The following is a 56,958-nucleotide window of genomic DNA, read 5'->3' on the forward strand; positions in this document are numbered from 1 at the left end:
GACAGCATGCATTTTGAAATCAGCCGCCGCCAGCTGGATGAATGGATTGCCAACGGTCTTCTGTGATCCCCTTTCCTGCTGCCGGTCAGGCCGACCGGAGCAGCACTTTGCTGGAATCGATTGCCGCGGCGATCCGCTGGTAGCGCACCACGGATCGTGTGGGAGAGCTTTCGGCTGAGCGCAGCAGTTTGGTCTGGGTTTCCTCCAGCACCGCCAGGGCCTGGGCAACCGCGGTTGCCTGCCGCTCCGGTGCGACTGCCACAATCGGGCGGTGCGACCGCTCCGTGCTGTTGATGGAGCGGGCCTTGCCCCTTGGTTTGGATGGGTCGCGGTTTTCGCGCGCAATCTGGCGCAGATCCTGGGCTGTTTCCTTGAGAATTGCCCGCAGGGGATCATGCCCGGGCAAACCTGCCAGATCCTTCTCCAGAGCTTCGAAACGCTCGGCCAGGCAATCGATCAGATAAGGGCCGACAATGCCGCACAGATCCTGGAAGCCGGCAACACGGTCCACAACCTGATCTGCGGACCGGATGCGGTTGCCAAAGAAGCGGCCGCTCCCCGAGGAGCCTCCGAAGGTGCTGCCATCCCCTTCGCCGCCGTCGCCGCTGCCACCGCGCGCGCCGACACCGCCGCCATCACCGCCGCCATCACCGCCGCCATCACCGCCGCCATCACCGCCGTCGCCGCCGCCGTCACCGCCGTCGCCGCCGCCGTCACCGCCGCCGTCACCGCCGCCATCACCGCCATCACCGCCGCCATCACCGCCGTCGCCGCCGCCATCACCGCCGCCGCCATCACCGCCGCCGCCGTCGCCGCCGTCGCCGCCATCACCGCCGTCGCCGCCGCCATCACCGCCGCCGCCGTCGCCGCCGCCATCACCGCCGCCGCCGTCGCCGCCGTCGCCGCCGCCATCACCGCCGTCGCCGCCGCCGTCACCGCCGCCGCCATTACCGCCGTCGCCGCCGCCATCACCGCCGTCGCCGCCGCCATCACCGCCGCCGCCGCCATCACCGCCGTCGCCGCCGCCATCACCGCCGTCGCCGCCGCCATAGCCGCCGCCATAACTGCCGCCGGCCTGGCCATCCGAGGGGGTGTTCAGGAAGAAAGTGAGGAGAACGAGGAACAAAGCACGATGTAACATCGGCTTGAATTAGGGCGGTTAACCTTCCAGTCCATAGGCCTGACGGATTCCGCGTTGTGTGCCCGGCCCGAAGTCGCCGTCAATCGCGCCGGCATAGAAGTTGTTTTCCTTCAGCTTCTGCTGCAGGGCGCGCCGGGTTTCGGACGTGAACATATTGGGGCGTTCGCTCAGCAGGTTCAGAACATCGGAGCTGCCGCTGCGCAGGGCAGCATAGAGGTAATGTGCTGAATCGTCGGGGCCCTTGGAAGGGATCAGCCCGTCATCTATCAGCGCTGCGAAGTTGAACTGAGCCTGCGGGTGGCGCAAGTCGGCAGCGCGCTCGAAGAAGGTCAGCGCCTTTTGCGGGTTGGAGGGCAGGCCCAGCCCGCCCTGATAGTGCAGGAAGCCGAGATCATTGATCGCATCGGCAAAATCCTGCGCCGCAGCGGCCTGATACAGCTCCAGCGCCTTGGCCTGATCCACGTCCACGCCCGTGCCGCGCTCGTAGAGCTTGGCAAGCTCGAACTGCGCCTCGGGAGAGCCGGCATCCGCGGCGCGCTGCAGGAAGTCCACGGCCGCTTTGGGGTCGAAACGCCCTTCATTCGGGTTCAGCCGGATATAGGCCAGACCCAGCATCGACCGGGTATCACCCAGTTCGGCCAGCGCCAGCAGCTGCTCCTCCTGGTCGGGTTTCAGCGCCGCCCACGCGGCAGAGGCATCCGCGACGGACACCGGAGCGTCATTTTCCCCGGGCCCGGCCAGGTAAAACGGCACGCCGGTCAGAGAGCCGTATGTGTGCGGTTCCTGCAGGTTTGCGGTGCTTTGCAGCACCTGGTCGCGGACCTGGCGGAACATCAGGCTGATCTCCAGCCCGGGCTGCACCATTTTTTCCATCAGCGCGGTGGCATAGGGCGAATTGCTGCCGCTGCCGTCTAGCGCCACCTGGCCGTCCTTGGCAGCAAAGGCAACAAGGGTGCCGCGGTCCGGATCGGCCGGCGCCATGCCGCCGCCGCCGCGGGTTGCCGCGGTGGTTTCAGCGGTTTGCCCGCTGCCTTGCTCCAGGGCAATGGAGTCGCCCAGGGGGTTGTCGCGGCAGCTGTCCAGGATCACGATCCGCATCTTGCGGGCCCGGTCGACCGCATTCAGCAGCTGTTTCAGGGACAGCGACTGGCGCTGCACATCGCGGTTGCTGGCCACCTTGGCATCCGCGGGGATCAGGAAGTTTTCGCCCTGCACCTCGATCCCGTGGCCGGCAAAATAGACCAGAGCCAGATCGGCAACTTCGGAGCGGAAGGCGAAGTCGTCCAGCAGCTGCTCCATTTCGGAGGTGCCCGGGTCGAGCGCAAGGCTGACATCAAATCCGATGCCCTCCAGCGTGTCCGCCATCGCCACAGCATCGTGGCGGGTGTTCTCCAGAGGCGGCAGGTACTGGTAGTCCGCGACGCCGATAACCAGGGCAATGCGGTCTGTCGCAGCCTGCGCGCCGGCGGCAAGCAGCAGGCCAAGGGCGAAAATCAAGGGTTTCAGAAAAAAAGACATGCGGACCCCCGGAATAGCGACTTCTGCTTTGTCCCAATGTAGTCCTTAGCAGCAGCAAAGAAAAAGAAAATTCGCCGCAAGCAGTGGCCCCCGCCCGGTCCGGGGCGGGGGCGGAAGGCTTCAGGTGCTTGCCATGCTGCTGGCCGAACGCAGGCGGTCGCGCAGCTTTTCCAGTGTCACCCCCGCCGCTGCGGCCGGCAGGTCCGCCGGGCCCGCCTCGTCGACTTGGGCCTGCACGCGCCGGTAAAATCCGGAGAGGCCCGACAGAGTCTGGATCACCAGATCAAAGTCCTGCAGGGAGCGCAGTTCCTGGCTGGTCGGGGCGGTGCCCCGTTCCAGCACATCGAGAACAACGTCCTCCAGCGCTTGCATCTGGCCGCGCAGCTGCTCCATTTCCCACGCCGACGCGGCGCACAGTTCACCCAGGGCTTTGTCGGGACGCTCCATGATCAGAGACGCCCGACGACCTGTTCGATGGCCTGCTTCATGGTTGCCACCGTGAAGGGCTTGCGGATGATGTTGTTCAGGCCGATCTGCTTGCCGACCTGGATGATTTCCGGTGTCGGTTTGCCGGTCACGAGGATGAAGCCGACCCGCTGGGTTACCTGGTGGCTGCGCAGCGCCTTCAAGAGGCCCAGACCGTCCATGCCCGGCATGTTGTAGTCCGACAGCACCAGATGAACCGGCGTCTGGGTCAGCTTCTGGTACGCGCCCTGGCCGGAGTTTTCGACCATGTAGTTCTTGATGCCGATCTCATCCAGGCTTTGTGTGATGATCCCCCGGCTTGTCGACATATCATCGACAACCATGACGCGGAGAGAGTCTTTCAAGCTCATTTTTGTTTCCTTCTGCTCTGCTTGCAGCCGCGGCCGGGGTTACCTGCCGGCGGGTGAGTTGACATAGGTGGTGATCCCGGCCGTCTTCATGTGCTGCGCAGCCGGGCCTGACATGCGCTCGGAGTGACCGATGAAGAGGGTGCCGCCCGGGTTCAGGGCATTCTGGAAGGCGCTCCACACCTTCTGCTGAGTCGGATTGTCGAAATAGATTGCGACGTTCCGGCAAAAAATCGCATCGAACTTGCCCTTGAAGGGGAAGGGTTCGATCAGGTTCAGCACACCAAAGGTGATCAGCTTGCGCAGGCTTTCCGGCAGCCGCCCGTCGGGGTCGCGCTTGGGCACCAGCTTGCTGTATTTTGCATCGATCTGCGCCAGTTCGTCTTCCGGGTACCTGCCCGCCTGGGCATGGCGCACAACAACCGGGTCGATATCCGTGCCGAGGATCTTGATGTCCAGCTTGGCGGCTTCCGGGCATACATCCAGCAGCGTCATCGCAATCGAGTAGGGTTCCTGCCCGTTGGAGCAGCCCGCCGACCACAGCCGCACCCGGCCGCCGCGCCGCGCCTGTTCCACCAGCGGCGGCAGCACGTCATTGCGCAGGGTTTCGAAGTGGTGCGGCTCCCGGAAGAAATGGGTCACATTTGTGGTCAGCAGCGACAGCAGCCCGCTTCGCTCCTCGTCGGAATTGGGGCCGTCCAGGCTGGCAAGGTAGTCCTTGAAATTGGTGATGTTGCGCTGGCGCAGCTTGCGGGCCAGGCGCGACGACACCAGAGGCTTCTTGCTTTTCGCCATCGCCAGGCCGAAGTTCTTATGCGCGAATTGCGCAATGGCTTCGAATTCCTGGTCCGACAGCGAAAAGTTTTCAGCCGGGGGAGTGATGGTCGTTTCTGCGCTCACGGCATCACCTGCTCCGGGGCCGAGATCACCGCATCCAGATTGATGATGCGCACCATGGTATCATCATGCGAGATGATGCCCTGGATGTACTCCATCGTGTTGCGGCTATCCACCGGCGGGGTGTCCTGGATGTCGTCCGGGTTGATCGAGATGATCTCCGAAACCGACTCGGCCAGCAATCCGACCGGCTTGCCGTGCACGGAGACGACGATGACCACATTGCGCTCGCTGGCTTCGGTCTGCTGCAGGCCGAAGCGGGCGGACAGGTCATAGATCGGGATCACCGCGCCGCGCAGGTTCATAACCCCCAGCACATCCGCCGGCGCATGCGGCAGGATGGTCACCGGCGACCAGCGCCGGATCTCCCGGATCTGGGTGATCTTCAGGCAGAACGCCTGCGTGGCCACGGTGAAGCTGACAAACTCGCTGTGTTCAGCGTGTTTCACTTCCTGATCGGTTTGCTTCACTTCAGCTTGCATTGCTCATTCTCCGCTCGGTGTCAAAGGCGGCTGCCGTCGGCGAGGCCGCAATGATGCTTTCAGGGTCCAGGATCATGGCGATTTTGCCGTCGCCCAGGATGGTTGCCGCGGCGACGCCGGGGATCTCTCCGCAGACGCCGTCGAGGCTCTTGATCACCACCTGGCGCTGATCGTGGATGTCATCCACTGCCAGGGCGCAGCGCTGACCGGTTTCGGTTTCCACCAGCAGGTAGACGCCGGCCTGCTGATCGCTTCCGCGGTAGAGGCCCAGTGCGCCGGCGACATCGCAGATCGGCACGAAGTTGCCGCGGATCGACAGCAGGGTGCCGTCAGCCCCCAGGCTGTTGATCATGTCGTCGCTGCCGCGCATGGTTTCGACGATCGAAGTGATCGGCACCACCATGGTCTGATCGGCCACCGACACCACCATGCCGTCCATCACCGCCAGTGTCAGCGGCAGGATGATGGTGAAGGTGGAGCCCTTGCCCGGGGCGGAAGAGATGTTGATGCGCCCGCCGAGGCCGGTCACCGCATTCTTCACCACATCCATGCCGACGCCGCGGCCTGAGAGATTTGAGATCTCCTTGGCCGTCGAGAAACCGGGGGCGAACAGCAGGTTGTCGATCTCGCCATCGGTCAGCTCGGCGTTTTCCGGGATCAGACCCTTTTCGATCGCGATCTGCTTGACCCGCGGGCGGTTCACGCCCGCGCCATCGTCCCTGATCTCGATGCAGACGCTGCCGGAGCGGTGTGAGGCCGACAGCCGGATTTCCCCGGTCCTGACCTTGCCCGCGCTTTCGCGGTCCTCGGGCTTTTCGATGCCGTGATCGACCGCGTTGCGCAGGATATGCGTCAGCGGGTCGGACAGCCGTTCGATGACCGTCTTGTCGACCTCGGTGTTTTCGCCTTCGGTGACCAGTTTGCAGGTCTTGCCGGTGGCAGCCGAGGCTTCGCGCACGATCCGGGCCATGCGCTGGAACAGCGGCTTCACCGGCTGCGCGCGGATGGCCATGACGCCTTCCTGAATGTCGCGCGCCAGATTCTTGAAGCCTTCCAGCTCGGTCTCGACATCCCGGGTATCCGAGACATTGAGGTTGGCGATCTGCTGGGCCAGCATCGAATGGTTGATGATGAGCTCCCCGACAGCGTTGATCAGCCGGTCCACCCGCTCGAGCTCGACACGGAGCGTCGGCTTGGGACCGCCGCGCTGCTCCTGCTTGCCGCTCTCGGCTTTCGGGGCCGAGGCCTTTTCTTCGGCGGCTGCCGGCTTGGCTTCGGGTACAGGTGCGGGGACCGGTGCTTCAAAAGGGGCTGCGGGCGCCTCCCCCTCAGCGGCGGCTGCGGCTTCCAGAGAGGCTTCCGGAAGGGGCGGCGCGCTGAACATCGCGTCAAGGGCCGCAAGCGCATTGGCTTCCGCCTCCGCGTCGCCATCGCCTGCAATCGACAATTCGCACAATCCTTCGACAAATTCGAACACCGCTTCCACCACAGAGCGCGGCTCCTTGGTGATCAGGACCAGATCCCAGGCCAGATAGGCCTCGTCCATATCCATCGCGTCAAAGCCGGGCAGCTCGTTCTCATCCAGTTTGACGGTCAGGTCGCCCAGATCCTTGAGGGCCTGGAACAGGAAGAACGGTTCGTTGCCGGTGCCGTACATTTCCTTCAACGGCTGGAAGCGGATCCGGTAGGTCTCCTCCTGCGGCTTCGCCGGAACGCCGCCGAGACCGCCGAGGTCCATCATCGGCGCGGGGCCGCCAAGCCCCATGGGCTCGAAGGTGAGGTCTTCCTCTTCCTCGGGGATGTATTCGTCCAGCGCGGCAAGAAGGGTATCGTGGTGCGGCTCGTCGATCTGGCCGCCGTCGCGGGCAACTTCGACCAGCGCCGACAGATGATCGCTGGAACGCAGCAGCAGCTGAATAAGCTTCTCGTCCAGATCCAGCCGGTTGGAGCGCACTTCGTCAAACACGGTCTCGAAGCGGTGTGCAAAGGCCACCAGATCGTCCAGGCCAAAGGCCCCGGCGCCGCCCTTGATCGAGTGCACTGCGCGGAAAATCGCATTGACAACCTCAGGGTTGTGATCGCCTCCTTCGATGGCGGTCAAACCCTCGTCCGTTGCTTCAAGGAGTTCTTCGCACTCCTCAAAGAAGGTATCCTGAATAGACCCCGACATCTCAGGCCGCAGCTCCGGTCACGCGCTTGAGTGCAAAGATCAGCGAGGCATCGTCGAACGGCTTGGTGATCCAGCCGGTGGCGCCGGCGCCGCGGGCGCGGGCCTTCAGTTCCGGCGCGCTTTCGGTGGTCAGCACCAGGATCGGCACCTTGGAATTGATGCCGTGGCCGCGCAGTTCTTCAATGACGCCAAAGCCGTCGAGGTTGGGCATGTTGATGTCGGTGATCACCACATCCGGGTCCACGTCGGGGTACATGTCGACACCCTCGCGGCCGTCCACGGCGCAGTGGTATTCGAAGCCGGCCTCTTCCAGGGTTGCGGCCAGAAGATTCCGGATGGTGCGGGAATCGTCGATTGCCAGAACTTTGGTTTTCATGCTGTTTCCTCGTCTTCAAAACGGTTGGGCTCCAGCCCCAGAAGCGTCAGGGACTTGCGGCAGGATTCGGTGATGTTGGTGACTGCGAACCCCACCCCTTCGGACCGCCATTGCTGTTCTGCGCCAAGCAGAAGCTGCAGGCAGCGCGACGGCATCAGGGCTACGCCGCTGCAGTCGATTTCGACCGCCTTGGCGCGCGCGCTTTGCAGGAAGGCGATCAGCGGATCCAGCTCCGCGAAGGCGTTCGGCAGGTCCAGAATATGCTTTTGCGTTTCCGTGGTCATTTTCGGCGATTCGCACCCCCGTTGTCGGCGATCAGTTCGATTTCGATGAGGCAATTCTTAGGCGGCGGGCCTTAACATTTGATTGCTGCCGCACCTGCGCAGAGGGGGATTTATAAGGAGACCGGAAGCATTTCCGGACCAGAATCCCGATCAATTTTTATCTGTGTTCTGACGGTCCGGAGAATCACCTGAGGGCGCCCGTCCAGGCGTGTTTCCGGCATCCTGCACAGCCTGCGGATGCATCTTTACCGGGTCTTCAGAAAGTGACGCCGGAGCGCGGCAGAATTCGGCATGTTTCCCCATTGAAATGCGGCAAGCGCCCTGCGCCGTAAGCGGCAAATTAACATCTGAGACGCATTCTGGCTGGCATCACTATTGCGGTGGCCTAGACCGCATTGCTCGTAGGAGGACGGAATGAAAGCGTTCAAATCGCTCAAGCTGGCACATAAGTTGCCGCTGTTTGTTGTTGGGTTCGGTGTGCTTGTGACGGCGATTCTCGTCACCATCAGCACGATCAGCTTCCAGCGCAGCGCCGAAAAAAATGCCGAGGACCAGTTCCGGTCCATGGTGGCGGACCGGAAGTTTTCGGTGCAGACGCTGCTGGACGGAATTTATGCGGATGTGCAAACCTTGGCGGCGGTGCCGTCGACGGCCACCGCCATTGAATGGCTGACCATGACCTGGAACGATCTGGACGGCAATCCGGGCCAGATTCTGCGCCAGGCCTATATCGACGAAAACCCGAACCCGATCGGTCAGAAGCATCTGCTGGTGCGAGGCAAGGGGGAGTCGCCCTACCACATGCATCACGAAACCTTCCACCCGGCCTACAAGACCCTGATCGAAAGCAAGGGCTACTATGATGCCTTCCTGATCAATCTGGCCGGCGACATTGTCTATTCGGTGTTCAAGGAAAACGATTACGGCACCAACATGATGTCCGGCCCGTTCAAGGACTCCGGCCTGGCCGACGTGTACCGCTCAGCTCTGGAAGGCAGCCGCGGCGAGGTGTTCTTTGCCGATATGCAGCCCTACGCACCCTCCGGCGGCGCCGCCGCAGCCTTTGCCGCAGCTCCGGTTGTGAATGATGCCAACCTGACTGTCGGCGTGCTGGCGGTGCAGATTCCGGTGGAACTGCTGGGAGCCATTGTCAACAATGACCAGGGCATGGGGCAAACCACCCAGATCTATATTGCCGGCGCCGACATGAAGGCCCGGACAACGTCCCGTTTCGACGACGGCTACCAAGTGCTTTCGCAGCTGCCTTCGACCCCGCAGGTTGCGGCGGCTTTTGATGGCAAGTCGCATGTCCAGAAAGGTGTCCCCGGGCTGAACGGCCATGCCGTGCTTGCCTACTCCGAGCCGCTGCAGCTGGAATTTGCAAACTGGGCGATCATTGCCGAACAGGACTGGTCCGAGCTGATGGCTCCGGCAGTTCAGAAGCGGAACATGCTTCTGCTGGCCTCGCTGATCTGCGCGGGTGGGATGTCTTTTTTCGGCTGGCTTTTTGCGCGGTCGATCACCCGGCCGATCGACCGGATCTGCGCCGACATGGAAGCGGTGTCCTCCGGCGACCTGGAGACCGAGGTGTCGGCAGCCAGCCGCACCGACGAGATCGGCAAGATCGGCAAGACGCTGGTCTCCATGCAGGACGACCTGAAGCTGGCCCGCGCCGCCGAGGAGGAGCGCGCCGAGATGCAGCGCCAGCAGCAGCAGGTGGTCGAAAGCCTCAGCGCCGGGCTGGTGCAGCTCGCCGGCGGCGATTTCTCGCAGCCGATCACCGGCGCCTTCCCGGAGGAATACGAGCAGCTGCGGCAGAACTTCAACAGCACGGTCGGCAACCTCAGCGCCACCGTGCAGCAGGTGATCGAAGCCTCCGGCAGCATCCGCAACGGCGCCGCCGAGATCAGCCAGGCCTCCGACGACCTGTCGCACCGCACCGAAAGCCAGGCCGCGACGCTGGAAGAGACCGCCGCCGCGCTGGATGAGCTGACGGCAAGCGTCAAATCCGCCGCCGAGGGCGCCCGCAGCGTCGAGGCGACCATGGCCGAGGCCCGGACGCAGGCGGAAAACAACCGCGAGGTGGTGCAGAGCGCGGTTTCGGCGATGACCGAGATCGAGCAGAGCTCGAACCACATCAGCCAGATCATCTCGGTGATCGACGACATCGCCTTCCAGACCAACCTGCTGGCGCTCAATGCGGGCGTCGAGGCGGCGCGGGCGGGCGAGGCCGGCAAGGGCTTTGCTGTGGTCGCCAGCGAGGTGCGCGCCCTGGCGCAGCGCTCCTCGGACGCGGCGATGGAGATCAAGACGCTGATCTCCGACAGCTCCAAACAGGTGGAGCGCGGCGTCGACCTGGTCGGCAAGGCGGGCGAGGCGCTGCAGAGCATCGTCGAGCAGGTGACGCATATCTCGCAGCTGGTCTCCGGCATTGCCGAGGGCGCCGCGGAGCAGTCCACCGGCCTCAATGAGATCAACACCGGCGTCACCCAGCTGGATCAGGTGACCCAGCAGAACGCGGCGATGGTGGAGGAAGCCACCGCCGCCGGCCACATGCTGAACACCGACGCGGGCAAGCTGGCCGAGCTGGTGGCGCATTTCCGGGTGTCCGGCGGCACGGTTTCCGCCCGCCCGGCCGCAGCTGCCGCGCCTGCCGCGGCGGTCCGGCCTGCGCCCTCGGCCCATGGCGAGGCGGACTGGCAGGTGGAGGCCAGCCCGGCTCCGGCCGCGGCCGCCAGCGGCAATGCCGCCCGCGATCTCTGGCAGGATTTCTGACCATCCAACGGAGGCGCCGCGGAAATTCCCGCGGCGCCTTTGCCTTCAGGGGCCCACTGGCCGGCTGCCGGCCGTTGGTCCGGCCGGCCGCAGACAGGCCCTCCGCCTGCAAGCTTTGCTGCAGGCGCTGATCCGCGTTCCGCCTGCCGGCAAACGGGCTGGTTGCCCTTTACCCAGCCTCAGCATCAAACAGACCGGCCGGCCGCTCCGCGTCTTCGGAGGCACCGCCGGGGCCGGCCAACGCGCTCAGCCCCCCGTCTTGCACACTTGTGACGCCAGCGGAACGGCGGCCAAATAGCACCCGCCCCAACGCGTGAAATTTCCGAAAAATGGCAGGATCCTGCGTTCATGCATCGCAAAATCCGGCAATGGACTGGAACGGCTCAGTTTTCTTTAATTAAATCTCCGCAGATAATAAACCCAAGCGCGATAAAATTCACTGTAAGATACTTATGCGTGTGATGGGCCGGGCGCGTTCAAGCCCGGGTGCCGTGCCAGTTCAAAGGGGTAAAAGGATGAGTAACGACCACTTGCCAGAGATGAAAGCGCCGCCATTTATGCAGCCTGTGATCCTCAACATTCTTTCGGTTGACGATGATGAAATTGACAGGCTGCGTCTGAGAAAGCTGTGCCGCAAGGCCGGCATGGAGGCCGAGTTCTTTGAGGCCGCCAACCTGGATGAGATGCGCCAGCAACTGGACAAGGAACAGTATGACCTGGTGTTTCTGGACCACAACCTTGGCATGGACACAGGCTTGGATGCGCTGAAACTGCTGCTGACCCATGAGGAGCAGGTCCAGGCCGTGCCGATAATGCTGACAAGTGTCACCAGCTATCAGACCGCCGTGAAGGCGATGCGCCGGGGCTGTGCCGATTACATCGTCAAGGAAGAACTATCGGTGGACGCTTTGATCAAATCCATTGCCTCCGCCATCGAACGGCGGGCGCTGTATGGCCAACTGTCCAGTGCCCGGGCGTCGGAAAAGGAGCTGAAGCGGATATTCCAGCGGTTCATCGTCGGCTGCGGACCGGACCTGCGGCTGCTGCTGAGCCGGACACTTGCCGGTGTGCGGGTGGTGAAATCGCAGACACGCCAGGATGACGTCGTGCCGCCTTCGGTCCTGGCGGATGTCTCAATGCTGGAACGCAGCTGCAGAGACCTGGTGGCCTTCATGGACGATCTGGACAGCGTCATTGAGGACACTCGCGCGGTGACCGCCCGAGCGACCCCGAACCTGCTTCAGTAACGGGCCTCGCCATTGGCCGGACTTTAAACGCAAGAACCGCAATCCCTGTCACTGAGTCACGCGGCAACGGCAGATGCGGCAGAAAGGAGCGACAGACAGATGAGCAGTTCCCGCCCTCCCCGCCCGGCATTGAACATCATCCTGGTCGAAGACGATGACGGCGATGCAAAGGCCCTGCGCCGGGCCTTTGAACGGGCCCGTATGGCGAATCCGGTCACCCGGTTTGCTGATGGTGTCGACGCTCTGGCCTACCTGCGCGGCGAGATGAATCACGTCCCTCCGCCCCATTTCGTGGTGCTGAGCGATATCAACATGCCGCGCAAGAACGGGATTGAGCTGCTGAGGGAAATCCGCGCCGATCCAGTGCTGCATGACATCCTGTTCATCGTGCTGACGACCTCGGACGACGAGCGGGACATCTCCGAAGCTTATGCCAACAACGTCGCCGGCTACATTCTCAAGTCCAAGGCAGGCGGCATGTTTGCCAACCTTATGGCAACGCTCGACAATTACTGGCGAATTGTCGAACTGCCCGAAATACACATCAAAAAGGTGACCGATGGCAGCTCTCAACATCCTGCTCATTGACGATGACGCCGGCGACCGGAAGCTGTTGCGCCGGCTGCTGAAGAAGCACCATCCGGACGCCAGGATAAATGAGGCCGACAGCGGCGAAGGTGCCTTGGGGCACGCCGGGCAGCCGGCAGACGTGATTTTTCTGGACTACCTGCTGCCGGACGGCACCGGACTCGACCTGATCGCCCGGCTGAACGAGGCCTGGCCGCGGGCCGTTCTGTTCATGACCACCGGCCATGGAGACGAGGAAATCGCCAAAAGCGTCATCCTGGCCGGAGCCAGCGATTACATCCCCAAATCGGCGCTCAGCGCGGAAGCGCTGAAGCGGATGATTGCCAACGGGCTGAAGGTCGCTGACATGCGCTGGCGGATCCAGGAGCAGCAGAACGAGCTGCGCCTGTTCTCGGATGTTCTGATCCACGACATGCGGGCACCGCTGCGGGCTATTAAGTTCCTCAGTGATCAAATACAGGAGGAATATGCCGAAGGTGACCTGGAGGAAGTGTCCCGGCAATTCGAGCTGATGAAGAAATCAGTGAACAAGACCTCCGAACTGATCGAGCGGCTGGCAAGCCATATCAACCCGCATAGTGACGGCCGGGCGGAGCGGGTGACGGTCGAAAGCCTGTTTGACAGTTTGCGCACAGTCCTGGCGCAGGACCTGGCGGAGTCCGGCGCCAGAATCGACTGGCAGTCCAATGGTCTGAACGTGGTGTGTTTTCCGCCGGATATCGTGCAGCTTCTGCAGAACCTGATCGGAAACGCGATCAAGTACAGCGGCGGCAAGACCCCGGAAATCACAGTGACTGCGGAACCTGCGCACCCAGGGCTGATGATCTCCGTCTCCGATAACGGCATTGGCGTGCCGCCGGAATACCGGGAAAAGATCTTTGAGCCTTTCAAGCGGCTGCAGCGCGGCAGCGAGCAGCCCGGCACCGGGCTGGGCCTTGCCACCTGTGCCAAGATCGCAAAGCGCCACGAGGGTGTGATCTGGTGCGACCCGCAAACGGAAACTGGCACCACAATCCGGTTCACGATCGGACTTGTCGCGCAGCTCGCCCGAGAAACGGCCTGAAGGCGCTTGTTCCCAAGGCGGAATGCATACTTCTTCCCAGCCCATCGGATCATCCTGGGGCCAACCACTCCGCCAACCGCGTTCCCCTGGGCCGGAATTTGTTAGGCTAGCCGGGTGCAACCGGCTCTTGGGAGGGGCGCACCGCTGCCCGGACCGCGCCGCCAGCTCCGTCCAGAACCGCCTTCTGCAGATGCTACCCTTCCAATGAGACCCAAAGCACCTTGGCGTCTTCCTTGCTGACCGAAACACAGCCATGGCCCATACCGCTATCGTAATAAACGGAATCACCCGCACCCATGCGAAGGGGCCGGTAGTGTTCCGTGTAGAGAATGAGCTCGCCGCTGAGCACAAACATGAATTCTTCGCCTTGGTGCCGCACCCAATTGTCGAACTCTGTGACGTCCCGCGCCTTGATGGTGCTGATATAAGGCACCATGCGCTTGCTGGTCAGCTCGCTGCACAAAAGCTCGTGATCGTAGGTCGAGGTTTCCTTGTGCTCGCCTTCCCCCGTGCGGGTGAAGTCCCGGCGCCCGGTTACACCACTTTGGCTGGATTGCACAAACAGCTGCGGCGTTTCCAGCTCCAGCGTCTGCATCAGGCGCCGGATAATCTCAAAACTGGGGCGGGTCTGGTTGTTCTCGATCTTGGACAAGGTGGACCTTCCGATGGCAGCAGCCCTGGCGGCTTCCTCGAGCGTCAGACCCTTTTCCTTGCGCGCTTCACGAATCATTTTACCCAGAATTTCGCCATCCGGAGCCTCCACTGCTTCGGGGCCCAGTCCTGTTTCTTCTGAGGGAATTGGTTCCATTTCTGCGATTTCTCCTGATCCGAAAACACCTTAGCTTTGATGTATCTGTCGGTCAAAATTTCCGTGATCGCACTTTCTGTTTGCAATAGGGAAAAAGTTTCCTATAGGAGACGCAGCGTCGTATACGACTGAATACCTGCCGGTCCTGAACCGCTTTTCGGAGGAGACACCACATGAGCGCATATGATCTGATCGTGATCGGGGCCGGTCCGGGCGGTTATGTCGCAGCAATCCGCGCGGCGCAGCTGGGCCTGAATGTCGCTTGCGTCGAAGGCCGCGGATCGCTGGGCGGCACTTGCCTCAACGTCGGCTGCATCCCCTCCAAAGCGCTGCTGACCTCCTCCGGCAAATATGCGGAACTGTCCCATTTGGCCGCGCATGGAATTGCCGTCGAAGGGGCCACTCTGGACCTGGGCGCGCTGATGGCACGCAAGGACAAGATTGTCGGCGACCTGACCAAGGGCATCGCCTTCCTGTTCAAGAAGAACGGCGTCGACCACATCGAAGGCTGGGCCAGCATTCCAGCGCCCGGCCAAGTGCAGGTTGGTGAGGACATCCACACTGCCAAGAGCATTCTGATTGCCACCGGTTCGGAGCCCGCCGCCCTCCCTGGCGTGGAGATCGACGAGGTTGACGTGCTGAGCAGCACCGGTGCGTTGGCGCTGGACGCTGCCCCGGAGCATCTGGTGGTGATCGGCGCCGGCGTGATCGGGCTTGAACTCGGTCAGGTCTGGTCACGCCTCGGATCCAAAGTGACGGTGGTGGAATACCTCGACCGCATCCTGCCCGGCATCGACGGCGAGATCGCCAAGCTGTCCCAGCGGGCGCTGAGCAAGCGCGGGCTGAAGTTCCAGCTGGGCCGCGCACTGAAGACCATCGAAAAGCGCGGAAACACCTTGAGCCTGACGCTGGACCGCGTCGGCAAGGACAAAGAAGAGCAGATCGAAGCGGACAAGGTGCTGGTCGCCATCGGCCGCCGTCCGGTGACCCGCGGCCTGGGCCTGGAAAAGCTGGGCGTTTCCATCAGCGCGCGGGGCTTCATTGAGGTGGACGAGCGTTTTTCCACCTCCGTTCCGGGCATTTTTGCCATCGGCGACTGCGTGCCCGGCCCGATGCTGGCGCATAAGGCCGAGGAAGACGGTGTCGCCTGTGTTGAGATGCTGGCTGGCGAGCTCGGCCATGTGGATTACAACACTGTGCCCGGCGTTGTTTATACCGACCCGGAGGTGGCCTCTGTCGGCCAGACCGAGGAAGCGCTGAAGGAGGCCGGCACTGATTACATTACCGGCAAGTTCGCTTTCATGGCCAATTCCCGCGCCCGTTCCACTGGCGAAACCGACGGTGCGGTAAAGGTGCTGGCATCACCCGAGGGCAAGATCCTCGGCGCCCACATCTGCGGCGCGCATGGCGGCGATCTGATCGCCGAACTGGTGCTGGCGATGACCAAGGGAGCCACGGTCGAGGACGTTGCGCGCACCTGCCACGCGCACCCTGCACTGGGTGAAGCAATCAAAGAAGCCTGCCTCGACGCGCTCAGCCGCGCCATCCACGCCTGATCCGGAGCCCCGCCAGATGACGATCCAGCTGCGTCCCCGCCACCCGGAAAAGGCTCACAAAGCCGACAGCGCGATCCCGCGCAAGCCCAAGTGGATCCGCAAGAAAAAGATCGAAGGCGCGGCGTATTACGAAACCCGTAAACTGATGCGCGAGCACGACCTGGCGACTGTCTGCGAGGAAGCCGCCTGCCCCAACATCGGCGAATGCTGGTCCAAGCGCCATGCCACCATGATGATCATGGGCGAGGTCTGCACCCGCGGTTGCTCCTTCTGCAACGTGACCACCGGCAAGCCTGACACGCTGGATGCGTTTGAACCGGGCCGGGTTGCCGCGGCGGTCAAGAAACTGGGCCTGCGCCACGTGGTGATCACCTCTGTCGACCGGGATGACCTGGCGGACGGCGGGTCCAAGCACATCGCCCAGACCATCCGCGCCACCCGCCACCAGAACCCCGGCACCACCATCGAGGTGCTGACCCCGGATTTCCTGGGTAAGGGCGAAGCTGCCCAGACAGTGTTCGAGGCAGCGCCGGATGTCTTCAACCACAATCTGGAAACCGTGCCGCGCCTCTATCCGCGCGTGCGCCCAGGCGCGCGCTACTACACCTCGCTGCGTCTCTTGGACGATGCCAAGCGCACCAACCCGCAATTGTTCACCAAATCCGGCATCATGGTGGGTCTGGGTGAGACCCTGGACGACGTGCGCCAGGTGATGGACGATCTGCGCGCGGCTCAGGTCGACTTCCTGACCGTGGGACAGTATCTGCAGCCCACCCCGAAGCATCATCCGATTGATCGCTTCTGGGAACCCGAAGAATTCGTCCAGCTGGAGCAGATCGCCCGTGCCAAGGGCTTCCTGCATGTGTCGGCGACACCGCTGACCCGCTCCTCGTTCCACGCGGATGAAGATTTTGCCGCCCTGAAAGAGGCCCGTCAGATGGCCTTGGCAAAGGGCATTTAACCTTAACGCAAGCGGGAGGAGACCCATGGAAGCGTTAAATTCAATCGTAGGAGCCGTAAACGGCGTGGTTTGGGGGCCAATGATGCTGGTCCTCATTCTCGGCGTCGGCTTCTTCCTTCAGGTTGGCCTGAAGTTCATGCCGATCCGGAAACTGGGCATGGGCTTCGGCCTGATGTTCAAGGGCCGTGAAGGCACCGGCGAAGGCCAGATCAGCCCCTTCAACGCGCTGATGACCGCTCTGTCGGCCACCATCGGCACCGGCAACATCGCCGGTGTTGCAACCGCCGTTTTCCTCGGCGGCCCCGGCGCGCTGTTCTGGATGTGGATGACCGCGCTGGTCGGCATGGCCACCAAGTATTCCGAAGCCGTCTGCGCCGTGAAATTCCGTGAGCGCGACGAGGAAGGCAACTATGTCGGCGGCCCGATGTATTACATCAAGAACGGCCTCGGCGCGAAATGGGCCTGGCTGGGCGTGGCCTTTGCCGTGTTCGGCTCCATCGCGGCCTTCGGCATCGGCAACGGCGTGCAGGCAAACGGCGTGGCACAGGTTCTGGAGACCAACTTCGGGTTCAGCACCTCCATCACCGGTATCGTGCTGATGGTGCTGACCGGCGCCGTGATCCTGGGCGGCATCACCCGCATCGGCGCGGTGGCCGGCAAGCTGGTCCCGTTCATGGCGGTCAGCTACATCATCGCCGGCCTGATCGTGCTGGTCGTCAACGCAGACGCCATCGGCAATGCATTCAGCCTGGTGTTCACCCACGCCTTTACCCCCTCGGCGGCCGAAGGCGGTTTCGCCGGTGCAGCAGTCTGGGCAGCGATCCGGTTTGGCGTGGCCCGCGGCGTGTTCTCGAACGAAGCTGGCCTTGGCTCCGCGCCGATCGCCCACGCGGCAGCGAATACCAAAGGTCCCGTCAACCAGGGTCTGATCGCGATGCTGGGCACCTTCATCGACACCATCATCGTCTGCTCGATCACCGGTCTGGCGATCATTGCTTCCGGTGCCTGGACCTCCGGCGAATCCGGTGCGGCGCTGACCTCGCTGGCATTTGAAACCTCGCTGCCCGGCGTTGGCGGCTACCTGATCGCCATCGCACTGTCTATCTTTGCCTTCACCACCATCCTGGGTTGGTCCTATTATGGCGAGAAGTGCATGGAATTCCTCTTTGGCGTGAAGGTCATGCTGCCCTACCGCATCCTGTGGATCGTTGCGATCTATTTCGGCGCCACCGCCGACCTCGGCTTCATCTGGCTGCTGGCTGACACCCTGAACGCGATGATGGCCGTTCCAAACCTGATCGCCCTGGCCCTGCTGAGCCCGATCGTCTTCAAGGTGACGAAGGAGTTCTTTGCCACCGGCGGCAAGTCGGAAGAAGCCGGCCGCGCTGCTGAATAAGCTCTCCGGGAGGGCGCGCCCTGTGCCCTCCCCACTCCGGAACCATACCAAATCAAAGGCTGCACAGGATGACCGACGCACCAAAACGCACCCCGCTTTATGACCTGCACGTCGAGCTTGGCGGCAAGATGGTCGACTTCGCCGGCTGGGAAATGCCGGTGCAGTATCCCATGGGCATCATGGGCGAGCACAAGCAGTGCCGCGAAAAGGCCGCGCTGTTTGACGTCTCCCACATGGGCCAGGTGATCCTGCGCGGCGAAAACGTGGGCGAGAAGCTGGAAACGCTTTGCCCGCAAGCCTATGCCGGTCTGAAAGAAGGCAAGGCACGCTACGGTTTCTTCACCAACGAAGACGGCGGCATCATGGACGACCTGATCGTCTCCAACGCCGGCGACCATTACTTTGTCGTGGTAAACGCAGCCCTGCGCCATCAGGATATCCCGCATATGCAGGCCAATCTGGACGGCGTCGAGGTGACCGAGATTTTCGACCGCGCGCTGGTAGCCGTGCAAGGCCCCAAGGCTGAGGAAGTTGTGGGCGCGCTCTGCCCGGCCGCCCGCGAGCTGAAGTTCATGGAAACCACCGTGGCGGATATCGGCGGTGCCGAATGCCGCATTTCGCGCCTCGGCTACACCGGCGAAGACGGCTACGAAATCTCGATCCCGGAAGCCGATGCCATCCGCATTTCCAAACTGTTCCTGGCCCATGACGACTGCGAGCCCGCGGGCCTCGGTGCCCGCGACTCGCTGCGCCTCGAAGCCGGCCTCTGCCTTTATGGCAACGACATCGACCAGTCGACCTCCCCGGTGGAGGCTTCGCTGGGATGGGCGATGCAGAAGCGCCGTAAAGAAGAAGGGGGCTTCCCCGGTGCCGCCCGCATCCAGAAGGAACTGGCCGAAGGCCCGTCCAAGAAGCTGGTCGGCATCAAGCCCGCGGGCCGCGCCCCAGCCCGCCAGGGTGTGGAAATCCAAAGCGAAGGCGGCGATACTCTTGGCGCCATCACCTCGGGCAGCTTCGGCCCCACCGTCGGCGGCCCGGTCGCCATGGGTTATGTTGCGGCGGACCATGCTGCGCCTGGCACCAAGGTGAACCTCCTCATCCGCGGCAAAGCGCAGCCGGCTGAAGTAGTCGCCCTGCCCTTCGTCACTCAGAACTACAAACGCTAAGACATCATCAGGAGAGTCAAAAATGGCCACCTATTACTCTGAAGAGCATGAATGGATCACCGTCGAAGGCGACGTTGCGACCCTGGGCATCACCCAGCACGCCGCCGACCAGCTGGGCGAAGTTGTCTTCGTCGAGCAGCGCGAAGCCGGTGAAGAGTTCGAAAAGGGCGGCGAAATCGGCGTCATCGAGTCGGTGAAAGCGGCTTCCGAAATCTACGCGCCGCTGGACGGCGAAGTGGTCGAGGTCAACGACGCCCTGGCCGATAACCCCGGCGCCCTGAACGAAAGCCCGGAAGGCGATGCCTGGATCTACAAGATCAAGATCTCCGACGCGTCCCAACTGGACGATTTGATGGATCTGGACGGCTACAAAGCCCTGATCGGCTAAGCACCCCCTCCCCGCCGGAACAGCCCGGCGGGGCCCATTGCCCCAGACAAGGACCTCAGTAATGGCCTTCAAACTTACCGATTACGAAGCCTATGACTTCGCCAACCGGCGCCATATCGGCCCGTCTCCGACAGAGATGCGGGATATGCTGCAGGTGATCGGCTTCAAAACCCTGGACGAGCTGATCGACGCCACCGTGCCGCCCGCCATCCGCCAGAAAGAGGCGCTGGACTGGGGCCCGGCGATGACCGAGCGCGATGCGCTGTTCCACATGAAGCAGGTGGCTTCCAAGAACAAGGTGCTGACTTCGCTGATCGGCCAGGGCTACTACGGCACCACCACCCCGGCGCCAATCCTGCGCAATATTTTGGAAAACCCGGCCTGGTACACTGCCTACACGCCCTACCAGCCGGAAATTTCCCAGGGCCGCCTTGAGGCGCTGCTGAACTTCCAGACCATGGTCAGCGATCTGACCGGCCTGGACATTGCAAACGCCTCGCTGCTGGACGAGGCCACCGCCGCCGCCGAAGCCATGGCTATGGCACACCGCGGTTCGCGTTCCAAGGCGAACAACGCCGCCTTCTTCGTCGACAAGAACTGCCACCCGCAGACTGTCGCCGTCATCCAGACCCGCGCCGAGCCCCTGGGCATCGACGTTGTGGTCGCCGATCCCGATGATCTGGACCCGGGCGCGGTCTTCGGCGCGATCTTCCAGTATCCCGGCACCTACGGCCATGTGCGCGATTTCACCAAGGAAATCGAAGCCATCCACGAGCACAAGGGCATTGCCGTCGTTGCCGCCGACATCCTGGCGCTGGCACTGCTGAAGTCGCCCGGCGAGATGGGCGCGGACATCGCCATCGGCTCGACCCAGCGCTTTGGCGTGCCCATGGGTTATGGCGGCCCGCACGCCGCCTATATGGCAACCACCGACAAGCTGAAGCGGGCCATGCCCGGCCGCATCATCGGCGTCTCGGTCGACGCCCGCGGCAACAAGGCCTACCGCCTGGCGCTGCAGACCCGCGAGCAGCACATCCGCCGTGAGAAAGCCAACTCCAACGTATGCACCGCGCAAGCGCTGCTGGCGGTGATGGCGTCGATGTACGCGGTCTACCACGGTCCCGACGGCATCAAGGCGATTGCCCAGTCGGTGCACCGCAAGACTTCGCGCCTGGCCGCAGGCCTCGAGGAGCACGGCTTCAAGGTCGAGCCCGAGGTGTTCTTCGACACCGTCACAGTCGAAGTCGGACAGCTGCAGAAAACCGTCATGGAGGCGGCCGTTGCACGCGGCATCAACCTGCGCAAGGTGGGCGAAACCCGGGTCGGCATCTCGCTGGATGAGCAAACCCGCGCTGAGACCATCGAAGCGGTCTGGGGAGCCTTCGGCATCGAGAAGAAGGACGACAGCGTCAAGAACCGCGCCTATCGTCTGCCCGACTATGCACTGCGTGAAAGCGAGTACCTGACCCACCCGATCTTCCACAAGAACCGGGCCGAGGCCGAGATGACCCGCTACATGCGCCGTCTGGCCGACCGCGACCTGGCGCTGGACCGCGCGATGATCCCGCTCGGCTCCTGCACCATGAAGCTGAATGCCACGATCGAGATGATTCCGGTCACCTGGCCGGAATTCGGCAACCTGCACCCCTTCTGCCCGGAAGACCAGGCGCAGGGCTATCACCAGATGATCGCCGATCTGAACGACAAGCTCTGCCAGATCACCGGCTATGACGCGATCTCCCAGCAGCCGAACTCCGGCGCCCAGGGCGAATACGCGGGCCTGATGACCATCCGCAACTACCACGCGGCAAACGGCCAGGGCCACCGCAACGTCTGCCTGATCCCGACCTCCGCGCATGGCACCAACCCGGCCACCGCGCAGATGGTGGGCTACAAGGTGATCCCGGTCAAAGCGGACGACAAAGGCAACATCGACACCGCCGATTTCCGCGCCAAGGCAGAGCAGCACAGCGACAACCTCGCCGCCTGCATGATCACCTACCCCTCGACCCACGGTGTGTTTGAAACCACCGTGCAGGAGGTCTGCCAGATCACCCATGATCACGGCGGTCAGGTCTATATCGACGGCGCCAACATGAACGCCATGGTGGGCCTGTCGCGTCCGGGTGATATCGGCGGCGACGTCAGCCACCTGAACCTGCACAAGACCTTCTGCATTCCGCACGGCGGCGGCGGCCCCGGCATGGGTCCGATCGGCGTCAAAGCGCATCTGGCTGAACACCTGCCGGGCCACCCGGAATACGGCACTGCCGTCGGTCCGGTCTCGGCAGCGCCCTTCGGCTCGCCCTCGATCCTGCCGGTCAGCTGGGCATACTGCCTGCTGATGGGCGGCGCAGGCCTGACCCAGGCTACCAAGGTGGCGATCCTGAACGCCAACTACATCGCCGCGCGGCTGAAGGATGCCTACAAGATCCTCTACACCTCGGAGACGGGCCGTGTGGCGCATGAATGCATTCTCGACACCCGCCCGCTGAACGATGAGGGCCACGTCACCGTGGACGACATCGCCAAGCGTCTGGTCGACTCGGGCTTCCACGCCCCGACCATGTCCTGGCCGGTGGCGGGCACGCTGATGGTGGAGCCGACCGAGTCCGAGCCAAAGGACGAGCTGGACCGCTTCTGCGAAGCCATGCTGTCGATCCGTTCGGAAGCACAGGACATCATCGACGGCAAGATCGATCCCGAGAACAACCCGCTGAAACACGCGCCGCACACGGTGCGCGACCTGGTGGGCGACTGGGACCGTCCCTACAGCCGCGAGCAGGCCTGCTTCCCGCCGGGCAACCTCGGCGTCGACAAATACTGGCCGGCCGTGAACCGGGTCGACAACGCCTACGGTGACCGTCACCTGGTCTGCACCTGCCCGCCGATGTCTGACTACGAAGAAGCTGAAGCCTGATCCGTCAGGCCTCCCGCCCCGCCGGTCAGCCCGGCGGGGCACCCCGCAGCCTGTCTGGCAAGGCTGCATCCCCGCATGCCCCGTTCAGAGGAGAGAATGATGACCCGTCTCGAGCCGCTGACCGTGCCAGCAGCCCGGCAGACAACCGCAAACGCGGCCCAGGGCCGATTCCACGATGTCGAAATCATTCTGCCTCAGCCGGACTCGCCTGCCGCTGCTCAGATGATCTGCGAAGTCTTCCGCGCCGCCAATGACCTGTTCCCCGACAGCGGTTATCGCATTGCCGTGCGCAATCTTGCGTCGCAGATGCGAAACGCACCTGAAAGTTGGAACCCGAAAACCGTCATCTTCCTCGGCGGCATTTCCAGCCGCTGGACGCTGAACTCAGGCGAGAAAGCCAGCCTGCAGCGGATTTGCCGCCAGGCGCAGCGCTGCCTGTTCGCCGGCAGCGCCATTTTCCTGCTGCCGGAATCCGGCCTCAATGCCGCGGTGGAAACCGCCGTGCACGCGAATTTTGCCGCCGCGGCAGAAGAGGAGCAGCTGATCTGCGCCCCGGCCGGCACTTTGACCGCCACATCAGGCCGCATCAGCACCGCCGTCAGCAGTTTTGCCGCCTTGCGCCTGCTGGCCGGTTTCCTTCGCGCCGACCGCGGCGCCTTCATCGCCGATGCCGTCTGCGACTACCTGGGTCTCGCCTTCGGGCCGGCGTCAGAGCAATCCAGGGTTTCCTTGCAGCTGCGCCAGACTGCGGGAGGCGATGCGCTGGTGGTCAAAATCCTCGACCTGATGCAGCAGAACCTGGAAGAGCCGCTCCTGATCCGCGAGATTGCCCAGCAGGCCGGCGTTTCGCCGCGCAAGTTGGAGCGCCGGTTCCAGCAAAAGGCGCAGACCAGCCCGCTGACGGCCTACCGCAAACTGCGCATCGAAAAGGCCCGCCAGCTTTTGCTGCACACCACCCTGCCTCTGGCTGAAATCGTTGCCGCCACCGGTTTCGGCTCCCGCAGCAGCCTGACCGAATGGTTCAAGCGCGAGTACAAGACCAGCCCCCAGGCCTTCCGCAAGCAGTACTACGCGGACAGCCATCGTGCCGCTTCCCTAGCTTGAAAGCCACCAGTCAAGGTCAGGAACAAGGCGGCCCCTAGGCCGCCCTTTCTTTCTATTCGAACAGGTCGGCTCAGTTTCCTGATCCGCTCTCTCCCCCGTCGCCGGAGAGAGCGTTCGGATCAAACACGTTGCCGAAGCCAGAGTTGTTACCCTGCGGCTCCTGCTCTGTTTCAGGTTCTGCCTCGCTGCCACCTGACAGGCTGCCCGGGGCAAAGACCCCGCCGAAGCCGGAGTTGTTGCCGGTACTCCCGGTGGCAGGTGCGGTCTGCGCCGGAGCCGCCTCGCCCTGTTCCTCCTGCTGCTGGCGGCGCAGCTCGCGCTGGCGGCGCAGCTCCTTGATGCGCTCTTCCGTCTCCAGGCGCTTCTGTTCCTGCACGTTGGCAATGCATTGCTGCGGACTGTAGACCGACGCGGTGCCGACAACTGCCACCGTCGCACAGGCCACAACCACCAGCGCCACCGCGGCTGCATTGGAGCTGAGGAAACCGGGCAGCCGCAGCTTACCGCTTTCCAGTTCCTCCACGGTCGCTTTCTTGCGCGCTTCGGCCACCAGCTGCTTGCGGCGGATGCTGGCCTCGTTGAACAGAGCCGCAAAGACAGTCAGCACCACGATGATGAAGGCCAAGGCCGAGATCGCCGGGGTGATGCCATAACGGACCTTTTGCGCCAGCTCGATGGTCAGCGTCGGATATTCGCCGAAGGTGAAGGTGGTGGTGTTGTAGTTCTCGAAGCTCGCCAGGAACGCCAGCACCGCTGCGGAGGCTATCGCAGGCCGCATGAACGGAAGCAGCACCTTGCGGAAGGCTTGCGCATGGGTCGCCCCCAGATCCAGCGCTGCTTCCGTCAGCGCGATGTCATAACGCTGCAGCCGTGCCACCAGCACCAGCATGCAGTAGCTGGCAATGAAAGTGGACTGGCCGATGATAGTCAGGAACAGCCCGTTCGAAAGGAAGCTGTCGGCGCCAAGCCCAAGCATCCGGTTGATCCGGTCCCAGAACACCAGGGTCGAGATCCCCAGCACCACGCCGGGGATCAGGATCGGCGCGATGATGATGGTATAATAGGTCGCCCGCAGCTTGGGCCAGATCTGGGTCAGCATCAGCGCCCCGGCCAGGCCCATTGCAACCGACAGCACCACCGTCCCCGCGCCCACCAAGATCGAGTTCCAGATACCGTTCAGGATCCGCTCATCCCGGAACAGCGCCGAGAACCATTCGAACGTCAAACACTCCCAGGGGGTCATCCGCGGGAAGGACGGCGAGTTGAAGGCGGTTGCCGACATGATCACCAGCGGGCCCAGCAGATAGGCAAAGAAAATCGCCAGGTAGACCCAAAGACTCAGGCGCATGAATGAGAAATTCTTCATTTGCCGATATCCCCCATATTCACCTTGAACAGCCGCATCACGGCCAGAACAAGCAGGATACAGGTGACCAGCAGCACCACCGCATAGGCAGCCCCCTGCGGCCAGTCGGAGTTGTCATTGAACTGCTGGTAGATCAGCTGGGTGAACCACAAACTCGACGGCCCGCCGAGGATCTGCGGCGCCGCCAGCGCGCCCGCCGACAGCATGAACACCATGGTGCAGCCTGAGGAGATGCCTGGTTTGGCATAGGGGATGACCACCCGGCGGTGGATCATCGGCCAGCTTGCGCCCATGTCCCGCGCGGCCTCGATCTGGTTGCGGTCCAGGCTCTCGATCACGTTGTAGATCGGGAAGATCATCAAAAGGATATAGGCATAGCCCAGACCCGCATAGAGCGCGATGTCATTGCGGATGAAGTCAAAAGGCGTATCGAAAACACCCAGCCCCACCAGCATGTTGTTCAGTACTCCGGTCTCGCCGAAGATAATGCGCAGCGCGAAGGCCCGCAGGATCTCGTTGATCCAGTAAGGGATGATCAGCATCAGCGCGAAGATGCGGATGTGGTTGCCCTTGGTCTGGGCCAGGTAATAGGCGATCGGATAGCACAGGATCAGGTTGAAGACGGTGACGCAGACCGCCGCCACCAGGGTGCGGAAGAACACCTTGAGGTCGACCGCGTTGTAATCCTGGCTGCCGCCCTCCGGGCCGTAGATCAGGTATTTGTAATTCTCCAGCGTGTAGACATCCTTGGGGCCGCCGATCTCCGGCGGCGGCAGATTGGGCCGGAATGAGAAGTCGAGCATCGACAGCTGCGGCAGGATGATGAGGCCGACGGTCCAGAACAGAACCAGCCCGAGCATCAGGCTGCCCATGCCGGTGCCGTTGCGTTTGAAGAATTCCTTCAGGAAGCTTGGCATGGCTTGGGCCTCCCTATTCCGCAGCCAGTTCACCCGCGGGCACGATGACGGCGTTTTTCGTCTCGTATTCCAGGGTGATGTTCTGGCCGGTGTGGTCCTCGAACGACTGGCCGAGGTTGGGGATAGAGACCTTCAGTTCTTTACCGCCGTCGCCTTCCATGAAGATGTTGAAAACATTGCCCTCGAACTCCTCATTGTTCACCTTGGCAGTGACAAAATGTGTTCCCTTGGCCCCCTTAGGCGCAAGCGCAAAGGCTTCGGGGCGGATGAACATCATGGCCGCGTCGCCTTCCTTCATCTTACCCTGGTTAGCGGTGGAAATCCGGGCCACCAACTCGCCGGAACGGTTGGTCTGGATCAGCGCCTCCTCCCCCATGATCCGCTTGATCTTGCCGCGGAACACATTGTTCTCGCCCACGAAAGACGCGGCAAAGGCGGTGGAAGGATCATTGTAAATGGTCTTGCCGTTACCGATTTGGTCGATCACGCCCGCCTTCATCACCGCAATGCTGTCCGACATGGTCAGCGCCTCGCCCTGATCGTGAGTGATGTAGATGAAGGTGATGCCGACCCGTTGCTGAATTTCGCGCAGCTCGGTGCGCATGTGCTGGCGCAGCTTGAGGTCGAGCGCCGACAGCGGTTCATCCAGAAGCAGCACGTCAGGTTCCGCGCAAAGCGCCCGCGCGATTGCCACCCGCTGGCGCTGGCCGCCCGACAGTTCCGAGGGCAGCTTGTCGCCCTGCCCCGGCAGCGCGATCATGTCCAGCAGCTCATCGGCGCGCTTGCGCCGCTCGCGCACCGAGGCGCCCTTAATCTCCATCGAGAAGGTGATGTTCTCCCAGACCTTCATCAGCGGGAACAGCGCCAGGTTCTGAAAGATCAGCGCGGTCGGGCGCTTGTTGGGGCCGATGCCCTTCATGTCATTGCCGCCGATCAGCACCCGGCCGTCGCTTGGCTCCAAAAATCCCGAGACCGCGCGCAAGATCGTCGTCTTGCCGCAGCCCGATGGGCCGAGGAAGGAGAAGAAATCCCCCCCATTGATGTTCACGTTGGCATCGCGCACGGCAACAAAGTCACCGAAGCGGATCCAGAGATTTTCGAGATCAACGCCGACCCCAGCACTCATTTGGCTTCTCCCCAGGGTGCAGATCCCCATTCCGGTGGCGCGCCACCGGCCCCGCAAGGGCTGCTACCCATTTCTGTTCGTATGTGATTGCGCCGGACGGCACATGGCTGGCCCCCGGAATGTTCCCGGGGGCCAAAACTTTCAACCGCTTGGGCTTCAAGCGCTCTTGAACTTGTTGACGAACTCGGTGCGCACGTCAGCGTACCAGGGCGCCTCGGCCGGCCAGGGGTTCAGGTTCGCCAGTGAGTCGCCCGGGTAGGCTTCAGCAAAGTTCTTCTTGTAGACGTCGCCGGAGAAGCTGTCGGCACCCAGCACCGGCGAGTTGTAGCCGTGGCTGTCAATTGCCTTGCCTGCCGGCTCCTGTTCGTATGCGTAGGAAATGAAGGCATAAACCTGCTCTTCATTCTGGGCGCCCACCGGCATCGAGATACCGTCGACCCAGGCCATCGCGCCTTCGACCGGCGCCTGGTAATGCACCGGCTCGCCAGCGGATTTCAGCGCCAGCGGCGGGCCGTCCCAGGTCTGTCCGACCACCACGCCTTCGTTCAGAAGGCCGTTCTTCTGGGTGTCGGCATCGTTCCAGATCAGCTTGATCCGGTCCTTGCGCGCCACGCACCAGTCGGTGACCTGGCCCCAGACCTTGCGCATGGTTTCCTCGTCATCATAGGCGGCCCAGATCGAACCCGGCTCCATCTCTCCGGACGCTTCCATGAAAAGACCCGCGCCAAGCATCATCGAATGCGCCCGGCCCATGGTCTTGCCTGCGTTTTCCTCCGACCAGACATCACCGTAAGACGGCGCATCGCCTTCCGGCAGCCACAGGTCGGTACGGTAGGCAATACCCTCGGTGCCCCAGATATGCGGCAGCCAATGCACGCCCTGGCCGCCGAAGTTCCAGGCATCGGTGCCGATCTTGGCCATAGCCGGGTTCACCGCGTCGATATTGACCTTGCTCATGTCGAAGGGCTTCAGCAGTTCGAGCGGCCCCCACTGCAGCGAGCGGTTGTTGGTAGGCGACACAATATCAAAGCCCTGGCCCTTGGTGGCCTTCATCTTGTTGATGATTTCCTCGTTCGACCCGATGCCGGTGTAGTTCACCTTGATGCCGGTCTTGGCTTCAAAACCCGAAATGAACTCCGGCGGCAAATAGTCCGACCACATCAGGATGTTGATTTCACCCGAGGACGCCAGCGCGCTCTTCGAATAGAGCGGTGCCGCCAAGGCTGCAGCACCAGCACTTTTCAAAATGCTCCGCCGTGTCAGCTTGCCAGTTTTCGTCATTGATCCGTTACTCCCTTTGGACTGTTAATTATTCTTCTTGTTGTTTCAGCAGTTAAACCTTGCGAAGGCTTGCTTGCCCCCAACAGTGACAGTTTTAGAAAACGATAAGACCAGATTACCCGTCAACCTGCGCAACATCGTGCCAGTTCTCGCACAGTTTGAGAACATCACCGACAGAAACGCGTTGAGCAACTATCTCTGTAGTAGCAGTGTGCGCGCCGCAGGGCGGGCCGTCAACGCTTCTGCGTCTGCCCCTTGCAGAACACTGGATTACTTGGGCAGGCAGAGCGCATCGCGGCTCAGCCGGGGCTGGACAGAAGGACCCGCATTCAGCGGCGCATCAGGCGGCCATAATATTCTCTTTGCACTCTGCTTTTCCGCCATCCGGCGGCCGCCTCCCATATCGCTGAATCCCGCTTTCGATTTTATGCAAGGTACGGCCCGCAGTCTTGCCGACGCTGTTGTCCCGCCGCTTAGTCGGTAGGAAACTGTCGGGAGGCTCATTCCATGAAATCGCGCACCAAGGTTGTGGTGATCGGCGGCGGCATCGCCGACTGTTCCACGCTCTACCACCTCACCCAGGAAGGCTGGAGCGACGTCGTTCTGGTTGAACGCAACTAGCTGACCAGCGGCACCACCTGGCACTCGGCGGCACAGGTCACGAACTTCGGCATGAACCAGACGATGGTCGGGCTGAAAACCCACTCCATCAACCTCTACAAATCGCTGGCCGAAAACCAGGAATACCCGATCAACTACCACCACGGCGATGGCGGCATCAGGCTCGCCAATACCGAGGCGCAGATCCAGGGCTACCGCCATTTCGCCTCGATGGCGCGCGGCATGGATGTGCATTTCGAAGTGATCGACGCCGAGGAATGCGCGCGCCGCCATCCGCTGATTTCAATTGACAACATGATAGGGGGGCTCTGGGACCCGCTGGACGGAGACATCGACCCGGCGCAGCTGTGCCAGGCCCTGGCCTATCACGCTCGCAAAGCAGGCGCCGAGGTCTACCGCAACACGCCGGTTACCGCCCTCACCCAGCACAAGGACGACACCTGGGCCGTGCATACAGAACATGGCGACATCGACTGCGATATCGTTGTGAACGCCTGCGGCTACCGGGTGAACGAGGTCGGCGCGATGATGGGCGTGCACCACCCCGTCGCCTCAATGGAGCATCAGTATTTCCTGACCGAAGACATCCAAGGCATCATTGACGCGGGATATAGGATGCCGTTGATCCGCTGCCCGATCAGCGACTATTACTGCCGCCAGGAAAAGAACGGACTGCTGATCGGTTTCTACGAGCAGGACTGCAAAACCTGGGGCATGGACGGAATCGACCCGAACTTCGCCAATTCCCTCTGCCCCGACGATCTGGAGCGCGTGATGGACGTGCTGGGAGGCGCGTTCGAGCGGATGTCAGCGCTGCGCGAAACCGGCATCCGCTCCATCGTGAACGGCCCGATAACCTACACCATCGATGGCGCGCCGCTGATCGGCCCTATCCCGGGCAAGCGTAATGCCTTCTGCGCCATCGGCCTGCGTGCGGGCCTGGGCGAGGGTGGTGGCCACGGCTGGCTCTTGGCGCAGATGATCGTGCATGGCGAGGCCTGCTATGACACGTGGTGCATTGACCCGCGCCGTTTCACCGCACACGCCAACGTGGAGCTGACCGCGCTGAAGGCGATCGAGGACTACCAGAACGAATTCCGCTTTCACTTCCCGCATGAGCACCGCCCGGCAGGCCGCCCGGCCAAGACCACGCCGTTGACCCCTGTCTTGGCAGCCGAGGGCGCGGAGTTCTCCGTGGTGAACGGCTGGGAGCGGGTCGACTACATCAAGCCATCACCGGATTTCCACCCCTCGCTCACCTTCAACTTTGACGAGGCCTTCGACGTGGTCGCGGCGGAAGTGAAAAACGTCCAGGAAAACGTGGGCCTTGCTGAGGTCAACGGCTTCAACCGCTTCGAGATCACCGGCGCCGGCCGCCACAGTTTCCTCGACCGCATGTTCTGCGGCACCGTGACCAAACGTGACGGCCGGGTGGGGCTGGGCTACCTCTTGAACCATCACGGCATGGTCAAGGGCGAGGCGACAATTGCCAACCTGCCGGCATCCGACCGGGGCGAAGCACGGGTCTGGTACGGGTCTGCGGCAGCCAGTGAATATCACGACATGGACTGGCTGAAGCAGCACCTGCGCGCGGATGAGGACGTGCAGATCCGCTCACTGACCAATGAGCAGACCATTCTGGTTCTGGCAGGCCCCAAGGCGCGCGATGTGCTGACGGCCTGTTCCCGCGGCGACTGGTCAAAAGAGGCGTTCCCGTGGCTGTCGGTACGCGAATGCTTCATCGGGTTCGCCCCGGCCACGGTGATGGGTGTCAGCTTCTCCGGCGAACTGGCCTATGAGATCCATGTCCCCAACGCCTCGCTCTTTGCCGCCTATCTGGCGCTGCGAACGGCGGGTAAGGATCACGGGCTCAAACTTTTCGGCGCCCGCGCAATCGAGTCGATGAGGATGGAGAAAGGCTTCCTTCACTGGAAAGCCGATTTGATTACCGAATTCGACCCGTTCGAGACCGGGCTGGACCGCTTCGTGAAGCTGGAGAAAGGCGAATTTATCGGGCGCGAAGCCGTGCTGAAACGCCAGTCCGACGGCGCCCGCAAGAAGCTGGTCACTCTGCGGATCGACTGCACCCGCGCCCCGGCCCACGGAGGAGCCTCGCTGATGCAGGAGAATAAGGTCGTGGGCACCGTGTATTCAGGCGACTGGGGGCACCGGGTGGGGACCAACCTGGCCTACGCCTTTGTCGAACCGAACCTGGCGGCGGAGGGCAGCACCATGCAGCTCGACCTCTGCGGAGGTCTGGTCGCGGCAACGGTCATCGCTCCCTCCCCATATGACCCCGGCTTCGACCGCATCCGAGGCTGAGCCGTTCCCGAAACAGCAAAACGCCCGGGGACATCCCGGGCGTTCTTGTTTCCATTGCAAAGGCTCAGGTCAGCTGCGGCCTTTCCAGGGCACCAGCCAGTTCTCAGCCTTGCGCATCAGGATGTCGATGCCGTAGCCGATGATGCCGATGAGCACGATGCCCATGATCACGATATCGGTCAGCTGGAACTTGGAAGCCGCGATGATCATCATGCCAGCCCCCTTCTGCGCGGCAACCAGCTCGGCGGCCACAACCGTGCCCCAGCAAACCCCCATGGCCACACGCGCGCCGGTGAAGATCTCCGGCAGCGAGTTCGGCACAATCACATGGCGCATGATCTGCCACTTGGAGGCGCCAAGCGAATAGGCGGCGTGGATTTTCGAGATGTTCACCCCGGAAACCCCTGCCCGTGCCGCAATCGTCATGATCCACAGCGCCGCCAGGAACAGCAGGACGATCTTGCCGGTCTCCCAGATTCCGAACCAGATGATTACCAGAGGGATCAGCGCCAGCGGCGGCACCGGTCGCATGAATTCGACAATCGGGTCGAACCAGCCGCGGAACCAGCCGGATAGACCCATGGCATAGCCCAGCGGGATGCCGACGATGGCACCGGTCACAAAACCCGCCACAACCCGCAAGAGCGACCAGCCCAGATGCTGCCACAGCGAGAAGTTCTGGTAGCCCTCGCTAGCAATTTCAAAGAACCTGGCAACCACGGTTTCCGGAGCCGGCAGCCAAATCGGATTCATCTGCATTCCAGCACTGGGTGTGAAGCTGATCGCCCCCTTCCCTGTCAGCGTCACGGTGCCATCGCCGGTGTCCACCGCGCCGCCAGCCGCGATCGGCTCGCCGTTGATAGCCACGATCTTTGCACCATCCCGGCGCTTGGCCTCATCATTCTTGTCAAACAGCAGCGTTGTCGAACGACCGGCCTGAGCCGCCATGGCATCATTCATCGCAAAGCCGCTTCCGCCGTCGACATCGAACTTCTCCACCTCCTCGCCGAACCCGAAGACCCTTACGATGACTTCGGCGTCATCCGTAGCGCCATCGGCGTTTTGCAGCGTGTAAGTAAAGGCGGTCTCCCCGGTGAATGGCCCAGGAACGTGAATCGGAAACAGCTTAGAACCGGTGAAGGCCGCCCAGATCACAAAAATCACCAGAACCGAAATGATCGAGGCAGCCCGGTCCGGCGTTACTGCGCTTTCATCCCCGAAGGTCACGGTTTTCAGGCTGGTGAAATCCTGCCGCGACTGCATCCCCTTGCGGATCAGCTGCACAAGGAAGAAAGCGCCAGCGAACAGCGCAACATAAAACAGAAGCACGCTCATGCCACTTGCTCCGTGCGGCCCATGATCTCTTCCTCCATTTCCCAGATCATCGAGAGGATCTCATCGCGGGTCTCGGCAAAACCTTCGGATTTCTTGACGTCGCGCAGGTCGGCATTCACGCCACGCTCGGCAAAAGGCAGCTGGTATTCGCGGTGGATGCGGCCAGGCCGCGGCGCCATCACGATCAGCCGCTCGCCCAGCAGAAGCGCCTCCTCCACCGAGTGGGTGATCAGGATGATGGTCTTGCCGGTTTCCTTCCACAGCTTCAGAACCAGGCCTTGCATCTTCTCCCGGGTCAGCGCGTCCAGCGCACCGAGGGGTTCGTCCATCAGGATGACATCCGGCTCATTCGCCAGGCAGCGCGCCAGTGCCACCCGCTGCTGCATGCCGCCCGACAGCTCATAAACCGCCTTTTCCTTGAAGTCCTGCAGTCCGACGATTTCCAGCAGATGGTCGGAGATCTTCTCCCGCTCTGCCCTGCCCATGCCCTTCATGCGGGGGCCGAATTCCACGTTGTCGCGCACGTTCATCCATTCGAACAGCGCCCCTTTCTGGAACACCATGCCGCGCTCGGCATCCGGTCCGGTCACTACATGCCCGTTCAGCTCCACCGCGCCTTCCGTAGGAGCGAGGAAGCCTGCGAGGATATTCAGCAGCGTGGTCTTGCCGCACCCCGACGGCCCCAGCACCGACAACAACTCCCCCGCCTGTAAATTCAATGAAACGTCCTTCAGCGCCTGAACCGAACTGCCGTTGGGCAGGTCAAAACGCATGGAGACACTCTTGATGTCCAGTCCCGACATCTTTTTCCCTTCCTGTTAGGGCCTTGCGCCTTCCGCCCAGCACCCCTGGATGCGAACGGCCCGGTAACCGGGCCGTTCGGCATGCTCGCGCCGCTGCGGATCAGTTCTGTACGGCTGCAAGCGGGGCGCTGTTGACAGCCCCGTCGTAGGAGTCCAGCGCCGCCTCGATGCTGCCCGCATTCACAAAGATGTCGGCCACGCCTTTCATGAAGGTCTGCGCACCGCCGCCCAGCCATTTCTCCGACAGCTGTTCCTCAACCGAGGGAAAGGAGAAAGTGGCAATGGTTGCCTCTGCGTCGGCCAGGTCCATGCCGGCGTCCTTGGCAATCACCGGCAGCATCTCGTCCTTGTGATCGCCGGAGTTCCACATGGCATTGGCATCTGCGGTCACCTTCAGGAATTTGCTGAGCAGCTCCGCTTCGGCCTCGACAAAGCCGGCAGGCGCGCTGGTCACGTCAAAAACCAGGATACCAAGTTCTTCCTTTTCGGCACCGGTCAGCAGCACATTGCCATGCTCCACCATCCGCCGCAGCGCGCCGCCCCAGCCGCAGACCATGTCCAAGTTGCCCTGGGCAAAGGCTGCTGCGCCATCGGCAGGTGCCATGTCCACGATCTCCATCGACCCGACATCAACCCCGAAATGCGCCATCTGCGAAAGGAAGCCGTAATGCGCGGCAGTGCCGATTGGCACACCAACCTTTTTGCCATTGAGCTCGCCGGCATTCTCCTTGTCGATTTCCAGCGCCTCAGCCACAACGCAATTATCGTTGTCGGAATAGCTGACCGCCACATCCACGGTCTGAAGGTCCTGCCCCGCAGAAGTCGCAACCACGAAGGGCGGCACGCCCTGGCTGACGGCAATCTGCACGTCGCCCGAGGCCATGGCAGCAGACATTGCCGTACCGGTGTCAAAAGAGACCCAGTTGATCTTGACGCCCATCTCTTCTTCATAGGTGCCGTTGGCCTTGGCAAACTGGAACGGCATCGGCCATTCCAGGAAATAGGCCACCGTGATTTCGTCGAGCGCCGACGCCTGTGTTGCTGAGATCGCGGCTGCGGCTGCGCAGGCTGTTGAAAGCAGATACTTTTTGATCATATTAATGGTTCTCCCAGTTGTCACGCCGGGCCCGTTCTGCGCGGGCCTTAAGGCATTGATTTTTGCACGGCAAACCATATCCGGGAAGACTTTTCACAGGAGAATAAAATTACTCTTACAGAGAAAGTAAAACTCAGTTTCGTTTTTTTCGTATGTAATGGCGCAAATCTGCGGATAGCATAAGCATCGGCACGGGAGGGCCGCCTATGCAAAAGACGCTGAGTCTGCGCTGGCTGGAAGTGTTCCAGCTGATCTCGAAGTCCGGATCGATACAGAAGGTTTCTGCGGAAACCGGGCTGTCGATCAGCACTGTTTCCAACCATCTGCGCAGCTTGGAAAGCGCGCTTGGCGTAGATCTGGTGGATCATACCCGGCGCCCGATGGGTTTGACGCCGGCAGGCGTGGTCTTTGCCCGGTATGTCTATGATGGCCTGATGACGCTCAAGCGCGGCGAGGCGGAAATCCGCTCCGGCAGCTGGCAGCACGCCACCGACTTGCGCATGGCGCTGCTCGACGACTTCGACAACGAAGTTGGTCCGGAACTGTTCCAGTTCCTTTCCTCCGCTCTGCCGCGCTGCAGCTTCCGCCATTACACACGCCCCAGCCACGAGATCATCGAAAAACTGCAGGCGCAGAAGCTGGACGCAGGCGTTGCCACCCGCCCGTCCGGTCTGTTGCCCGATCTGATTGAATACCCGCTGATGCGTGATCCGTTCATACTGGTTGTACCCACGGGCTATTCCGGCAGTGTCGAGGAGCTGACCAGGCCTGATGCGCCACTGCCCTTACTGCGGTACTCTCGCGACCACACCATCGGCAAGCAGATCGAGACCCAGCTGACGCGCCTCAAAATCGCGCTGCCAAACCGGTTTGAGCTGGAGTGCAACCAGTCGATCATCGGCCTGGTGTCTGAGGGCAGCGGCTGGACCGTCACCACCGCCGCCAGCTACCACCGCGCCCAGCGTTTCCACGAGAAAGTCAGGGTCGTGCGCTTTCCTGGCAAGAGCTTTGCCCGCACGGTGTCGCTGTTCACCACCAGTGTCTATCCGGCGGCCACATCCCAACTCATCCATCAGGCTTTGCAAAAATCCCTGCGCCATCATTTCACCGATCCGATCAGCCGCCGCTTCCCCTGGCTAGGGGAGGAATTCCGGACGCTGCCGTCAGGCGCGGATTGAGCTGGCTGGGCAATTCGAAACAAACATCCGTGTTTTTCGAAACCTGTGAACCCCGGCTTGACCGTTCGGCCCGGGAACCGCTGACTTAGGCGCAACCCGCACCCAGTGCTCCCCTGCATACCCCGCGGCACTTCGAGGAACTTGAAACCATGGCAATCAGCTACCTGAAACAGGCGCAGCCGCGCCCTGCCTCCGAAAACAGCGACATCCGCGACACCGTCGCTGTGATGCTCGCGAATATTCAGCGCGAAGGCGAAGACGCAGCCCGGCGGTATGCTGAAAAGCTTGACGGCTGGAACGGCCCTATCGTGGTGACAGAGGCCCAGCGCCGCGCCGCCTGCAACCGGGTTCCCGGCCAGCTCAAAGAGGACATCCGGTTCGCCCATGCCAATATCCGCCGCTTTGCCGAGGCACAGAAAGCCACCTTGGGCGAATGCGAAGTCGAGGTGATCCCCGGCCTGATCGCGGGCCAGAAGCAGATCCCGGTCTCCAGCGCCGGCTGCTATGTGCCGGGCGGCCGCTACAGCCATATCGCCAGCGCACTGATGACGATCACCACCGCCAAGGTGGCCGGGGTGCCGCACATTACCGCGGTCTCGCCGCCGCGCCCCGGCAGCGGCATCCCTGACGCCATAATTTACGCCATGGACCTTTGCGGCGCTGACCTGATCCTGAACCTGGGCGGAGTACAGGGCATTGCCGCAATGGCCCATGGCCTGTTCGGCGCCGAAGCCGCCGACATCCTTGTTGGCCCCGGAAACTCCTACGTGGCGGAAGCCAAGCGGATGCTGTTCGGCGCGGTCGGCATCGACATGTTTGCTGGCCCTACGGATTCCCTGGTGATCGCCGATCACACCGCCGATGCGGAAACCGTCGCCTGGGATCTGGTCAGCCAGGCCGAACACGGCGCGGACAGCCCAGTCTGGCTGGTCACCACCAGCCAGGCGCTGGCCAAGGCGGTTTTGGACTGCGCACAAACGTTTATTGATCAGCTGCCGGAACCCAACCTTTCCGCCGCCCACCGCGCCTGGAGCGAACGCGCCGAGGTTATCCTCTGCGACACCCGGGAAGAGGCCGCGCAAGTGGCCGACCGTTATGCGCCCGAACACCTGCAGGTGCAGGCGGAGGATCTCGAGTGGTGGCTGGGCCGCCTTACCGCCTATGGCTCGCTGTTTCTGGGCAAGGAGACCACGGTCTCCTTCGGCGACAAGACCTCCGGCCCCAACCATGTACTGCCGACCAGCGGCGCCGCACGCTATACCGGCGGCCTGTCGGTGCACAAGTTCACCAAGACCGTCACCTGGCAGCGCTGCAATGCCGCCGCTTCGCACGAACTGGCCCAACGCACCGCGCGCATCAGCCGGATGGAGGGGATGGAAGGCCATGCCATCGCCGCCGAAAGGCGGCTGCAGACCGAATCCGCTTAACACGCTCCGGGTCTGAAGTAGGACGCCCGGCCCTTCCGGTCCGGGTGTTTTTCCTTGCCTGGTCGGCTGATCGGTTCACCCCCGCTCCAGCCGCCGGAACACCAGGGCGATCACCCCGGCGATAGCCATGTAGACCAATGCCAGCAACAAGAGCGGCTCATAGACAATAAATGTGTCGGCCCGCACCCGTGAGGACACGGCATAGATTTCCACCACTGTGATCGTCGCCACCAGCGGTGTTGCCTTCAGCTGCAGGATGGTCTCGCCGCCCAAGGTCGGCAGCACATTGCGCACTGCCTGCGGCAGCCAGATCCGGCGGAACATGGTGAAGCGCGGCATGCCAAAGGATTTCGCCGCCTCCAGCTGCCCCTTGGCCACACCAGAAAACGCGCCCCGCATCACCTCGCCCTCGTACCCCGCGTAGGACAGTGTCAGTGCCAGCACTGCATAAGGCCAGGCCTGCCTGAGATAGGGCCACAACTCGGACGAGCGGATCCAGGGAAATTGCGGAAACAGCGACCCCAGCCCGTAGTAGAGCAGCCAGATCTGCAACAGCAATGGCGTGCCGCGGATGATGGTGCAGAAGGTGCGCGCGGGGATCGACAGATACCATGGCCCGACGGCCTGCGCCAACCCCAGCGGCACCGCCAGCAGGAAGCCCAGAAAGGTTGAAACCGCCAGGATCCAGATCGTCGCCCACAGCCCCTCCAGCGCCAGCGGCGCATATTGCGGGATCCAGTCCCAGCGCAGAGACACCGCGCACCAGATCACAAGCGCTGCAAAGACCAGCATCATTGCGATGCGGTGAGGCTGCATCAGCTCCTTCAGACCGGTCATGACGTGCCCCCCTTAAGCGACGGCTGGCCGCGCCGTGCCCATTTCTCCACCCGGGCAAAGACTGCGCCGGAGCACAGCGTCACCATCAGATAGAGGAAGCCTGCTGCCAGGAAGAAGGTGAAATAGGCCCGCGTGCTGCTCGCCGCCTGCCGGGTCTCCAGCGTCAGTTCATTGAAGCCGACCACCGCAAGCAGCGCGGTGTCCTTGGTGGCGATCAGCCACAGGTTCGCCAGTCCCGGCACCGCAAAGCTCATCATCGCCGGGATCGTCACCCGCCGCATAATCATAAGACCCGGCATGCCGTAGGATTTCGCGGCCTCGATCTGGCCCGCCGGCACCGCATTGATGGCGCCGCGCAGCACTTCGGTGGCATAGGCCCCCTGCACCACGCCCAGGACCCAGATGCCGGCCGCAACGCCGTTGATCTCGACCCGGCCGCCGCCCAGCCCCTCGGAAACCTTGTTGATGATATCGCTGCCCACGTAATAGAGGATCAGGATCAGCACCAGCTCCGGCACCGCCCGGATCACCGTGGTGTAGATGGCGAGAAGGTCGCGTGTGACCTTCCCGCCGTAGAGTTTGCCATAGGCCCCGAACAGCCCGATCACCAGCCCCAGCCCGAAGGCGCCGAAGGCGATCTGCAGGGAGTTTGCAAGCCCGCGCAGTAGGTTCCCCCCCCAGCCCGAAAGCGACAGCAGTTCCGCGCTGGCGCCGAGGCCCAGAAATTCGAACAGTCCGGTCACGTCAGCGCCTTAGTAGATGCTGGTTGTGAAATATTTGGCAGTGATCTTCTCATGAGTGCCGTCGGCAAGGATTGCCGCGATGCCCTTGTTCAGCGCCTCGCGCAGGGCATCGTCGCCCTTGCGGACCCCGGCACCGACGCCGCGGCCCAGGATTGCCGGATCATCTGCCACCGCGCCCTTGATCTCGCAGCAGCCGCCAGTATCGGAGTTCACAAAGTCGGCCATTGCGATGCTGTCCGCCTGCGTCGCGTCGATACGGCCAGCGAACAGGTCCTGGTTGGCCTCATCCTGGGTCTGATAGACCTTCAGCTCGGTATCCTTGAAGTATTCCTGCGCATAGGCCTGGTGGATGGTCGAGGCCTGAATGCCGACGATCTTGCCCGCCAGCGATTCCGGTGTCGCCTCGATGTCCATCGACTTGTCCGCCACAATCACCGCGGGGGTGTTGTAGTAAGGGTCAGAGAAGTCGATGGTCTTCAGCCGCTCCTCGGTAATCGACATCGAAGCCATGATGGCGTCGATCTGTTGGCCGGTCAGGGAGGGAATGATGCCGTCCCAGGCCACCGGGGTGATCACGCAATCCAGCTCCGCGGCCGCGCAGACCGCGTTGATCACTTCGACTTCCCAGCCGACCCAGTTGCCGGCGCTGTCGAGCGAGGCAAACGGCGGATAGGGCTCAGCGGCGATGCCGATCTTCACCTGTTCCGCGGCTGCGGCACCGGCGGACAGGGCGGCAGCTGCAGTGGCAGCGGCAAGCAATGCTCTCAGTTTCATCTTATTCTCCCAGTTGGTTTTTTTGGTGGTAGTGGATCAGGCGACAGAGCTCAGGAATTGCTTCAGCCGGTCTGATTGCGGATTGCCAAAGACCTCGGCAGGCGGCCCCTGCTCTTCGATGCGGCCCTGGTAAAGATAGACAACGTGGTTTGCGACCTCGCGCGCGAATTTCATCTCGTGGGTGACCAGCAGCATGGTGCGCCCCTCGGCCGCTAGGTCACGGATCACCGTCAGCACCTCGCCCACCAGTTCCGGGTCCAGCGCCGAGGTCGGCTCGTCGAACAGCATCGCCGACGGGTCCACCGCCAGCGCCCGCGCAATCGCCGCGCGCTGCTGCTGGCCGCCGGACAGATAGGCTGGGTAAGTCTCTTCTTTGCCGCCCAGCCCGACCCGCTCAAGCAGCTGACGGGCACGCGCAACGGCATCGGACTTGGGCACCTTCAGCACATGCACCGGCACCTCGATCACGTTTTCAAGCAAGGTGCGGTGGGTCCACAGGTTGAACTGCTGAAACACCATTGCCAGCTTTGTGCGGATGCGTTCGATCTGTTTCTGGTTGGCCGGGCTTCCATCCCCCCGCATCGCTACCTCCTCGCCGCCGATCACGATCCGGCCGGAGCTTGGCGTCTCCAGAAAGTTGATGCAGCGCAGCATGGTGGACTTGCCGGAACCGGAGCCGCCGATGATTGCCACCACATCGCCCTGACGGGCAGTCAGCGACACCCCTTTGAGCACTTCCAGATTGCCGAACGACTTGTGCAGATCCTCCACCCGGATCGCCTCCCGGCGCGCGTCTGCTTCCGGAACCGATGCGGCTGCTGTGGCTGTGTCCATTATTGCGTCTTCCCGAATTTTCCGATTGCAGTAAGCCGCGACTCGCGTAATTATGCAAGTGTATAATTTCCCCGTCAGGCAAAAACAGGAGCTGAGGTGAACGACGAGCGCCGCAAATTCAAACGCGAACCCGCCGAGGCCCGGAAGGAGGCGCTGATTCTCGCCACGCTGGAGCTGGTGGCGGAAAACGGCGTCCGCGGCGCTACGGTGCGGGCCATTGCTGAACGCGCCGACGTCACCCAGGGCCTGATCCGGCATTACTTCAGCTCCAAGGAAGAGCTGATCATCGCCGCCTATGAGCACCACATGACCGCCATGACCGACGAGACCTTTGCCCCCGCGGCCGGAGCGGACGGCACGGCGCTGCAACGGCTTACCGCCTTTGTGAATGCCTCGCTGACGCCGCCGGTGGTGGACCCGCGTTCGATCGCGCTTTGGGCCAGCTTCCTCAACAAGGTGCAGCAAGACCCGCAGATGAAAGCCACGCACGAACGCACTTACGCCTACTTCCGCGACCGGCTGGAGGTGCTGATCGCTGCCGCGCTGAAAGAGGCAGGCCGTCCGGCTCCGGCGGCCCGGCTGCGGCGGCTGGCGATTGCCTGCAACGCGGTGATCGACGGCCTGTGGCTGGAAGGCGGCGCCCTGCCGGACGCCTTCGGTCCAGGTGAACTGGTTGAAATCGGGCGGCACTCCGTTGCCGCCATCACAGGATTGAATTTGGAGCAGGAGGCTGAAAAGAAATGAGGCTGACAGCAATCACTGAACGCCTGGCCGGACTGGGCGGCGGCAAATGGGAAGTGCACCTGAAGGCGCGGCAGATGTCCGCGGCCGGTGCCGACCTGGTCGAGATGACCATCGGCGAACCGGATGTGCCCACCCCGCCAGAGCTGGTCGAAGCCGCCGCGCAATCGATGCACGCAGGCCGCACCGGATATTCCGACGGCCGCGGCGAGGCGCATCTGCGCGCGGCCCTGGCAGAGGCATACTCCATCAGCCGCGGCCGGGAATTCGGGCCGGAGAACATCCTGTGTTTTCCCGGCACCCAGACCGCGCTTTACGCAGTGCTGCAGGGCGTTGCCGAACCTGGCACCGAGGTACTGGCAGGCGACCCGATGTATGCTACCTACGAGGGCGTGATCCGCGCGTCCGGAGCAGATATGGTGCCGGTGCCGCTGCGCCCGGAGGCCGGCTTCCGGATGCAGGCCAGCGACATCGCCGCCCGCATCACGCCGCGCAGCCGTGCCATCCTGCTGACCACACCGCACAACCCCACCGGCGCCATTCTGACTCCGCAGGATCTGCGTGAAATCGGCGAACTGGCCCTCCGGCATGATCTCTGGATCATCTCCGACGAGGTCTATGAGCATCTGGTGTTCGAAGGTGCGGAGTTCACCTCCCCCCTCTCCGACCCGGCGCTTGCAGACCGGGTGATCGCAGTTTCCTCGATCTCCAAGTCCCACGCCGCCCCAGGCTTCCGCAGCGGCTGGTGCGCCGGGCCCGAGGCGTTCTGCTCCGCCCTGCTGCCGGTCTCGGAAACCATGCTGTTCGGCAACCAGCCCTTCATCGCCGACATGACCGAAAAGGCAGTGAGGGAGGGCTCTTCGGTGGCGCCCGGCATGGCCACCCGCTTTGCCGCCCGCGCCAGCCTGCTGGAGCAGCGCCTGCACGCGGAAACCGGCCTGCGCGTCCACCGCCCCGAGGCTGGAATGTTTGCCCTGATCGACATCTCCGCCACCGGCATGGACGGCGACGCTTACGCCTGGGACCTGCTCGACAGCGGCGTTGCCGTTATGCCCGGCTCCGCCTTCGGCGCAAGCCTCACGGACTGGGTGCGGGTCGCCCTTACTATTGACGACGACAGCTTTGCCACGGCGCTCGACCGGATCGCGGCCCACGCAAACCGAATTTCAAGGAGCGTTGCATGACCAAGGCAACAGTGGGCGAAGCGCTGGTCGCTGAGCTCAAGGCGCGCGGCGTGAATTGCGTCTTCGGTATCCCCGGCGTCCACACGGTGGAGCTTTACCGCGGCCTGGCCGCGTCCGGCATCCGCCACGTCACCCCGCGCCACGAACAGGGCGCGGGCTTCATGGCCGATGGCTACGCAAGGACCTCCGGCCGGCCGGGTGTGGCTTTTGTCATCACCGGCCCCGGCCTCACCAACACGCTGACCCCCATGGCCCAGGCCCGCGCAGAGTCAGTGCCCATGCTGGTGGTCTCCGGCGTCAACGCCAGCAGCACGCTTGGCAAGGGGCACGGCCATTTGCATGAACTTCCCGACCAGCACGCGCTGGCAAAGACCGTAGCCCTGGTCTCGGAACACGTCGCCCGTCCGGAGGAGCTGAGCACCGCCTTGGACCGCGCCTTCGCCCCCTTCTCCAGTGGCCGGCCCGGACCCGCCCACATCCAGATCCCGCTCGACGTCGCCGGCAACGGCGCTGAGGCCAGCCCGATCGTGGAGGATACCGCCACACCGGCCCTCGACCCGGCTCTGATCACCGAGGCCGCTGCCCGCCTCTCCGCTGCCAGGCAAGTTGTGATCCTGACTGGCGGCGGCGCCAAGACCGCAGGGGCGGACCTGCAGGCACTGGCAGAACGCCTCGACGCCCCGGTGGTGCAAACCGTCAACGCCCGCGGCCTGATGCATGGCCACCCGCTGACCGTCCCGGCCAGCCCCAGCCTGCAAGCTGTCCGAGACCTGATCGAAGGCGCCGATTGCGTGCTGGCATTGGGCACCGAGCTCGGCCCGACCGACTACGACATGTACGCCACGGGGACCGCAGCAGCCATGAAAGGCCTGATCCGGGTGGACATCTGTCCCGAGCAGCTGGACCGCCACGAAGCTGCGCTTGCCATCCAAGGCCGCGTGGATGAGGCCATCTCCGCGCTGCTGAGCGCCCTGCCCGGCACCCCCACCCAAAGCCAAGGCGCCGCCCGAGCCGAACATGCCCGCGCCGCCGCATTTGAGGAAATCGGGCCGGACTACCGGGCTCAGGTCGAGGTGCTGAATGCCATGCGGAACGCGGTGCCGAACGCGCTCATGATAGGCGACTCCACCCAGCCGATCTACGCAGGCAACCTCTACTACGACCACGATCGCGCTGGCGGCTGGTTCAATGCCGCCACCGGCTACGGCGCGCTGGGCTATGGCATCCCTGCAGCAATCGGCGGCGCCCTCGCTGCGCCGGATGCCCCTGTGGTCTGCATCGCCGGTGACGGCGGCGCCCAGTTCTCACTGCCGGAGATCATGGCCGCCGTGGACGAAAACCTGTCCGTGACCTTCATGATCTGGAACAACCGCGGCTATGGCGAGATCGCCACCTCAATGGAAGCCGTCAATGTCCCGGTCGTGGGCTGCGATCCCACTCCGCCAGACTTTGCTGCCACCGCACAATCCTTCGGGATTCCTTACACCCGCGTCCCGATGGAACCGCAGGCAGTGGCTGCAGCGTTGCGGGAAGCCCGCAGGCGCAATGCCCCTTCCATCCTCGAAATCGACATCACCGGACCCGCTCCGGACCAGGAGTAACCCCATGCGAAACCCCACCTTCGAATTCACCCGCGCGATCACCCGCCGCCCTGCCTCCACCATCGCACAGGGGCTGCGGGCCGAGGACACGGGCAATCCCAGCCTCGACAGCATGCTGGCCGCCCATGCGGCCTATGCAGCCGCCCTGCGCAGCACCGGCGCCGAAGTGATTGAACTGGAGGCGCTGGAGGCCTATCCCGACGCCCAATTCGTCGAGGACACCGCCCTGTGTCTGCCGCAGGGCGCCATCCTGATGCGCCCCGGCGCACCCTCGCGGCTGGGCGAGGTGGCGGAAATGGCCCCGACCCTGCGCGCCTGCTACGATGACATCCGTGAGATCACCGGCCCCGGCCATATCGAGGGCGGCGACATTCTTGTGACCGGCAAGGAAATCTTGGTCGGCCGCTCCGACCGCACAGATGCCGCAGGCGTGGCCGAACTGGCCGAAATCGCCGCCGAATGGGGCCACGCCTTGCGCGAGGTCTTCACCCCCGAAGGCGTGCTGCATTTCAAGACCGACTGCTCTCTGATGGACGCCGAGACGATCCTGTCGACCAAGCGCCTCGACGCCTCCGGCTGTTTTAGCGGCTACCGGGTTCTTCATGTGGCGGACGGCGAGGAAGCCGCCGCCAACGCCATCCGATTCAACAATCTGGTTCTGATGGCTGGGGGCTTCCCCCGCACCGCCGAAATGCTTGACAAGGCCGGATACGAGATCGTCGAGATCGACAACTCAGACTGCGCCAAACTGGACGGCGGCATGTCCTGCCTGTCACTGCGGTTCTGACCCCGAACTCTCCCGCGCAGCCGCACCAGAGCTGCGCGGACCCGCCGCCTTACACGTCGGCCAGCCGCCCCTCAGGAAGCCGTCAGGGATTCCCCGGTATCCAGAACCGGCGCCGCATCGATATCTTCCGCATCCAGCATCGATGCCACCCGCTCCAGCGCCGCAATCAGCGCCGCCTGCTCCCAGTCCTCCATCGCCGCGAACTTGCGCACGAAACGCTGCTGCAGCGGATCGGGCGCATCGGCAATCGCCTGACTTCCCTTTTCGGTAACGAGGATATCTGTCTGCCGCCGGTCAGCCAGCGACTTCTCCCGCAGCACCATTCCCTTGCGGACCAATTTGTCGACCAGTGAGGTCACGGTTGCCTGGGAAATCCGCATCTGCTGCGAAATCTCCTTGGCGGTGCAATGCTCCCTGCCGGCAATGATCTGCAGCACCCGGAACTGCGCCGCAGTCAATTCGACCGACTGGGCCAGCTCGCGGCCGAACAGGTCGGTTGCACGCAGGATCCTGCGAAGGGCAATCAGGCTGGCATCAATGCGGTCCATATCCCGGTTCTGGCAGAGCCCGGCGCGACAATCAAGCCACGCCAATCTGATTTTGATTTGACCATCTAAATAATCACCCTCGTACCTCCACTGCGAAACGTGCTGAAATCAGACGATAATGACACAATGCCGCAGAATTTTCCGACAGGGTTGAAAAAATCTCCACGCCACTATACTTAGCCTCTCGAAGTAATAATGGAGACGCCTAGACAGATGCGACATGCATTGGAGTTATTCCGGAAAGCAGCACCCGCGCTGCGTGAACCCACGGCAGACGACGGACCCGAAATCTGGGAGCTGGTGCGGGCCTGCAAGCCCCTCGACGAAAACTCGATGTACTGCAATCTGATCCAGTGCGACCACTTCCGTGACACCTGCGTCGTGGCAGAAATCGACGGCAAGATCGCCGGATGGGTTTCCGCCTACGTTCTGCCCGGCGATCCGGAAACGCTGTTTGTCTGGCAGGTGGCAGTGTCTGAGAAGGCCCGCGGCACCGGGCTCGGCTCACTGATGCTGACCGGCCTGCTGCGCCGCAAGGCCTGTGAGAAGGTCAAACGGCTACAGACAACCATCACACAGGAAAACAGGGCGTCCTGGGCCTTGTTCAATAAATTCGCAGCCAACCGCAGCGCGCCGCTGAACAGTCAGCCCTACTACACCCAGGGCCAGCACTTCCGCGACCGCCAGAGCACCGAACACATGGTCACGATCGATTTCTCCGAAGCGCCCAGCTGGGCAGCCTGAGGCCGTTTGATCCCATGTGGCGCACGCCCGCTCTGATCTGCACAATCCCAAAAGGACATACGATGCCGACTGACACGTCAGCCAAGATTTCTATTTTCAAACGCCGCGAGTCCGAAGCCCGCAGCTACTGCCGCAGCTTCGACACGGTTTTCACCCAGGCAAAGGGGTCGGAACTGACCGACCGCCAGGGCCGCACCTACATCGACTTTCTGGCCGGCTGCTCCTCGCTGAACTACGGCCACAACGACCCGGATATGAAAGCGGCGCTGCTCGACCACATCGCTGCCGACGGGCTGGCGCACGGGCTGGATTTCCACACCAGCGCCAAGGCGGACTTTCTGGATGCCTTCGACCAGCACATCCTGCGGCCGCGCAAAATGGACCACAAGGTCATGTTTACCGGCCCGACCGGCGCCAACGCGGTTGAGGCCGCGCTGAAGCTGGCCCGCAAGGTGACCGGCCGCACCAATGTCATCGCTTTCACCAACGGCTTCCACGGCGTGACCCTGGGCGCGCTGGCTGCGACCGGCAACAGCTACCACCGCGGCGGCGCCGGCACGCCGCTGAACGGCGTCACCCGGATGCCCTATGACGGCTATTTCGGCGCAGAAACGGATACCGCCGCCTATTTGGAAGCGATGCTGGAAGACGGCTCAAGCGGTGTCGACGCGCCGGCGGCGATCCTGCTGGAGACCGTGCAGGGCGAAGGCGGCCTGAATGCCGCGCGCCCCGAATGGGTGCAGCGCGTCGCTGCGCTGGCCAAGGCGCACGGCGCCTTGCTGATCATCGACGACATCCAGGCCGGCTGCGGCCGCACCGGCGGCTTCTTCTCCTTCGAGGAAATGGGCGTCACACCGGACATCGTCACGCTGGCGAAATCGGTTTCGGGCTTCGGCCTGCCGATGGCGCTGATGCTGGCACGCCCGCAGCACGACATCTTCGGACCGGCAGAACACAACGGCACCTTCCGCGGCAATACCCATGCCTTCATCACCGCCGCCACGGCAATCCGAAAGTTCTGGACAGATGCCAGCTTTCAGCAAAACACCGCCGCCAGGGCCCGGCTGCTGACCGCCGCGCTAGAGGAAATGTCCGGGCTGATCCCTGGCTCCAGGCTTAAAGGCCGCGGCATGATGCAGGGGCTGGATGTCGGTTCCGGCGAACTTGCCGCCAGCATCTGCGCCCACGCCTTCGACAATGGCCTGATCATCGAAACCTCCGGAAACGAGGACCAGGTGGTCAAGGTTCTGGCACCCCTGACCACGCCCGAGGAGACATTCATCAAAGGCCTGAACATCCTGCGCAGCGCAATCCGCGGCGTGACCGATTCAAGCAAATTTGCAGCGGAGTAAGACATGATTGTTCGCGACTACAACGACATTATTAAAAGCGACCGCAACCGCGTCGTATCGGACGCCCAATGGTCTTCGGTACGGATGCTGCTGGCAGAGGACGGGATGGGGTTCTCCTTCCACATCACCTTCCTCGAAGCCGGGTCCGAACACACGTTCGAGTACAAGAACCACTTCGAAAGCGTCTACTGCATGCAAGGTTCCGGCTCGATCACCGATCTGGCCACCGGCGAAACCCACCTGATCCGGCCCGGCGTCATGTATGCCCTGGACAAACACGACCGCCACACCCTCCGGGCCGAGGAGGAGCTGGTCATGGCCTGCGTCTTCAACCCGCCCGTGACCGGCACCGAAGTGCACCGCGAAGACGGGTCTTACGCGCTGGAAACCACCTGAAGAGGCCCCGGCAAAGGCCGGGTGAAGCATATTGAATTTCCCTGACCACACCGTCGAAAAAATCGGCGGCACGTCGATGAGCCGTATCCGCGAACTGCGCGATACGCTCATCATCGGCGGCCGCACCGGAGCTTCGCTCTATCACCGCATTTTTGTGGTTTCCGCCTTCGGCGGGATCACCAACTTGCTGCTGGAGCACAAGAAGACCGGAGAACCCGGCGTCTATGCGCTGTTTGCGAATGATGACAACGACCACGGCTGGCTCGATGCGCTGACCCGCGTCGCTGAAGCCATGACCGAAGCCCACAACGGCGTTCTGGACAATGCGGCCGACCGCGCCCGGGCGGAGGAGTTCGTGCGCGACCGCATCGAAGGCGCCCGCAGCTGCCTGTTCGACCTGCAGCGCCTGTGCTCATACGGCCATTTCCGCCTCTCGAGCCAGATGATGCTGGTGCGCGAACTGCTGTCCGGCCTGGGCGAGGCGCATTCCGCCTTTGTCACTGCCCTGATGCTGCAGCGCGCCGGAGTGAACGCCCGATTTGTAGATCTCAGCGGCTGGCGCGATGAAAGCGAGTGCACGCTGGCAGACCGGATCACCACCGGCCTGCGCGATCTGGACCTGGCCGCGGAGCTGCCGATCGTGACCGGCTATGCCCAGTGCAGCGAGGGGCTGATGCGCGAATACGACCGCGGGTATTCCGAGGTCACCTTCTCCAGCATCGCCGCCCTGACCAAGGCCAAGGAAGCGATCATCCACAAGGAGTTCCACCTGTCCTCGGCCGACCCGGCACTGGCGGGCACCGATGCCGTGCGCAAGCTGGGGCATACCAACTATGACGTGGCTGACCAGCTTTCGAACATGGGGATGGAGGCAATCCACCCCAACGCAGCCAAGATCCTGCGCCAGTCGGATGTGGCCCTGCGCGTGACCAACGCCTTTGAGCCTTCCGACCCCGGCACCCTGATCGACAGCCAGCCGGCTAAGGTCCCGGGTGTCGAGATCGTGACCAGCCTCGATGTGGTGGCTCTGGAGCTGTTCGAACAGGACATGGTCGGCGTCAAAGGCTACGACGCCACCGTGCTGGAAGCGCTGCGCCGCCACCGCGTCCGGATCGTTTCCAAAAGCTCGAACGCCAACACCATCACGCACTACGTCGAGGCCTCCCTGAAAACGGTGCGCAGAGTGGTGAACGACCTGGAGGGCGCCTACCCGTCCGCTCTGGTCAGCACCCGCGCGCTCTCCATCGTCTCTGCCATCGGCCGCGACCTGTCCGGCGTGCAGGCCTTGCGCCGCGGTCTTGCGGCATTCGACGAGTCCGGCGTCGAAGTGATTGCCGCCCACCAGACGCCGCGCAATGTCGACGTCCAATTCGCCGTGCCCCGGCAATCCGCGGAAACGGCCGTCATGGCTTTGCATGAGGCGCTCATTTCCGGCCCGAAGCATTTAGCCCAAGCCAAAGCCGCCTAAGGGCGGCCCAAGTGGCCGCCTTCGCCCTTGGAGACTTCGAAGCACTCCATCAGCAGGCGGACGAAGTTGGCTGCCCGGCCACTTGCTGCGCGTGCTGCCCAGACTACCCGGTCGGCATGCGTGCTTCAATCGGGCGCTTCGCTCCCGCCACGGCAGGCGTGCTGCAGATCTTGCGCAAAGAGCTCCACGGCATGCCGGAGAACATGCACGCGGCGGGTTGCGAGATAGAAAGTAGAACGCCACCGCATCTCGCTGTTCCTGATTTCCCTGAACTTGCCTTCCGCGACCCGCCTGCGGGCGAAATGCTCCGGCAGCGGCCCCAGGAAACACCCCGTTTCGATGAGCATCGCCATGGCCTCCATGTTGGCCACAACCGCCTTGGGCTCCGGCGAGCCCAGATCGGGCGAGACCAGCATGTCGTATGAGCGCTGGCACAGCTGATGCCGCCCGATGGTTTCGAGGCTGATTTCACTGTCCTGCTCACCGAACAATGGATGCCTCTGCGCGCAGTAGAGCCTGTGCTCTTCGCTGCACAGCTCGATATACTCCAGTTCCGGCACCTGATTGCGGAATGGCGCTACGGCGGCGTTCAGCTCGCCGCTGATCAGCTGCTGCGTCAGGTCCGTGGGCGAGGCCACCACGATCTCGACCCTGACTTCATTCGGGCGTGCGAAAAACCGATGCAAGGCGCCCGCGAGATTCAGGCCTGGGAGACTGGCGATCGCATCGACGATGCCGATCCGCAGGTCTCCGGCGATCGTGTCCCGAAGTTCCAGCAACTCGGCATCGAAATCGCGCGCGCTGCGCAGAATGTCGCGGGCTTTCTGATAGGCAATCTCCCCGCGTTCCGTCAGGCGGAAGCCGCCGCGGCCGCGTTCGCAGAGCCGGTAGCCCAAGGAGGTTTCCAGATCGCGGATGCGGATGCTGATCGCCGACTGGGTGATGCCAAGCGCATACTGCGCATCGGAAAACCCGCCGCACTCGACGACGGTGACAAAGGTCTCCAACAGCGTGTTACGCAGCAGTTTCATAGCACGGTCCTCCCTGCGGTGCGGCGGCCTTTACATGAAATTATCAAATGTGAAGATTAGCAATGTGATATTTTTTCATGCTTCGGCCCATGCTGAGGTGTCTTCCGACCCTGTTAACCATGCCAACTGGGAGGAGACCCGCATGGCCCTTAGCTTGAAACACCTGAAAACCACCGCCGCGGCGGCGCTGCTGAGCCTGGCGCCGGCCGCCGTGTTTGCCGAGGACTGGAAGTTCGCCATCGAGGAGATTCCGGGCTCGATCATGGACGCCTATGCGCAGGAGTTTAAAAAGCGCATCGAGGCGGCGACCGATGGCGATGTGACCGTGACCGTTTATCCGATGGGCACGCTCGGCACCCCGACCGAGACGGTGGAGCAGGCAGCGGAAGGCGTCATCCAGCTGACCAATGTGTCGATCGGCAACCTGGGCACCATCGTGCCGGAAAGCCAGGTGTTCCTGCTGCCCTACCTGCTGCCCTCCGACCCGGCGGCGGTCTCTGAGATCCTGAGCGGCTCTGAGACCATCTATGGCGCGCTGAACGAGGACTTCCAGAAGCGCGGCCTGGAAATCATGTCCATGTATTCCGAGGGCCCGCAGGTCTGGACCACCAACCGCGAGATCCGCACGCCGGAGGATTTCGAGAACTTCAAGATGCGGGTGATGGTATCGCCGATCCTGCTGGAGACCTACAAGAACATGGGCGCCAGCCCGACGCCGCTGCCATTCGGGGAGGTGTTCGGCGCGCTGCAGCTGGGTGCAGTGGACGGCCAGGTGAACCCGATCCCGACCATTGAGGAGATGAAGTTCTATGAAGTCACCAGCCATCTGATCTGGGCCGGCGAGCAGGAACTGGTGACCACCGTGGTCGCAGGCTCCGACTGGTTTGCCAGCCTGTCACCCGACCGCCAGCAGCTGCTGCGCGGCACCATGGCGGATATGACCGGCTTTATCGACGGTGTTGTGACCGAATTCAACCAGCAGCGTCTGGACGTGATCAAGGACGCCAAGCCCGGCATCGGCCTGGTGGTGCTGAACGAGGACGAGCGTGACGCCTTCCGTGCCCGCTCGGGCGATACCGCGGCGGCCTATGTGGAAACCGCCGGCGCCCGCGGCCAGGAGCTGCTGGATGCGCTGCAGGCGGAACTGGCGGGCAACTGAGCCCGCTTCCGGCCCTGCGCGCTTTGCGCGGGGCCAATCCAAGGGAGGATATCATGCTACATGCCAAACCCGCTCCCTTCGGCCTTCTGGGCAAGATTGATGGCGCCATCGGGCGTGCCGAGGTCTGGATCCTGGGCTGGGGGATCATCCTGATGGCCGGCAACACCATCGCCAATGTCTTTGGCCGCTACGTGTTCAACCAGTCGATCTATTTCTCCGAGGAACTGAACGAGTTCCTGATTGTCACCGTCACCTTCATGGGGCTGGGATATGCCACCCGCAAGGGCATCCATATCCGCATGTCGGCCATCTATGACGCGCTGCCGGTGAAGCTGCGCAAGGGGCTGATGGTGGTGATCGCCGCCACCACCGCGGCGATGATGGCACTGCTGGCCTGGTATGCGCTGGAATATGTGCAGAAGGTCGCCAGCCGCGGCCGCATCACCCCGGCGCTGCAGCTGCCTCTGTATCTGACTTATGTCTGGGTGGTGCTCGGGCTGGCGCTGACCGCACTGCAGTACCTGCTGACCGCGCTGCGCAACCTGAATTTCGCCGAGGAGGAGATTTACGTCTCCTACCTGGAGGTGGACAGCTACGAAGACCCGGAAACCGCCGCGGCCATCAAACGGCATGAAGACGCTGACGGGGAGGAAAAACCATGACCGAACTGATGCTTGCCGTGATGATCCTGCTGCTGCTGGCAGGGTTCCCGATGAAGATGCCGCTGATCTCGGCGGCGGTGCTGGGCTTCCTCGTCTACTTCCCGGATATGAGCCTGCAGATCCTGGTGCAGCAGATGATCGGCGGCGTGAAGCCCGCGGCGCTGATTGCGGTGCCGATGTTCATCCTGGCCGCCGACATCATCACCCGCGGCCATTCTGCCAACCGGCTGATCGACGTCGTCATGAGCTTCATGGGCCATATCAAGGGCGGCCTGGCGATTTCCGTGACCTCGGCCTGTGCGCTGTTCGGCGCGGTCTGCGGCTCGACCCAGGCAACTGTGGTGGCGGTCGGCGGTGCCATGCGGCCCAGGATGCTGAAATCCGGCTACAAGGACAGCTTTGCCATCGGCCTGATCGTCAATGCCGCGGACCTGGCCTATCTGATCCCGCCCTCCATCGGCATGATCATCTATGGCGTGGTTTCGGGCACCTCGATCTCTCAGCTGTTCATCGCGGGGATCGTGCCAGGGCTGCTGATCGTGGTGCTGTTCTCGGCCTATTGCATGGTCTACGCCTACCGCCACGACATCCCGGTGCTGCCGCGCGAGGGCTGGGGCCAGCGCTTCACCGCCATGCGCCGGGCGCTGTGGCCGATGGGCTTTCCGGCGATCATCGTGGGCGGCATTTATGGCGGGGTGTTCTCGCCCACCGAGGCCGCCGCGATCTGCGTGCTTTATGCGGCAGTGCTGGAGGTGCTTATCTTCCGCTCGGTAAAACTGCGCGACCTCTGGGACATCGCGCTGTCGACCGGCGCTATCACCTCGGTGGTGTTCATCCTGATCGCGGCGGGCGCGGCCTTCAGCTGGACGCTGAGCTTTGCCCAGGTTCCGCAGCAGATCATCGCCTCGCTGGGGCTGGATGAGGCCGGGCCGTTGATGGTGCTGGTGGCGGTGAACCTCGCCTTCTTCCTCGGCTGCATGTTCGTCGACTCGATTGTGGTGATCCTGATCCTGGTGCCGATCTTTGCGCCGATGATCAAAGCCGCCGGCCTCGATCCCGTGCTGGTCGGTGTGCTGATTACCCTGCAGGTCGCCATCGGTGCCGCAACCCCGCCGTTCGGCTGCAACCTGTTCACCGCCATCGCGGTGTTCCGCCGCCCCTTTGTCGAGGTGGTGCGGGGCGTACCGCCCTTCCTCGTCATCCTCTTGCTCGTGACCGGCCTGCTGGTCGCCTTCCCGCAAATCGCCCTGTTCCTGCCGGAACTGGCCTATCGTTAAGAAAAACGGAGAACCAACATGTCTGCACACGGTTACGAATCCGGCCGCCTGAACCTGCCCTTTGTCGGCATCGCCACCTTCGGCAAGAAGCCCTATGTCGAGGATTGGGACAACATCGACGCCGATGTTGCGATCCTGGGCGCGCCGTTTGACTTCGGCTGCCAGTTCCGCTCCGGCGCCCGGTTCGGCCCGCGGGCAGTGCGCGAGGCCTCGACGCTGTTCAGCTTCGGCCATGCCGGCGCCTATGACCACGAGGATGACGCCACCTATCTGGGTGCGGACGTGCGGATCGTCGATCTGGGCGATGCCGACATCATCCACACCAAGACCGAGGAGAGCCACGCCAATATCGAATACGGCGTGAAGAAGATCCTGGACGCGGGCGCGCTGCCCGTCACCATCGGCGGCGACCATTCAATCAACATCCCCTGCATCAACGCCTATGCGGAGGACTGCGAAAAGAACGGCCCGATCCACGTGATCCAGATCGACGCGCATCTGGACTTCGTCGACGAGCGCAAGGGCGTCACCGACGGCCACGGCAACCCGATGCGCCGGGCGATCGAAAAGGATTACGTCTCCGGCATGACCCAGCTGGGCATCCGCAACGTGTCCTCGACCGCCAGGGAAGGCTATATCGACGCTCGCGAGCGCGGCTCGGACATCCTGTCGGTGCGCCAGGTGCGCAAGCTGGGGACGGACGCCGTGCTGGAGCGTATCCCCGAGGGAGCGCGCTATTACGTGACCATCGACATCGACGCCTTCTGCCCGTCCATCGCGCCCGGCACCGGCACCCCCAGCCACGGCGGCTTCCAGTACTACGACGTGCTTGAGATTCTGCAGGGCCTCAGCAAGCGCGGCGATGTGGTGGGAATCGATATGGTGGAGGTCGCCCCGGCATATGACCCCTCCGAAAGCACCCAGATCCTGGCGGCTCAGCTGTTGCTGAACTTCATCGGCTTCATCTTCCACAACAAAGGGTAAGCGTCTCCTCCCGCTGTGTCTGCAGCCGCAGATGCAGTGCAAACCTGGCGCGCCGGCGGTAATTCGGCGCGCCGGGCATGAAAGTCGGCTCAGGTCCGCGATCCTCAGGCGACTACAGCAGGCGTGGCCAAGTCGCCATGTGCGCTGTCCGCCGCGAGCAACGCCCCGGACTGAACCGCACCTAGTTTAGCGGAGGCTTCAACTCCTGAGTAGAAAGAAGCCACAATGAGCAAGGCAACAAACAAATATTCCCCGAGGTTCGCGAACGTGCGGTGCGTTTAGTCCTGATCAACCAGGACCAACACACTTGCCGCTGGCAGACAATCATGTCGATCACCGCGAAAATCGTCTGCTCGGCGCATACATTGAATGGGTAGTTAAGAAGGCAGAAGTCGACAGCGGCAAGCAGGCTGGCGTGCCGCAAATTCGACTGCGAGTTCTGTTCGACAGTTTCCAGCACCTCAGCAACGGCCTCAATGGATTCTTGCACTAACCAGTTCTGCCGCCCTCACGGCGGGCAAAGACTGCAAGGTCACCTAAGTGACGACAACGCAAGAAAACCGTCTGATACGACAAGCGGAGATACAAAGCCGGAACCGCATTGAAATCATGTTCGGCAGGCTCAAGGACTGGCGGCGGGTCGCCACACGATACGACAGATGCCCGAAGGTCTTCCTCTCAGCAATCGCCCTCGCCGCAACCGTCATCTATTGACTATGAGTACTGAACCTAGCCAATGCCGTAATGCCGCCTGCTAATTGTCGTCGGCTAGGAACACTGCGTCGATGAACTTAATTTTGGACATAGCGGGCTCTTTCCCAGGGCACCGCGCCGTTCTGCTCCCAGCGGCCGTTTCAGTCAACAGACCAGCCGGATCATCATTCGAGCGAGTATTCCTTTCTCACGCCAGCGCTTCCACCGGCTGTAAAGCATCGTTAGCGAACCTCATTCAGCAGGAGCGTCTTGCCAGCACAAACCATTGCCGTTTAAAAAGTTTATCCGGCTCAATACGCGTTGGCCATCGAAGCGATGGTTCGCAGTGGTGCCTGAGAAAGAAGGGTGCAAAACGCGCCATCTGCGCGTCCCTTATCCAGAAAAGATCAGACAAGCACACCACTCGTTTTCGATCTCTGAATCACTCAACACACCGGAAACCAATGTATCCTGACCTTAAGCGAACCTTCCTCAATGGCGAAACGTTGTACCAAGTCCTTGACGGGAGGGGCGGGAAGTGTGAATTCACCGCACCTGCGAGCACAACTCCTCCGGCTTGTGAAAACTGACATTCACAGTAAACATCGGTAACAACTAAATGTGCGAGCAAGAATTCATGCAAGTCTTCGCACCACCTCTCCTCATCCCAGTGTCAGACAAACTTACAAAAGTGAAGCTAGAACGGATCGCAGGTACCACTTGGATTGTTCCCTCAACAAATGAGGTGCATTGTCAGTCGAGGGAAACTTGAACCACCTAAAGCAGATCCATGAAACCATAGCAGGTGTACGCTAATGGCAGGTAATGGCGGCGGTATTTAGGGATGGGGAAGTTTGCGGGTTTGTTTTGCATAAGCTTAGGCATAGGCGCGCGGCAGGGCATGCCGGCTGCAACTCCCGCAAGCAGCCGCCCGGTATAGGTTGCCATGGCCACGCCGCCGCCATGGTAGCCGAACCCGGTCCAGGCGCGCTGCCAGTCTCCAATCTGTCCGGCATAAGGTGTCAGTCCGCGGGTCACGCAGACCAGGCCGCTCCAGTGATAAGCGGTCTCCGCGTCGGCTAAGGCTGGGAACATCGCCTCGAAATCGCAGCGGATCCGGCGTCGCATCTGCAGCATGGAGCCAGGGGTGATGTTGCTGGAGCCACGCATCCCGAACAGCACCCGGTTGTCCGGCAGTAGGCGGAAGTAGTGCAGCAGGTTGCGGGTGTCAAAGGCGATGCGCCGGGTGGTCCAGCCTTGGGCCTGTTTCTCCACTTCTGTCAGGGGGCGGGTCACCATGATATGCGACACCACCGGCAGATAGCGCCCGGACAGCCAGTCAGGCAGGTTGTCGCTGCTGTAGCCGTTACTGGCTACGATCAGGCGGTCGGCCTGGATCCGGCCCGAAGGCGTTTCAATGAGGTAGGTGCCGCCGGATTGCTCCTGCACCGAGAGCGCCGGGGTACAGCCGCGGATCACCGCGCCGGCCTGCTGCGAAAGGCGGGCCAGGCCAGTGACGTATTTGGCTGGATTCAGGCCGAAACCATGGGGCAGCATAAGTCCGCCGTGGAACCCGTCGCCGTGCAGGCCTTCCTGACGCATCTCCTCGGCAGACAGCACCGGACAGTGCACCCCGGCATAGCGGCTGAGGCCTGCGGCCATTTCCGGCAGGGCGCGGGCCGCGCGGGGGCTGTGGGCCAGGCAGTATTCGCCGTCCTCCTGCGCCTCCGCCGCGATGCCGCCGGGCGAGGTGAGATCGCGGACCAGCGCAACCGCCTCCTTCTGGGCGCTGTAGAAGGCGCGCAGATCGTCCTCGCCGAAGCGGCGGATGATGGCGCTGTCGCCCAGCTTGGCACCGCCGAAGCCGCAGAAGCCGGCATTGCGCCCCGAGGCGCCCCAGCCGGGCTGGGCTGCGTCGATCACCAGCGGCGCCTCGCCATGGTCGCGGGCCAGATGCAGTGCCGCGCTGAGGCCAGTGTAGCCGGCGCCAATTATCGC

General features: G+C 62.7%; 50 protein-coding genes and 4 pseudogenes (2 of these 54 only partly in view). 29 read left to right on the forward strand and 25 right to left on the reverse strand.

Features of this window, described 5'->3' with window-relative positions; translation table 11 throughout:
* A protein-coding gene (locus KUV26_RS13380) for a M15 family metallopeptidase (RefSeq protein WP_222508707.1) crosses the window boundary here: on the forward strand, positions 1 to 66 show its 3' portion. 777 nt of this gene lie to the left of the window's left edge; the window shows 66 of its 843 coding nt (coding positions 778–843); its start codon lies off the left edge, out of view; its stop codon occupies positions 64 to 66.
* A gap of 19 nt (positions 67 to 85) precedes the next feature.
* Here the strand turns inward: KUV26_RS13380 and KUV26_RS13385 are convergent, their stop codons facing one another.
* The 9 genes from KUV26_RS13385 to KUV26_RS13425 form a co-directional block, all read right to left on the reverse strand.
* The gene (locus KUV26_RS13385; RefSeq protein ID WP_222508708.1) at positions 86 to 1,141 is read right to left on the reverse strand and encodes a hypothetical protein; all 1,056 of its coding nucleotides are present in this window, start codon (positions 1,139 to 1,141) and stop codon (positions 86 to 88) included.
* A gap of 18 nt (positions 1,142 to 1,159) precedes the next feature.
* The gene (locus tag KUV26_RS13390; RefSeq protein WP_222508709.1) at positions 1,160 to 2,659 is read right to left on the reverse strand and encodes a caspase family protein; all 1,500 of its coding nucleotides are present in this window, start codon (positions 2,657 to 2,659) and stop codon (positions 1,160 to 1,162) included.
* Between the two features lie 120 nt (positions 2,660 to 2,779).
* Positions 2,780 to 3,106: a hypothetical protein gene (locus KUV26_RS13395; protein ID WP_222505636.1), complete on the reverse strand. Its 327-nt coding sequence runs from the start codon at positions 3,104 to 3,106 to the stop codon at positions 2,780 to 2,782.
* 2 nt (positions 3,107 to 3,108) lie between these two features.
* Positions 3,109 to 3,495, reverse strand: a complete 387-nt coding sequence (locus KUV26_RS13400; protein ID WP_019297434.1) for a response regulator — start codon at positions 3,493 to 3,495, stop codon at positions 3,109 to 3,111.
* A 39-nt stretch (positions 3,496 to 3,534) separates the two neighbouring features.
* Positions 3,535 to 4,392: a CheR family methyltransferase gene (locus KUV26_RS13405; protein WP_222508710.1), complete on the reverse strand. Its 858-nt coding sequence runs from the start codon at positions 4,390 to 4,392 to the stop codon at positions 3,535 to 3,537.
* Positions 4,389 to 4,871 (reverse strand): chemotaxis protein CheW, encoded by a 483-nt coding sequence (locus tag KUV26_RS13410; protein ID WP_222508711.1) that lies wholly within the window; start codon positions 4,869 to 4,871, stop codon positions 4,389 to 4,391. Before KUV26_RS13410 ends, KUV26_RS13405 begins: the two co-directional genes overlap by 4 nt.
* A complete protein-coding gene (locus KUV26_RS13415; RefSeq protein WP_222508712.1) occupies positions 4,861 to 7,041 on the reverse strand; it encodes a chemotaxis protein CheA in 2,181 nt (726 codons plus the stop codon). The genes KUV26_RS13410 and KUV26_RS13415 overlap by 11 nt, the downstream gene beginning before the upstream one ends.
* Position 7,042: 1 nt before the next feature.
* The gene (locus KUV26_RS13420) at positions 7,043 to 7,417 is read right to left on the reverse strand and encodes a response regulator (RefSeq protein ID WP_222505632.1); all 375 of its coding nucleotides are present in this window, start codon (positions 7,415 to 7,417) and stop codon (positions 7,043 to 7,045) included.
* Positions 7,414 to 7,701, reverse strand: coding sequence for an STAS domain-containing protein (locus KUV26_RS13425; protein ID WP_222505631.1), 288 nt, complete (start codon positions 7,699 to 7,701; stop codon positions 7,414 to 7,416). Before KUV26_RS13425 ends, KUV26_RS13420 begins: the two co-directional genes overlap by 4 nt.
* 414 nt (positions 7,702 to 8,115) lie before the next feature.
* Here KUV26_RS13425 and KUV26_RS13430 point away from each other — a divergent pair, with 414 nt between their 5' ends.
* The 4 genes from KUV26_RS13430 to KUV26_RS13445 all read left to right on the forward strand — a co-directional run bounded on the left by KUV26_RS13430 (position 8,116) and on the right by KUV26_RS13445 (position 13,374).
* A complete protein-coding gene (locus KUV26_RS13430; RefSeq protein WP_222508713.1) occupies positions 8,116 to 10,476 on the forward strand; it encodes a methyl-accepting chemotaxis protein in 2,361 nt (786 codons plus the stop codon).
* A gap of 557 nt (positions 10,477 to 11,033) precedes the next feature.
* Positions 11,034 to 11,723 (forward strand): response regulator, encoded by a 690-nt coding sequence (locus tag KUV26_RS13435; protein WP_222508714.1) that lies wholly within the window; start codon positions 11,034 to 11,036, stop codon positions 11,721 to 11,723.
* Between the two features lie 99 nt (positions 11,724 to 11,822).
* Positions 11,823 to 12,311 carry a response regulator gene (locus tag KUV26_RS13440; protein WP_222508715.1) on the forward strand — a complete coding sequence of 163 codons (489 nt, stop codon included), beginning with the start codon at positions 11,823 to 11,825 and terminating at the stop codon, positions 12,309 to 12,311.
* A complete protein-coding gene (locus KUV26_RS13445) occupies positions 12,283 to 13,374 on the forward strand; it encodes a sensor histidine kinase (protein WP_222506201.1) in 1,092 nt (363 codons plus the stop codon). Before KUV26_RS13440 ends, KUV26_RS13445 begins: the two co-directional genes overlap by 29 nt.
* A 193-nt stretch (positions 13,375 to 13,567) precedes the next feature.
* Here the strand turns inward: KUV26_RS13445 and KUV26_RS13450 are convergent, their stop codons facing one another.
* Positions 13,568 to 14,182 carry a helix-turn-helix domain-containing protein gene (locus tag KUV26_RS13450; protein WP_222506202.1) on the reverse strand — a complete coding sequence of 205 codons (615 nt, stop codon included), beginning with the start codon at positions 14,180 to 14,182 and terminating at the stop codon, positions 13,568 to 13,570.
* A gap of 173 nt (positions 14,183 to 14,355) precedes the next feature.
* Between KUV26_RS13450 and lpdA the strand changes: the two genes are divergently transcribed.
* From lpdA to KUV26_RS13485, 7 genes are all read left to right on the forward strand, one after another.
* Entirely contained in the window at positions 14,356 to 15,738 is a 1,383-nt protein-coding gene (gene lpdA / locus KUV26_RS13455) for a dihydrolipoyl dehydrogenase (protein ID WP_222508716.1), read from the forward strand.
* Between the two features lie 16 nt (positions 15,739 to 15,754).
* Positions 15,755 to 16,699 (forward strand): lipoyl synthase, encoded by a 945-nt coding sequence (gene lipA / locus KUV26_RS13460; protein WP_222508717.1) that lies wholly within the window; start codon positions 15,755 to 15,757, stop codon positions 16,697 to 16,699.
* A 25-nt stretch (positions 16,700 to 16,724) separates the two neighbouring features.
* A complete protein-coding gene (locus KUV26_RS13465; RefSeq protein ID WP_222506205.1) occupies positions 16,725 to 18,095 on the forward strand; it encodes an alanine/glycine:cation symporter family protein in 1,371 nt (456 codons plus the stop codon).
* 68 nt (positions 18,096 to 18,163) lie between these two features.
* A complete protein-coding gene (gene gcvT, locus KUV26_RS13470; RefSeq protein WP_222506206.1) occupies positions 18,164 to 19,261 on the forward strand; it encodes a glycine cleavage system aminomethyltransferase GcvT in 1,098 nt (365 codons plus the stop codon).
* A gap of 22 nt (positions 19,262 to 19,283) precedes the next feature.
* Positions 19,284 to 19,649, forward strand: a complete 366-nt coding sequence (gene gcvH, locus KUV26_RS13475; RefSeq protein WP_222506207.1) for a glycine cleavage system protein GcvH — start codon at positions 19,284 to 19,286, stop codon at positions 19,647 to 19,649.
* Positions 19,650 to 19,710: 61 nt separating this feature from the next.
* Positions 19,711 to 22,569, forward strand: a complete 2,859-nt coding sequence (gene gcvP, locus KUV26_RS13480; protein ID WP_222508718.1) for an aminomethyl-transferring glycine dehydrogenase — start codon at positions 19,711 to 19,713, stop codon at positions 22,567 to 22,569.
* Positions 22,570 to 22,668: 99 nt separating this feature from the next.
* Positions 22,669 to 23,673, forward strand: a complete 1,005-nt coding sequence (locus tag KUV26_RS13485; RefSeq protein WP_222508719.1) for a helix-turn-helix domain-containing protein — start codon at positions 22,669 to 22,671, stop codon at positions 23,671 to 23,673.
* A gap of 70 nt (positions 23,674 to 23,743) precedes the next feature.
* Here the strand turns inward: KUV26_RS13485 and KUV26_RS13490 are convergent, their stop codons facing one another.
* The 4 genes from KUV26_RS13490 to KUV26_RS13505 all read right to left on the reverse strand — a co-directional run bounded on the left by KUV26_RS13490 (position 23,744) and on the right by KUV26_RS13505 (position 28,363).
* Complete coding sequence (locus tag KUV26_RS13490; RefSeq protein ID WP_222506210.1) at positions 23,744 to 25,039, reverse strand: ABC transporter permease; 1,296 nt, start codon at positions 25,037 to 25,039, stop codon at positions 23,744 to 23,746.
* Complete coding sequence (locus KUV26_RS13495; RefSeq protein ID WP_222506211.1) at positions 25,036 to 25,956, reverse strand: ABC transporter permease; 921 nt, start codon at positions 25,954 to 25,956, stop codon at positions 25,036 to 25,038. Before KUV26_RS13495 ends, KUV26_RS13490 begins: the two co-directional genes overlap by 4 nt.
* A gap of 13 nt (positions 25,957 to 25,969) precedes the next feature.
* Positions 25,970 to 27,082 (reverse strand): ABC transporter ATP-binding protein, encoded by a 1,113-nt coding sequence (locus KUV26_RS13500; RefSeq protein ID WP_222506212.1) that lies wholly within the window; start codon positions 27,080 to 27,082, stop codon positions 25,970 to 25,972.
* Between the two features lie 156 nt (positions 27,083 to 27,238).
* Positions 27,239 to 28,363, reverse strand: coding sequence for an extracellular solute-binding protein (locus KUV26_RS13505; RefSeq protein ID WP_222508720.1), 1,125 nt, complete (start codon positions 28,361 to 28,363; stop codon positions 27,239 to 27,241).
* Between the two features lie 507 nt (positions 28,364 to 28,870).
* Here KUV26_RS13505 and KUV26_RS13510 point away from each other — a divergent pair.
* Positions 28,871 to 31,306 (forward strand): annotated as a pseudogene (locus KUV26_RS13510) (FAD-dependent oxidoreductase).
* 69 nt (positions 31,307 to 31,375) lie between these two features.
* Here the strand turns inward: KUV26_RS13510 and KUV26_RS13515 are convergent.
* From KUV26_RS13515 to KUV26_RS13525, 3 genes are all read right to left on the reverse strand, one after another.
* On the reverse strand, positions 31,376 to 32,641 hold the full coding sequence (locus KUV26_RS13515) for an ABC transporter permease (RefSeq protein WP_222506214.1): 1,266 nt from the start codon (positions 32,639 to 32,641) through the stop codon (positions 31,376 to 31,378).
* Positions 32,638 to 33,444, reverse strand: coding sequence for a taurine ABC transporter ATP-binding protein (locus tag KUV26_RS13520; RefSeq protein WP_222506215.1), 807 nt, complete (start codon positions 33,442 to 33,444; stop codon positions 32,638 to 32,640). Before KUV26_RS13520 ends, KUV26_RS13515 begins: the two co-directional genes overlap by 4 nt.
* A 100-nt stretch (positions 33,445 to 33,544) precedes the next feature.
* Positions 33,545 to 34,540 carry an ABC transporter substrate-binding protein gene (locus KUV26_RS13525; RefSeq protein WP_222506216.1) on the reverse strand — a complete coding sequence of 332 codons (996 nt, stop codon included), beginning with the start codon at positions 34,538 to 34,540 and terminating at the stop codon, positions 33,545 to 33,547.
* Between the two features lie 206 nt (positions 34,541 to 34,746).
* On the opposite strand from KUV26_RS13525, the gene KUV26_RS13530 reads away from it, so the two are divergent.
* Together KUV26_RS13530 and hisD are read left to right on the forward strand one after the other, a co-directional pair.
* The gene (locus KUV26_RS13530) at positions 34,747 to 35,718 is read left to right on the forward strand and encodes a LysR family transcriptional regulator (protein ID WP_222506217.1); all 972 of its coding nucleotides are present in this window, start codon (positions 34,747 to 34,749) and stop codon (positions 35,716 to 35,718) included.
* Between the two features lie 149 nt (positions 35,719 to 35,867).
* The gene (hisD, locus tag KUV26_RS13535; protein WP_222508721.1) at positions 35,868 to 37,145 is read left to right on the forward strand and encodes a histidinol dehydrogenase; all 1,278 of its coding nucleotides are present in this window, start codon (positions 35,868 to 35,870) and stop codon (positions 37,143 to 37,145) included.
* 75 nt (positions 37,146 to 37,220) lie between these two features.
* Here hisD and KUV26_RS13540 read toward each other — a convergent pair whose 3' ends face one another.
* The 4 genes from KUV26_RS13540 to KUV26_RS13555 are packed head-to-tail and all read right to left on the reverse strand — an operon-like array spanning position 37,221 to position 40,333.
* Positions 37,221 to 37,982, reverse strand: a complete 762-nt coding sequence (locus tag KUV26_RS13540) for an ABC transporter permease (RefSeq protein ID WP_222506219.1) — start codon at positions 37,980 to 37,982, stop codon at positions 37,221 to 37,223.
* Positions 37,979 to 38,725, reverse strand: a complete 747-nt coding sequence (locus KUV26_RS13545; RefSeq protein WP_222508722.1) for an ABC transporter permease — start codon at positions 38,723 to 38,725, stop codon at positions 37,979 to 37,981. Before KUV26_RS13545 ends, KUV26_RS13540 begins: the two co-directional genes overlap by 4 nt.
* 9 nt (positions 38,726 to 38,734) lie before the next feature.
* Positions 38,735 to 39,499 (reverse strand): transporter substrate-binding domain-containing protein, encoded by a 765-nt coding sequence (locus tag KUV26_RS13550; protein WP_222508723.1) that lies wholly within the window; start codon positions 39,497 to 39,499, stop codon positions 38,735 to 38,737.
* A 36-nt stretch (positions 39,500 to 39,535) separates the two neighbouring features.
* Positions 39,536 to 40,333: an ABC transporter ATP-binding protein gene (locus KUV26_RS13555; protein WP_222508724.1), complete on the reverse strand. Its 798-nt coding sequence runs from the start codon at positions 40,331 to 40,333 to the stop codon at positions 39,536 to 39,538.
* A 96-nt stretch (positions 40,334 to 40,429) separates the two neighbouring features.
* Here KUV26_RS13555 and KUV26_RS13560 point away from each other — a divergent pair, with 96 nt between their 5' ends.
* Genes KUV26_RS13560 through KUV26_RS13575 form a run of 4 tightly spaced genes read left to right on the forward strand, consistent with a single transcriptional unit; the run spans position 40,430 to position 44,646 of the window.
* Positions 40,430 to 41,077, forward strand: a complete 648-nt coding sequence (locus tag KUV26_RS13560; RefSeq protein WP_222506223.1) for a TetR/AcrR family transcriptional regulator — start codon at positions 40,430 to 40,432, stop codon at positions 41,075 to 41,077.
* Positions 41,074 to 42,258 carry a pyridoxal phosphate-dependent aminotransferase gene (locus KUV26_RS13565; protein WP_222508725.1) on the forward strand — a complete coding sequence of 395 codons (1,185 nt, stop codon included), beginning with the start codon at positions 41,074 to 41,076 and terminating at the stop codon, positions 42,256 to 42,258. The genes KUV26_RS13560 and KUV26_RS13565 overlap by 4 nt, the downstream gene beginning before the upstream one ends.
* A complete protein-coding gene (locus KUV26_RS13570; RefSeq protein WP_222508726.1) occupies positions 42,255 to 43,859 on the forward strand; it encodes a 5-guanidino-2-oxopentanoate decarboxylase in 1,605 nt (534 codons plus the stop codon). The genes KUV26_RS13565 and KUV26_RS13570 overlap by 4 nt, the downstream gene beginning before the upstream one ends.
* A 4-nt stretch (positions 43,860 to 43,863) precedes the next feature.
* Positions 43,864 to 44,646 carry an arginine deiminase family protein gene (locus tag KUV26_RS13575; RefSeq protein WP_222508727.1) on the forward strand — a complete coding sequence of 261 codons (783 nt, stop codon included), beginning with the start codon at positions 43,864 to 43,866 and terminating at the stop codon, positions 44,644 to 44,646.
* 71 nt (positions 44,647 to 44,717) lie between these two features.
* Here KUV26_RS13575 and KUV26_RS13580 read toward each other — a convergent pair whose 3' ends face one another.
* Entirely contained in the window at positions 44,718 to 45,194 is a 477-nt protein-coding gene (locus KUV26_RS13580) for a MarR family winged helix-turn-helix transcriptional regulator (protein ID WP_222508728.1), read from the reverse strand.
* Between the two features lie 213 nt (positions 45,195 to 45,407).
* On the opposite strand from KUV26_RS13580, the gene ectA reads away from it, so the two are divergent.
* From ectA to KUV26_RS13600, 4 genes are all read left to right on the forward strand, one after another.
* Positions 45,408 to 45,938 (forward strand): diaminobutyrate acetyltransferase, encoded by a 531-nt coding sequence (ectA, locus tag KUV26_RS13585; RefSeq protein ID WP_222508729.1) that lies wholly within the window; start codon positions 45,408 to 45,410, stop codon positions 45,936 to 45,938.
* 62 nt (positions 45,939 to 46,000) lie between these two features.
* A complete protein-coding gene (ectB, locus tag KUV26_RS13590; RefSeq protein ID WP_222508730.1) occupies positions 46,001 to 47,290 on the forward strand; it encodes a diaminobutyrate--2-oxoglutarate transaminase in 1,290 nt (429 codons plus the stop codon).
* 3 nt (positions 47,291 to 47,293) lie between these two features.
* The gene (locus KUV26_RS13595) at positions 47,294 to 47,686 is read left to right on the forward strand and encodes an ectoine synthase (RefSeq protein WP_222508731.1); all 393 of its coding nucleotides are present in this window, start codon (positions 47,294 to 47,296) and stop codon (positions 47,684 to 47,686) included.
* Positions 47,687 to 47,717: 31 nt separating this feature from the next.
* A complete protein-coding gene (locus KUV26_RS13600) occupies positions 47,718 to 49,154 on the forward strand; it encodes an aspartate kinase (RefSeq protein WP_222508732.1) in 1,437 nt (478 codons plus the stop codon).
* Positions 49,155 to 49,279: 125 nt separating this feature from the next.
* Here the strand turns inward: KUV26_RS13600 and KUV26_RS13605 are convergent, their stop codons facing one another.
* Entirely contained in the window at positions 49,280 to 50,185 is a 906-nt protein-coding gene (locus KUV26_RS13605; protein WP_222506232.1) for a LysR family transcriptional regulator, read from the reverse strand.
* A 142-nt stretch (positions 50,186 to 50,327) separates the two neighbouring features.
* On the opposite strand from KUV26_RS13605, the gene dctP reads away from it, so the two are divergent.
* The 6 genes and pseudogenes from dctP to KUV26_RS13635 all read left to right on the forward strand — a co-directional run.
* Positions 50,328 to 51,344: a TRAP transporter substrate-binding protein DctP gene (gene dctP / locus KUV26_RS13610; protein WP_261399879.1), complete on the forward strand. Its 1,017-nt coding sequence runs from the start codon at positions 50,328 to 50,330 to the stop codon at positions 51,342 to 51,344.
* Between the two features lie 53 nt (positions 51,345 to 51,397).
* Positions 51,398 to 52,006, forward strand: coding sequence for a TRAP transporter small permease (locus tag KUV26_RS13615; protein ID WP_222508733.1), 609 nt, complete (start codon positions 51,398 to 51,400; stop codon positions 52,004 to 52,006).
* Positions 52,003 to 53,283 carry a TRAP transporter large permease gene (locus KUV26_RS13620; protein ID WP_222508734.1) on the forward strand — a complete coding sequence of 427 codons (1,281 nt, stop codon included), beginning with the start codon at positions 52,003 to 52,005 and terminating at the stop codon, positions 53,281 to 53,283. Before KUV26_RS13615 ends, KUV26_RS13620 begins: the two co-directional genes overlap by 4 nt.
* An 18-nt stretch (positions 53,284 to 53,301) precedes the next feature.
* Positions 53,302 to 54,267, forward strand: a complete 966-nt coding sequence (gene speB / locus KUV26_RS13625; protein ID WP_222508735.1) for an agmatinase — start codon at positions 53,302 to 53,304, stop codon at positions 54,265 to 54,267.
* Positions 54,268 to 54,492: 225 nt separating this feature from the next.
* Positions 54,493 to 54,688 (forward strand): annotated as a pseudogene (locus tag KUV26_RS23645) (IS3 family transposase); the annotation flags it as partial.
* 147 nt (positions 54,689 to 54,835) lie between these two features.
* Positions 54,836 to 54,981: pseudogene (locus KUV26_RS13635) on the forward strand (transposase); the annotation flags it as partial.
* Between the two features lie 153 nt (positions 54,982 to 55,134).
* Here the strand turns inward: KUV26_RS13635 and KUV26_RS23650 are convergent.
* A pseudogene (locus KUV26_RS23650) lies at positions 55,135 to 55,375 on the reverse strand (transposase); the annotation flags it as partial.
* 362 nt (positions 55,376 to 55,737) lie between these two features.
* Positions 55,738 to 56,958, reverse strand: the 3' portion of a protein-coding gene (locus KUV26_RS13640) for an NAD(P)/FAD-dependent oxidoreductase (RefSeq protein ID WP_222508737.1). Its footprint extends 132 nt past the window's final position; 1,221 of the gene's 1,353 nt are visible here — the last part of the coding sequence; its start codon lies beyond the right edge, outside the window — the gene reads right to left on this strand; it ends in the stop codon at positions 55,738 to 55,740.

This window comes from Leisingera daeponensis, from assembly GCF_019801465.1.
Lineage (GTDB): Bacteria > Pseudomonadota > Alphaproteobacteria > Rhodobacterales > Rhodobacteraceae > Leisingera > Leisingera daeponensis_A.

Bases quoted from the DNA above. Each gene is read 5' to 3' on its own strand.
- gcvH (WP_222506207.1), top strand. From the start codon at position 19,284: ATGGCCACCTATTACTCTGAAGAGCATGAATGGATCACCGTCGAAGGC.
- KUV26_RS13495 (WP_222506211.1), bottom strand. From the start codon at position 25,956: ATGCCAAGCTTCCTGAAGGAATTCTTCAAACGCAACGGCACCGGCATG.
- KUV26_RS13555 (WP_222508724.1), bottom strand. From the start codon at position 40,333: ATGGACACAGCCACAGCAGCCGCATCGGTTCCGGAAGCAGACGCGCGC.
- KUV26_RS13415 (WP_222508712.1), bottom strand. From the start codon at position 7,041: ATGTCGGGGTCTATTCAGGATACCTTCTTTGAGGAGTGCGAAGAACTC.
- KUV26_RS13620 (WP_222508734.1), top strand. From the start codon at position 52,003: ATGACCGAACTGATGCTTGCCGTGATGATCCTGCTGCTGCTGGCAGGG.
- KUV26_RS13465 (WP_222506205.1), top strand. From the start codon at position 16,725: ATGGAAGCGTTAAATTCAATCGTAGGAGCCGTAAACGGCGTGGTTTGG.
- KUV26_RS13430 (WP_222508713.1), top strand. From the start codon at position 8,116: ATGAAAGCGTTCAAATCGCTCAAGCTGGCACATAAGTTGCCGCTGTTT.
- KUV26_RS13435 (WP_222508714.1), top strand. From the start codon at position 11,034: ATGCAGCCTGTGATCCTCAACATTCTTTCGGTTGACGATGATGAAATT.
- KUV26_RS13615 (WP_222508733.1), top strand. From the start codon at position 51,398: ATGCTACATGCCAAACCCGCTCCCTTCGGCCTTCTGGGCAAGATTGAT.
- KUV26_RS13400 (WP_019297434.1), bottom strand. From the start codon at position 3,495: ATGAGCTTGAAAGACTCTCTCCGCGTCATGGTTGTCGATGATATGTCG.
- KUV26_RS13570 (WP_222508726.1), top strand. From the start codon at position 42,255: ATGACCAAGGCAACAGTGGGCGAAGCGCTGGTCGCTGAGCTCAAGGCG.
- KUV26_RS13595 (WP_222508731.1), top strand. From the start codon at position 47,294: ATGATTGTTCGCGACTACAACGACATTATTAAAAGCGACCGCAACCGC.
- dctP (WP_261399879.1), top strand. From the start codon at position 50,328: ATGGCCCTTAGCTTGAAACACCTGAAAACCACCGCCGCGGCGGCGCTG.
- KUV26_RS13445 (WP_222506201.1), top strand. From the start codon at position 12,283: ATGGCAGCTCTCAACATCCTGCTCATTGACGATGACGCCGGCGACCGG.
- KUV26_RS13520 (WP_222506215.1), bottom strand. From the start codon at position 33,444: ATGTCGGGACTGGACATCAAGAGTGTCTCCATGCGTTTTGACCTGCCC.
- KUV26_RS13605 (WP_222506232.1), bottom strand. From the start codon at position 50,185: ATGAAACTGCTGCGTAACACGCTGTTGGAGACCTTTGTCACCGTCGTC.
- gcvP (WP_222508718.1), top strand. From the start codon at position 19,711: ATGGCCTTCAAACTTACCGATTACGAAGCCTATGACTTCGCCAACCGG.
- KUV26_RS13390 (WP_222508709.1), bottom strand. From the start codon at position 2,659: ATGTCTTTTTTTCTGAAACCCTTGATTTTCGCCCTTGGCCTGCTGCTT.
- KUV26_RS13580 (WP_222508728.1), bottom strand. From the start codon at position 45,194: ATGGACCGCATTGATGCCAGCCTGATTGCCCTTCGCAGGATCCTGCGT.
- KUV26_RS13450 (WP_222506202.1), bottom strand. From the start codon at position 14,182: ATGGAACCAATTCCCTCAGAAGAAACAGGACTGGGCCCCGAAGCAGTG.
- lipA (WP_222508717.1), top strand. From the start codon at position 15,755: ATGACGATCCAGCTGCGTCCCCGCCACCCGGAAAAGGCTCACAAAGCC.
- KUV26_RS13440 (WP_222508715.1), top strand. From the start codon at position 11,823: ATGAGCAGTTCCCGCCCTCCCCGCCCGGCATTGAACATCATCCTGGTC.
- KUV26_RS13385 (WP_222508708.1), bottom strand. From the start codon at position 1,141: ATGTTACATCGTGCTTTGTTCCTCGTTCTCCTCACTTTCTTCCTGAAC.
- speB (WP_222508735.1), top strand. From the start codon at position 53,302: ATGTCTGCACACGGTTACGAATCCGGCCGCCTGAACCTGCCCTTTGTC.
- KUV26_RS13410 (WP_222508711.1), bottom strand. From the start codon at position 4,871: ATGCAAGCTGAAGTGAAGCAAACCGATCAGGAAGTGAAACACGCTGAA.
- KUV26_RS13565 (WP_222508725.1), top strand. From the start codon at position 41,074: ATGAGGCTGACAGCAATCACTGAACGCCTGGCCGGACTGGGCGGCGGC.
- KUV26_RS13540 (WP_222506219.1), bottom strand. From the start codon at position 37,982: ATGACCGGTCTGAAGGAGCTGATGCAGCCTCACCGCATCGCAATGATG.
- KUV26_RS13485 (WP_222508719.1), top strand. From the start codon at position 22,669: ATGACCCGTCTCGAGCCGCTGACCGTGCCAGCAGCCCGGCAGACAACC.
- KUV26_RS13515 (WP_222506214.1), bottom strand. From the start codon at position 32,641: ATGAGCGTGCTTCTGTTTTATGTTGCGCTGTTCGCTGGCGCTTTCTTC.
- lpdA (WP_222508716.1), top strand. From the start codon at position 14,356: ATGAGCGCATATGATCTGATCGTGATCGGGGCCGGTCCGGGCGGTTAT.
- hisD (WP_222508721.1), top strand. From the start codon at position 35,868: ATGGCAATCAGCTACCTGAAACAGGCGCAGCCGCGCCCTGCCTCCGAA.
- ectA (WP_222508729.1), top strand. From the start codon at position 45,408: ATGCGACATGCATTGGAGTTATTCCGGAAAGCAGCACCCGCGCTGCGT.
- KUV26_RS13575 (WP_222508727.1), top strand. From the start codon at position 43,864: ATGCGAAACCCCACCTTCGAATTCACCCGCGCGATCACCCGCCGCCCT.
- KUV26_RS13490 (WP_222506210.1), bottom strand. From the start codon at position 25,039: ATGAAGAATTTCTCATTCATGCGCCTGAGTCTTTGGGTCTACCTGGCG.
- KUV26_RS13500 (WP_222506212.1), bottom strand. From the start codon at position 27,082: ATGAGTGCTGGGGTCGGCGTTGATCTCGAAAATCTCTGGATCCGCTTC.
- KUV26_RS13525 (WP_222506216.1), bottom strand. From the start codon at position 34,540: ATGATCAAAAAGTATCTGCTTTCAACAGCCTGCGCAGCCGCAGCCGCG.
- KUV26_RS13420 (WP_222505632.1), bottom strand. From the start codon at position 7,417: ATGAAAACCAAAGTTCTGGCAATCGACGATTCCCGCACCATCCGGAAT.
- gcvT (WP_222506206.1), top strand. From the start codon at position 18,164: ATGACCGACGCACCAAAACGCACCCCGCTTTATGACCTGCACGTCGAG.
- KUV26_RS13505 (WP_222508720.1), bottom strand. From the start codon at position 28,363: ATGACGAAAACTGGCAAGCTGACACGGCGGAGCATTTTGAAAAGTGCT.
- KUV26_RS13550 (WP_222508723.1), bottom strand. From the start codon at position 39,499: ATGAAACTGAGAGCATTGCTTGCCGCTGCCACTGCAGCTGCCGCCCTG.
- ectB (WP_222508730.1), top strand. From the start codon at position 46,001: ATGCCGACTGACACGTCAGCCAAGATTTCTATTTTCAAACGCCGCGAG.
- KUV26_RS13530 (WP_222506217.1), top strand. From the start codon at position 34,747: ATGCAAAAGACGCTGAGTCTGCGCTGGCTGGAAGTGTTCCAGCTGATC.
- KUV26_RS13425 (WP_222505631.1), bottom strand. From the start codon at position 7,701: ATGACCACGGAAACGCAAAAGCATATTCTGGACCTGCCGAACGCCTTC.
- KUV26_RS13395 (WP_222505636.1), bottom strand. From the start codon at position 3,106: ATGGAGCGTCCCGACAAAGCCCTGGGTGAACTGTGCGCCGCGTCGGCG.